General features: G+C 57.4%; 53 protein-coding genes and 1 pseudogene (2 of these 54 cut by a window edge). 35 read left to right on the top strand and 19 right to left on the bottom strand.

Going from position 1 to position 57,671, the window contains the following annotated elements; genetic code table 11:
* The 7 genes from THISIDRAFT_RS01810 to hpnE form a co-directional block, all read left to right on the top strand.
* A protein-coding gene (locus tag THISIDRAFT_RS01810; protein WP_006786268.1) for a V-type ATP synthase subunit A crosses the window boundary here: on the top strand, window positions 1–484 show its final stretch. The gene continues 1,307 nt to the left of window position 1, outside the view; only the last 484 of its 1,791 coding nucleotides appear in the window; its start codon lies beyond the left edge, outside the window; it ends in the stop codon at window positions 482–484.
* A gap of 11 nt (window positions 485–495) precedes the next feature.
* Complete coding sequence (locus tag THISIDRAFT_RS01815) at window positions 496–1,914, top strand: V-type ATP synthase subunit B (protein WP_006786269.1); 1,419 nt, start codon at window positions 496–498, stop codon at window positions 1,912–1,914.
* Window positions 1,911–2,546 carry a V-type ATP synthase subunit D gene (locus THISIDRAFT_RS01820; protein ID WP_006786270.1) on the top strand — a complete coding sequence of 212 codons (636 nt, stop codon included), beginning with the start codon at window positions 1,911–1,913 and terminating at the stop codon, window positions 2,544–2,546. Before THISIDRAFT_RS01815 ends, THISIDRAFT_RS01820 begins: the two co-directional genes overlap by 4 nt.
* A gap of 104 nt (window positions 2,547–2,650) precedes the next feature.
* The gene (locus tag THISIDRAFT_RS01825) at window positions 2,651–2,869 is read left to right on the top strand and encodes a hypothetical protein (protein ID WP_139063941.1); all 219 of its coding nucleotides are present in this window, start codon (window positions 2,651–2,653) and stop codon (window positions 2,867–2,869) included.
* Window positions 2,870–2,960: 91 nt separating this feature from the next.
* Window positions 2,961–4,331: a chromosomal replication initiator protein DnaA gene (gene dnaA / locus THISIDRAFT_RS01830; protein WP_006786271.1), complete on the top strand. Its 1,371-nt coding sequence runs from the start codon at window positions 2,961–2,963 to the stop codon at window positions 4,329–4,331.
* 260 nt (window positions 4,332–4,591) lie between these two features.
* Complete coding sequence (gene hpnD, locus THISIDRAFT_RS01835) at window positions 4,592–5,467, top strand: presqualene diphosphate synthase HpnD (protein WP_040851422.1); 876 nt, start codon at window positions 4,592–4,594, stop codon at window positions 5,465–5,467.
* A complete protein-coding gene (gene hpnE, locus THISIDRAFT_RS01840; RefSeq protein ID WP_006786273.1) occupies window positions 5,464–6,792 on the top strand; it encodes a hydroxysqualene dehydroxylase HpnE in 1,329 nt (442 codons plus the stop codon). The genes hpnD and hpnE overlap by 4 nt, the downstream gene beginning before the upstream one ends.
* A 42-nt stretch (window positions 6,793–6,834) precedes the next feature.
* Here the strand turns inward: hpnE and THISIDRAFT_RS01845 are convergent, their stop codons facing one another.
* Together THISIDRAFT_RS01845 and THISIDRAFT_RS01850 are read right to left on the bottom strand one after the other, a co-directional pair.
* Window positions 6,835–7,431 carry an N-acetyltransferase gene (locus THISIDRAFT_RS01845; RefSeq protein ID WP_006786274.1) on the bottom strand — a complete coding sequence of 199 codons (597 nt, stop codon included), beginning with the start codon at window positions 7,429–7,431 and terminating at the stop codon, window positions 6,835–6,837.
* Window positions 7,432–7,462: 31 nt separating this feature from the next.
* Complete coding sequence (locus THISIDRAFT_RS01850; protein WP_006786275.1) at window positions 7,463–8,383, bottom strand: AEC family transporter; 921 nt, start codon at window positions 8,381–8,383, stop codon at window positions 7,463–7,465.
* Window positions 8,384–8,789: 406 nt separating this feature from the next.
* On the opposite strand from THISIDRAFT_RS01850, the gene ubiA reads away from it, so the two are divergent.
* The 6 genes from ubiA to THISIDRAFT_RS01880 are packed head-to-tail and all read left to right on the top strand — an operon-like array spanning window position 8,790 to window position 13,082.
* Window positions 8,790–9,650 (top strand): 4-hydroxybenzoate octaprenyltransferase, encoded by an 861-nt coding sequence (gene ubiA / locus THISIDRAFT_RS01855; protein ID WP_006786276.1) that lies wholly within the window; start codon window positions 8,790–8,792, stop codon window positions 9,648–9,650.
* 36 nt (window positions 9,651–9,686) lie between these two features.
* A complete protein-coding gene (locus THISIDRAFT_RS01860) occupies window positions 9,687–10,058 on the top strand; it encodes a response regulator (RefSeq protein ID WP_006786277.1) in 372 nt (123 codons plus the stop codon).
* A gap of 18 nt (window positions 10,059–10,076) precedes the next feature.
* Window positions 10,077–11,357, top strand: coding sequence for a methyl-accepting chemotaxis protein (locus THISIDRAFT_RS01865; RefSeq protein ID WP_006786278.1), 1,281 nt, complete (start codon window positions 10,077–10,079; stop codon window positions 11,355–11,357).
* 21 nt (window positions 11,358–11,378) lie between these two features.
* Complete coding sequence (locus tag THISIDRAFT_RS01870) at window positions 11,379–12,266, top strand: STAS domain-containing protein (protein ID WP_083824552.1); 888 nt, start codon at window positions 11,379–11,381, stop codon at window positions 12,264–12,266.
* Entirely contained in the window at window positions 12,266–12,682 is a 417-nt protein-coding gene (locus THISIDRAFT_RS01875; RefSeq protein ID WP_006786280.1) for an STAS domain-containing protein, read from the top strand. The genes THISIDRAFT_RS01870 and THISIDRAFT_RS01875 overlap by 1 nt, the downstream gene beginning before the upstream one ends.
* Window positions 12,660–13,082, top strand: a complete 423-nt coding sequence (locus THISIDRAFT_RS01880) for an ATP-binding protein (RefSeq protein WP_246585305.1) — start codon at window positions 12,660–12,662, stop codon at window positions 13,080–13,082. The genes THISIDRAFT_RS01875 and THISIDRAFT_RS01880 overlap by 23 nt, the downstream gene beginning before the upstream one ends.
* Before the next feature lie 17 nt (window positions 13,083–13,099).
* On the opposite strand, the gene THISIDRAFT_RS01885 is transcribed toward THISIDRAFT_RS01880, so the two are convergent.
* Window positions 13,100–13,966, bottom strand: coding sequence for an HDOD domain-containing protein (locus THISIDRAFT_RS01885; RefSeq protein WP_006786282.1), 867 nt, complete (start codon window positions 13,964–13,966; stop codon window positions 13,100–13,102).
* A gap of 44 nt (window positions 13,967–14,010) precedes the next feature.
* Here THISIDRAFT_RS01885 and tadA point away from each other — a divergent pair, with 44 nt between their 5' ends.
* The 3 genes from tadA to polA all read left to right on the top strand — a co-directional run bounded on the left by tadA (window position 14,011) and on the right by polA (window position 17,823).
* Window positions 14,011–14,487 (top strand): tRNA adenosine(34) deaminase TadA, encoded by a 477-nt coding sequence (gene tadA / locus THISIDRAFT_RS01890; RefSeq protein ID WP_040851426.1) that lies wholly within the window; start codon window positions 14,011–14,013, stop codon window positions 14,485–14,487.
* Window positions 14,488–14,552: 65 nt separating this feature from the next.
* Window positions 14,553–15,050, top strand: coding sequence for a signal peptidase II (gene lspA, locus THISIDRAFT_RS01895; RefSeq protein ID WP_006786284.1), 498 nt, complete (start codon window positions 14,553–14,555; stop codon window positions 15,048–15,050).
* The gene (gene polA / locus THISIDRAFT_RS01900; RefSeq protein WP_006786285.1) at window positions 15,037–17,823 is read left to right on the top strand and encodes a DNA polymerase I; all 2,787 of its coding nucleotides are present in this window, start codon (window positions 15,037–15,039) and stop codon (window positions 17,821–17,823) included. Before lspA ends, polA begins: the two co-directional genes overlap by 14 nt.
* 198 nt (window positions 17,824–18,021) lie before the next feature.
* Here polA and THISIDRAFT_RS01905 read toward each other — a convergent pair whose 3' ends face one another.
* The 6 genes from THISIDRAFT_RS01905 to THISIDRAFT_RS01930 all read right to left on the bottom strand — a co-directional run bounded on the left by THISIDRAFT_RS01905 (window position 18,022) and on the right by THISIDRAFT_RS01930 (window position 23,817).
* Window positions 18,022–18,789, bottom strand: coding sequence for a GGDEF domain-containing protein (locus THISIDRAFT_RS01905; protein ID WP_006786286.1), 768 nt, complete (start codon window positions 18,787–18,789; stop codon window positions 18,022–18,024).
* A gap of 118 nt (window positions 18,790–18,907) precedes the next feature.
* Complete coding sequence (locus tag THISIDRAFT_RS01910) at window positions 18,908–20,038, bottom strand: 5-(carboxyamino)imidazole ribonucleotide synthase (RefSeq protein WP_006786287.1); 1,131 nt, start codon at window positions 20,036–20,038, stop codon at window positions 18,908–18,910.
* A gap of 8 nt (window positions 20,039–20,046) precedes the next feature.
* Entirely contained in the window at window positions 20,047–20,562 is a 516-nt protein-coding gene (gene purE, locus THISIDRAFT_RS01915) for a 5-(carboxyamino)imidazole ribonucleotide mutase (protein WP_006786288.1), read from the bottom strand.
* A gap of 24 nt (window positions 20,563–20,586) precedes the next feature.
* Window positions 20,587–21,984, bottom strand: coding sequence for a phosphohexomutase domain-containing protein (locus tag THISIDRAFT_RS01920; RefSeq protein ID WP_006786289.1), 1,398 nt, complete (start codon window positions 21,982–21,984; stop codon window positions 20,587–20,589).
* Window positions 21,985–22,331: 347 nt separating this feature from the next.
* Window positions 22,332–23,339, bottom strand: a complete 1,008-nt coding sequence (locus THISIDRAFT_RS01925) for an NAD-dependent epimerase (protein ID WP_006786290.1) — start codon at window positions 23,337–23,339, stop codon at window positions 22,332–22,334.
* Window positions 23,340–23,370: 31 nt separating this feature from the next.
* Window positions 23,371–23,817, bottom strand: a complete 447-nt coding sequence (locus THISIDRAFT_RS01930; RefSeq protein WP_006786291.1) for a phosphate-starvation-inducible protein PsiE — start codon at window positions 23,815–23,817, stop codon at window positions 23,371–23,373.
* 389 nt (window positions 23,818–24,206) lie between these two features.
* Between THISIDRAFT_RS01930 and THISIDRAFT_RS01935 the strand changes: the two genes are divergently transcribed.
* The 5 genes from THISIDRAFT_RS01935 to THISIDRAFT_RS01955 all read left to right on the top strand — a co-directional run bounded on the left by THISIDRAFT_RS01935 (window position 24,207) and on the right by THISIDRAFT_RS01955 (window position 27,919).
* Entirely contained in the window at window positions 24,207–24,635 is a 429-nt protein-coding gene (locus THISIDRAFT_RS01935) for a guanyl-specific ribonuclease (protein WP_006786292.1), read from the top strand.
* Between the two features lie 2 nt (window positions 24,636–24,637).
* Window positions 24,638–25,042: a barstar family protein gene (locus THISIDRAFT_RS01940; RefSeq protein ID WP_006786293.1), complete on the top strand. Its 405-nt coding sequence runs from the start codon at window positions 24,638–24,640 to the stop codon at window positions 25,040–25,042.
* Between the two features lie 60 nt (window positions 25,043–25,102).
* Complete coding sequence (locus THISIDRAFT_RS01945) at window positions 25,103–25,738, top strand: DUF502 domain-containing protein (RefSeq protein ID WP_006786294.1); 636 nt, start codon at window positions 25,103–25,105, stop codon at window positions 25,736–25,738.
* A gap of 100 nt (window positions 25,739–25,838) precedes the next feature.
* The gene (locus THISIDRAFT_RS01950; protein WP_246585307.1) at window positions 25,839–27,251 is read left to right on the top strand and encodes a M48 family metalloprotease; all 1,413 of its coding nucleotides are present in this window, start codon (window positions 25,839–25,841) and stop codon (window positions 27,249–27,251) included.
* Between the two features lie 335 nt (window positions 27,252–27,586).
* Complete coding sequence (locus THISIDRAFT_RS01955; RefSeq protein WP_006786296.1) at window positions 27,587–27,919, top strand: high-potential iron-sulfur protein; 333 nt, start codon at window positions 27,587–27,589, stop codon at window positions 27,917–27,919.
* A 114-nt stretch (window positions 27,920–28,033) separates the two neighbouring features.
* Here THISIDRAFT_RS01955 and rimI read toward each other — a convergent pair whose 3' ends face one another.
* Window positions 28,034–28,504 carry a ribosomal protein S18-alanine N-acetyltransferase gene (gene rimI, locus THISIDRAFT_RS01960; RefSeq protein WP_006786297.1) on the bottom strand — a complete coding sequence of 157 codons (471 nt, stop codon included), beginning with the start codon at window positions 28,502–28,504 and terminating at the stop codon, window positions 28,034–28,036.
* A gap of 340 nt (window positions 28,505–28,844) precedes the next feature.
* Between rimI and THISIDRAFT_RS01965 the strand changes: the two are divergent.
* Window positions 28,845–29,622, top strand: a pseudogene (locus THISIDRAFT_RS01965) (IS5 family transposase).
* 96 nt (window positions 29,623–29,718) lie between these two features.
* On the opposite strand, the gene THISIDRAFT_RS01970 reads toward THISIDRAFT_RS01965, so the two are convergent.
* From THISIDRAFT_RS01970 to THISIDRAFT_RS02010, 9 genes are all read right to left on the bottom strand, one after another.
* Entirely contained in the window at window positions 29,719–33,801 is a 4,083-nt protein-coding gene (locus THISIDRAFT_RS01970; protein ID WP_006786300.1) for a response regulator, read from the bottom strand.
* A 16-nt stretch (window positions 33,802–33,817) separates the two neighbouring features.
* On the bottom strand, window positions 33,818–34,729 hold the full coding sequence (locus THISIDRAFT_RS01975; protein ID WP_006786301.1) for a glycosyltransferase family 2 protein: 912 nt from the start codon (window positions 34,727–34,729) through the stop codon (window positions 33,818–33,820).
* An 11-nt stretch (window positions 34,730–34,740) separates the two neighbouring features.
* Entirely contained in the window at window positions 34,741–35,670 is a 930-nt protein-coding gene (gspC, locus tag THISIDRAFT_RS01980) for a type II secretion system protein GspC (protein WP_040851408.1), read from the bottom strand.
* A 212-nt stretch (window positions 35,671–35,882) separates the two neighbouring features.
* A complete protein-coding gene (locus THISIDRAFT_RS01985; RefSeq protein WP_006786303.1) occupies window positions 35,883–36,080 on the bottom strand; it encodes a Trm112 family protein in 198 nt (65 codons plus the stop codon).
* A 10-nt stretch (window positions 36,081–36,090) separates the two neighbouring features.
* Window positions 36,091–37,089: a tetraacyldisaccharide 4'-kinase gene (gene lpxK / locus THISIDRAFT_RS01990; protein ID WP_006786304.1), complete on the bottom strand. Its 999-nt coding sequence runs from the start codon at window positions 37,087–37,089 to the stop codon at window positions 36,091–36,093.
* A gap of 12 nt (window positions 37,090–37,101) precedes the next feature.
* Window positions 37,102–38,829 (bottom strand): lipid A export permease/ATP-binding protein MsbA, encoded by a 1,728-nt coding sequence (gene msbA, locus THISIDRAFT_RS01995; RefSeq protein ID WP_006786305.1) that lies wholly within the window; start codon window positions 38,827–38,829, stop codon window positions 37,102–37,104.
* A gap of 93 nt (window positions 38,830–38,922) precedes the next feature.
* Window positions 38,923–39,477, bottom strand: a complete 555-nt coding sequence (locus THISIDRAFT_RS02000) for a YggT family protein (protein WP_006786306.1) — start codon at window positions 39,475–39,477, stop codon at window positions 38,923–38,925.
* 68 nt (window positions 39,478–39,545) lie between these two features.
* Window positions 39,546–40,394 carry a pyrroline-5-carboxylate reductase gene (gene proC, locus THISIDRAFT_RS02005; RefSeq protein ID WP_006786307.1) on the bottom strand — a complete coding sequence of 283 codons (849 nt, stop codon included), beginning with the start codon at window positions 40,392–40,394 and terminating at the stop codon, window positions 39,546–39,548.
* A gap of 103 nt (window positions 40,395–40,497) precedes the next feature.
* Window positions 40,498–41,811, bottom strand: coding sequence for a response regulator (locus tag THISIDRAFT_RS02010; protein ID WP_006786308.1), 1,314 nt, complete (start codon window positions 41,809–41,811; stop codon window positions 40,498–40,500).
* A 598-nt stretch (window positions 41,812–42,409) separates the two neighbouring features.
* On the opposite strand from THISIDRAFT_RS02010, the gene THISIDRAFT_RS02015 reads away from it, so the two are divergent.
* The 13 genes from THISIDRAFT_RS02015 to THISIDRAFT_RS02075 form a co-directional block, all read left to right on the top strand.
* Window positions 42,410–43,342: an alpha/beta fold hydrolase gene (locus THISIDRAFT_RS02015; protein ID WP_006786309.1), complete on the top strand. Its 933-nt coding sequence runs from the start codon at window positions 42,410–42,412 to the stop codon at window positions 43,340–43,342.
* Between the two features lie 128 nt (window positions 43,343–43,470).
* On the top strand, window positions 43,471–44,646 hold the full coding sequence (gene metK / locus THISIDRAFT_RS02020; RefSeq protein WP_006786310.1) for a methionine adenosyltransferase: 1,176 nt from the start codon (window positions 43,471–43,473) through the stop codon (window positions 44,644–44,646).
* Between the two features lie 247 nt (window positions 44,647–44,893).
* On the top strand, window positions 44,894–46,525 hold the full coding sequence (locus THISIDRAFT_RS02025) for a thiamine pyrophosphate-dependent enzyme (protein WP_006786311.1): 1,632 nt from the start codon (window positions 44,894–44,896) through the stop codon (window positions 46,523–46,525).
* Between the two features lie 127 nt (window positions 46,526–46,652).
* Entirely contained in the window at window positions 46,653–47,147 is a 495-nt protein-coding gene (locus tag THISIDRAFT_RS02030) for a 2-oxoacid:acceptor oxidoreductase family protein (protein ID WP_006786312.1), read from the top strand.
* A gap of 402 nt (window positions 47,148–47,549) precedes the next feature.
* On the top strand, window positions 47,550–48,884 hold the full coding sequence (locus THISIDRAFT_RS02035; RefSeq protein ID WP_006786313.1) for a phenylacetate--CoA ligase family protein: 1,335 nt from the start codon (window positions 47,550–47,552) through the stop codon (window positions 48,882–48,884).
* Between the two features lie 21 nt (window positions 48,885–48,905).
* Window positions 48,906–49,346 carry a hypothetical protein gene (locus tag THISIDRAFT_RS02040; protein WP_006786314.1) on the top strand — a complete coding sequence of 147 codons (441 nt, stop codon included), beginning with the start codon at window positions 48,906–48,908 and terminating at the stop codon, window positions 49,344–49,346.
* A gap of 107 nt (window positions 49,347–49,453) precedes the next feature.
* Window positions 49,454–50,302, top strand: coding sequence for a CheR family methyltransferase (locus THISIDRAFT_RS02045; protein ID WP_050984827.1), 849 nt, complete (start codon window positions 49,454–49,456; stop codon window positions 50,300–50,302).
* A complete protein-coding gene (gene cheD, locus THISIDRAFT_RS02050) occupies window positions 50,302–50,967 on the top strand; it encodes a chemoreceptor glutamine deamidase CheD (RefSeq protein ID WP_006786316.1) in 666 nt (221 codons plus the stop codon). The genes THISIDRAFT_RS02045 and cheD overlap by 1 nt, the downstream gene beginning before the upstream one ends.
* Window positions 50,968–50,982: 15 nt before the next feature.
* Window positions 50,983–52,050 carry a protein-glutamate methylesterase/protein-glutamine glutaminase gene (locus THISIDRAFT_RS02055; RefSeq protein WP_139063947.1) on the top strand — a complete coding sequence of 356 codons (1,068 nt, stop codon included), beginning with the start codon at window positions 50,983–50,985 and terminating at the stop codon, window positions 52,048–52,050.
* A gap of 110 nt (window positions 52,051–52,160) precedes the next feature.
* Window positions 52,161–53,327, top strand: coding sequence for a methyl-accepting chemotaxis protein (locus THISIDRAFT_RS02060; protein ID WP_006786318.1), 1,167 nt, complete (start codon window positions 52,161–52,163; stop codon window positions 53,325–53,327).
* Window positions 53,328–53,376: 49 nt separating this feature from the next.
* Window positions 53,377–53,682 carry an STAS domain-containing protein gene (locus THISIDRAFT_RS02065; RefSeq protein WP_006786319.1) on the top strand — a complete coding sequence of 102 codons (306 nt, stop codon included), beginning with the start codon at window positions 53,377–53,379 and terminating at the stop codon, window positions 53,680–53,682.
* A 41-nt stretch (window positions 53,683–53,723) separates the two neighbouring features.
* A complete protein-coding gene (locus THISIDRAFT_RS02070; RefSeq protein WP_139063943.1) occupies window positions 53,724–55,436 on the top strand; it encodes an ATP-binding SpoIIE family protein phosphatase in 1,713 nt (570 codons plus the stop codon).
* Window positions 55,437–55,515: 79 nt separating this feature from the next.
* Window positions 55,516–57,671 carry the 5' portion of a PAS domain S-box protein gene (locus THISIDRAFT_RS02075; protein WP_006786321.1) on the top strand. The gene runs 973 nt beyond the window's last position, so only the first 2,156 of its 3,129 coding nucleotides appear in the window; its start codon is at window positions 55,516–55,518; its stop codon lies beyond the right edge, outside the window.

A 57,671-nucleotide genomic window follows, 5' to 3' on the forward strand; every position in this document is an offset into this window, starting at 1 on the left:
TATTCAGGATGCCGCCGCGTGGTGGTCGGAATCCGTGGATACTCGCTGGGAACGCCTGCGCGCCGAAGCCTTGGGGATTTTGTCGCGGGCTGATGAACTGGCGCGCATTGTCAATCTGGTTGGCCCCGAGGCGCTGTCTTCACAGCAACGCTGGGAACTGGCCGGGGCGCAGGTGATTCGCGAGGGCTTTTTGCAGCAAAGCGCCCTGGATGAGATCGACAGCTACTGCTCGCCGCAAAAGCAATTTCGCCTGCTGGAGCTATTGCTCAATCTTTATCAGCGCGGCCAGCGTCTGTTGGCCCAAGGGGCTTCCGTGCAGCGCCTGCTGGAATTGCCCCTGCTGGCCACGGCCAAGCGCCTCAAGAGTCAATACAGCAGCGAGCAGCTTGATGAGATGAATGCCTTTGCGCAAGAGATTGACGACATCTTCAGCGCACTGGATCAGGAATATCTCGCTGTCCCGGTGAAACAGCCCGCCGCATAGAGGTTTTTTTCATGAGAGAAAAAGAATACCGTTACGCCAGCGCCGCCCGTGGTGGCCTGCTGTTTATGAAAGGCTTGAGCGGGGTGCGCAATGGGGATCGCGTGCAGGTGCGCGATCATCAGGGACAGGTGCGCAATGGGCAGGTGATCCGCACCACCACCGAGATGGTGCTGATCCAGGTCTTTGAGGGTACTGACGGACTGGACTTGGAGCGCACTTGGGTGCGTTTTCTCGAAGAACCCTTCGAGGTCACGCTCTCACCGGCCATTCTTGGGCGCATCTTTAATGGCGTGGGCAAGCCGCGTGATGGCCGCCCGGCCTTGATCAGCCAGACCAAACGCAATGTCAACGGCTCGGCGGTCAATCCGGCGGCGCGGGCCTATCCCAAGGAATTCATCCAGACCGGACTTTCCGGCATTGACGGCCTCAATTCCCTGGTACGCGGGCAAAAGCTGCCGGTGTTTTCCGGCTCAGGTCTGCCGCATAACCGCCTGGTCGCGCAACTGGTGCGCCAGGCCAAGCTCCCCGGCGAGGAAAGCAATTTTGCCGTGGTTTTCGCTGCGATGGGCATCTCCCATGCCGATGAGCGCTTTTTCCGCCAAAGCTTTGAATCCAGCGGCGTCTTGCGCAACGTGGTGATGTTCACCAATCTGGCCGATGATCCGCCGATTGAACGCCTGATCCTGCCGCGCACCGCGCTGACCGTGGCTGAATATCTGGCCTTTGATCTGGATTTGCATGTGCTGGTGGTGATCACCGACATGACCCATTATGCCGAGGCGCTGCGCGAAGTCGCTACCGCCAAGGGCGATGTCCCCTCACGCAAAGGCTATCCGGGGTATCTGTATTCCGATCTGGCCGAAATCTACGAACGCGCCGGACGGATTCGCGACCGCCACGGCTCCATCACCATGGTGCCGGTGTTATCCATGCCCTCAGACGACATCACCCATCCCATCCCCGATTTGACCGGCTACATCACCGAGGGGCAAATCGTGCTCTCGCGTGAATTACACGGCCAGGGCATCTACCCACCGATCCATGTGCCGCCCTCTTTATCGCGCCTGATGAAAGACGGCATCGGCGCACAATACACCCGCGACGACCACGCCCGCGTCGCCAGCCAGCTCTACGCCTCCTACGCCCGGGCGCTGGAAGTGCGCAATCTGGCCTCCATTGTCGGCGCCGAAGAACTGTCCCAGCGCGACCGCCAATACATGGACTTCGCCAAACTGTTTGAACGCCGCTTCATCGGCCAGGGCGAAGAGCAAGACCGCTCCATCATCGAAACCCTGGAAATTGCCTGGGAGGTCTTATCCTTGTTGCCCCCCAGCGAACTCACCCGCGTCAGCGAGGCCGATCTGGCCCGTTCGCATAACTGGAGCGAAGACCGCAGCCCGGCAAGCGATAGCGAGGCCCTGGTCGCATGAGCCGCCGCCTGAAAATCTCCCCGACCAAAAGCGCCCTGCTGCAAACCAAACGCCAACTGGTATTTTTACAGCAGGGACATGATCTGCTGGAACGCAAGCGTGAACTGCTCACCCGCCTGGTCTATGAACATCTGGCCGAATACCGCCGCCTGCGCAACGAAACCCGCGAAAAGCTGGCCGAAGCCTATCACTGGCTGGCCATCTGTCAAATGCGCATGGGCGGTCGTCGCCTGCGCCAGGCTGCCACGGGCTTGCAACCCGCCTTAAAGGTACGCATCCTGCCGCGCAGCAATCTGGGCGTGGAATACCCCTCGGTGCAGGTCGAAACCTGCCCACTCAAACCCGTGGGCCTCATGTGGACCGACTCAAGCTTTGACGAAACCCGCCTCAAACTGCAAGAAGCCGCCGTCATGCTCGCCCGCCTGGCCGAGTCGGAAACCTCACTGTGGCGCCTGTTAAAAGAACAGCGCAAAACTCAAAAGCGGGTCAACGCCCTCAAATACAACATCATCCCGCGCTATCAGGCCACCGTGCGCTTCATTCAGGGCAGCCTGGAAGAAGATGAACGCAACACCCTGTTTCAGATCAAACAACTCCACGCCCAACGCGAAGACGCCAACCACACCGTTTGAGCCGATAAAAATCCCGGCCGCCGCGCCAGCCTATGGGAGTGCGGAGCAGCCTTTCGAGCAAGGCCATAAAAACGCCACACAGCAGCTGCTGTGAGCGGTCAGGAATGGATGCCGATCTGTCAGGCCGGGCGCGATGTGCTAGAATTATCCCCTGCAATATACCTGCAGAACCTGTAAGTTTTTTGCTTCCCAAAGGCTTTGGGATTGCTCATAAATATCAAGATCTTTGCCGTCACCCGCTTTCTTTTAGTCTGCAAATGCATGTTTTTAAAGTAAAAATTGAAATATCTCAGGCTGTAGATAAGTACACGCCTAAGTATTAGACTTCCTACCTTCCCAAAACCGCCCAAACTGTTTGGCTTGTCTGACCCTCGCGTTGACAGGTCCTGGGATATTATTCTCCGGAGTCGCACCGTGCCTGGTAATTCGCTGTGGCAGCAATGCATTGCTCGGTTGGAGCGTGAACTGTCCGACCAGCAATTGAATACCTGGATTCGTCCGCTGCATGCGATTGACGAGGAGGATACTGTGCGCTTGCTGGCGCCCAATCGCTTTGTGCTGGACTGGGTGCGCAAACATTTTTTTGCCCGCATTGAGACCTTGATCAACGAGTGTGCAGATGGCCGGACGCTGCGGGTACAGCTGGAAGTCGGCAGCCAGCGGGCGGGGGCTGGCAAAAATGGCGCTGAGCGCACCACGCCGCTCAAAAAAGCCAACGGCAAGCGCCATAGCATCACCCAGCTCAGCACGCCAGCCAGCCAATTTACCAATAATCTCAACCCGAACTATACCTTTGATAATTTTGTGGAAGGGAAGTCCAACCAGCTGGCGCGGGCGGCGAGTCAGCAAGTCGCTGATGCGCATGGCAAGGCCTATAACCCGATGTTTATTTACGGGGGCGTGGGTCTGGGCAAAACCCACCTGATGCACGCGATTGGCAATGATATTTTGCAGCGCAATACCACGGCCCGCGTGGTCTATCTGCATTCGGAACGCTTTGTCGCGGATATGATCAAGGCCCTGCAACATAATCTGATGAACGATTTTAAGCGCTATTATCGTTCGGCGGATGCCTTATTGATTGATGATATTCAGTTTTTTGCCGGCAAGGAGCGTTCGCAGGAAGAGTTTTTTCATACCTTCAATGCGCTGATGGAAGGCCATCATCAGGTGATTATTGCCTGTGATCGTTTCCCCAATGAGGTCAACGGCCTGGAGGAACGACTCAAGTCGCGCTTTGGCTGGGGGTTGACGGTGGCGATTACTCCGCCGGAACTTGACACCCGTATCGCCATTTTGCAAAACAAGGCCCAGCAGGCCGGGCTCAAATTGCCCAACGAGGTCGCTTATTTCATGGCCAAGCGCATTCGTGCCAATATTCGTGAGCTGGAAGGGGCATTACGGCGTATTCTGGCCAGTGCGCAGTTTAGCGGAAAACCCGTCGATCTGGCCTTTGCCAAGGAAGCCCTGCGCGACATGCTCAGCGCCCAGGAACATCTGGTTTCGATTGAAAACATTCAAAAAATCGTATCGGATTATTACAAGGTATCCATCGCTGACATGGTTTCCAGCAAGCGCACACGGGCCATCAGCCGCCCCCGGCAGATGTGCATGGCTCTGGCCAAGGAGCTGACCACCAACAGCCTGCCGCAGATTGGCCGCTCCTTTGGCGGACGCGATCACACCACGGTGTTATATGCCTGTCGCAAGGTTAATGAGCTGCGCAAGGCTGATCAGGAAGTCGATGAGGCATTCAATACCCTGTTGCAGAGACTGTCGGGCTAGCGGGCGCGGATGGAATCAGATAGGCAGGGCTTCTGATAGCGCTACGCGTGATGCTGGATGTCCGATCATGCCCATGCCTGCTAAAATGCCCTGCAAACCATTTAGAACGCATATAGTGAGGATATTTGTGCGTCAAGCACTGGCCCGGTTTATCTCCAGGCCTATGCAGGACGTATCACCCGCCCCCATGCCGATCCGCCCGGAATGTTTTCCAGCGGACGGTTTCTTGTTGATCAACGTGTGGAATGCGCGAGATGCCGATGACCCCAGAGCGCTATTGTCAGGAAAAAGCAGCACGCAGCGGTTCCAGTTTTTATTACAGCTTTTTGTTTTTGCCAGAGCCGCAGCGTTTGGCAATTACGGCCCTGTATGCCTTCTGCCGTGAAGTCGATGATGTGGTGGATGAAGCCAGCGAGGCCGAGGTGGCCAAATTAAAACTGGCCTGGTGGCGCCATGAAATTGCCAGGGCCTTTTCCGGGGAGCCGTCGCATCCGGTGACGCGGGCCTTGCAGACGCCGATCCAGCGCTACCATTTGCCGCTGGAATATTTTCAGGAGATCATCGACGGGATGCAGATGGATCTGGATTATCAGGTCTATCCGAGTTTCAAGGAGTTATCTTTATATTGTTACCGGGTGGCCAGTGTGGTCGGCTTGTTGTCGGCAGAAATTTTTGGCTATCAGGACCGCAACACTCAAGCCTATGCCCGCGATCTGGGCATGGCGATGCAGTTGACCAATATCTTGCGGGATGTGCGCGAGGATGCCCATCGTGGCCGTATCTATATTCCCCTGGATGAGTTGCAGCGCTATCAACTGAGTATCAGCGACCTGCATCAGGGCAAAACCACCGATAATCTCAGGGCCTTGTTTACCGCACAGGCGGAGCGGGCGCGAGCGTATTATGCGCAAGCTATGGCGCACCTGCCACGCCAGGACCGCTATGCCCAGCGGAGCGGCTTGATCATGGCCTCGGTGTATCAAAGCCTGCTGGCCGAGATTGAAGCGGATGGCTATCGGGTTTTGGAGCAGCGCATCAAACTCACACCCTTGCGCAAATTGTGGATTGCCTGGCGGACCGCCCGTCAGGAATCGCGTCTCCATCGGCAATTACTCAAAACAGGTCAGCATACATGACACCATGCCACGACAGCCCCTCCTCGGTGCTGATTATCGGTGCTGGCTGGGCTGGCTTAAGTGCTGCGGTTACACTGGCCCAGCAAAAGATTCCGGTCACCGTGCTGGAGGCGGCGTTACACCCGGGCGGGCGGGCGCGCGGGCTGGAGATGAACGGTGTGCGGGTGGATAACGGCCAGCATCTGCTGATCGGGGCTTATGAGGCCACCCTGGCGATGCTGCACACCCTGGGCATGGATGAGCGTAAAGCGCTCTTGCGCATGCCGCTGGATCTGACCATGCGCTCCCCGCGCCAGGAAGGGATCAATCTGGCCAGCCTGTACCTGCCAGCACCGCTCAATCTTGCCTTTGGTTTACTGCGCACCTCGGGCATCCCGTGGCCGGAGCGTTTTGCCGCCTTGGTTGGCCTGGCGCGCCTGATGCGTTGGCACAGCCCCCAGGATTTACCGGTCACGACCTTATTGCGGCATCACAAAATCCCCACGCGACTGATTGAGGGCATTTTCAATCCCTTATGTCTGGCCGCGCTGAACACCCACCCCGATATGGCCTCCGGGCAATTATTTGCAACCGTTCTGCAGGCCAGTTTCAGCCAGCGGCGGCGCCATTCCGATCTGCTGATTCCACGGCTTGATTTAAGCGCGATGTTTGTAGATCCGGCACGGCGCTTTATTGAGCAGCAGGGCGGCCGCTTGCTGACCCGCGCCCGCGTGCGCGCTCTGGATTATCAGGCGGAGCGCGGCTATAGAGTAGTGCTTGATGACGGCGAATTTAGCGCCCCACAGGTGATTTTGGCAACGCCTGCGCATATTACCCAGAGCCTGTGTGCGGGCCTGCCTGCCCTGCAAACCTGGGCCACCAAATTAAAACATTTAGACGATGAGCCGATTTGTACGGTGTATCTGCGCTATCCGGAAAAAACCCGCATGACACCGACGTTTATCGGCATGCTGGAAACCACCGGACAATGGCTGTTTGATCGGCGCCTGACCGGCACCCCTGGCGTGATGGCTGTCGTCATTTCAGCCTCTGGGGCGCACCTGCACCTGGACAATAGCGCCCTGATCAAGCAGATCAAGGCCGAGTTAAGCCTGTTTTATCCGGATTGGCCTGAGCCGCTGGATGCCTTTGTGATCCGCGAAAAGCGGGCCACCTTTCGCGCCAGCGTCGGCTGTGAACGCTTTCGCCCCAGCCACCAAATGCCCCTGCCCGGTCTGTGGCTGGCGGGTGATTACATCCAGACCGGTCTGCCGGGCACCCTGGAAGGCGCTGTTTTGAGTGGATTGCAATGCGCCAAGAGCATCGTTAACTCGAAAAATTCATAATAAAATCATGACATTGGTAGACGTGCTGCAATAGGCATTATCCTACAAGGCTTTAAGCCAGAAAAACATCTGTTTTGAAGATTCGCTGGGCTCATCCAGATCGCGCCAGCTGAAACGGGCAGACAGCTCAGCATGGCGCCGATAACCGCGTTTCTCCCAGAACTGATGCAACGGGACATAATCCTTGGGGCGGCGTGGATGATCGGCGGGGCGTTCAACCGCACAAAACGCGCTCCAGCTGAAACGCTGCAAAGCCCTGGCATGTGCTTCGCGTTCAGCGAAAAAACGCACTCCGATACCGCGCCCACGATAGGCATTCAGCAACACGGATTCGCCCAGATAAAAAATCGCGCCGGGATCATAGCCGTGTTCGATAAAAGGGGCGATGACATTTGCCGTTTCATGTGCCAGCGGCAGGGCGGTAGACGCCCCCACAATCCGCTCACCATCACGGACAATCACCACAACACTATCCGGTGATTGTATGTAGGTCTGCAGATAACGCGCCTCATACTCCGTATCGCCATCATACAGATAGGGAAACTCGCGAAATACCTCAATGCGTAACGCGGCCAACTCAGAAATATAGGCCCTGATGCCGTCGTTGGTATAGCGTTGAATCGTCAGTGCAGTAGACATTCTATATCTGCCTATGGATCAGCGCCCGGCCTTAAAACAGACTGGCCAGACGGTAGGTCAGTGGGAGGGTGACAAAGGCCAGCAGCGTAGTCAGGGTGACGGCGGCGGCGTACAGCGCACTGTCCAGGCGATAACGATCACATAACACCAGTCCAAGCACCATCGCAGGCATGGCCGCTTCAAGCACCACCGCAATTAATACCTCGCCCTCCAGTCCTAAAAAATGCGCCGCAAACCAGGCAAACAGCGGCTGAATTGCCAGCTGAATCAACACCACCGGCAACAAAAACCGCAGATATTCCATCCGCCATGTGCGCCATACCAGCGCCAGGCCCAGAGAAAACAGCATCAAGGGAATGACGCCATTGCCCAGCATGGTCAGCCAGGACTCAAACCACGGCAACAGCGGCACGCCGCTGAGATTGAGCGTCACGCCCAAGGCCGCCGCCCACAAAGACGGCACGCGCAGCAGGGTGGTCAGCGGATTGACCTGCGCCGCACCGTCGCCCATGCGGCTGGCCACCAAAATGCCCACCGTCAACAGAATCGGAGTACAGGCAAACAGATCATATTGAATGGCGACAAAACGCCCCAGATCGCCAAACAGGCTTTCCAGCAAGGGCAAACCGAGATACGTGGCATTGGGAAAAGCCGCCGCCAGAATCACCGTCCCGGTAACCCGACGCTGCGCCTTGCAAAATCGACAACTCCCCCACGCCAATAGCATCGCCAGCACCACCGACAAGCCCGCCACCACGGCAATGCGCCAGGATTGCCCATCGAGCGGCGCCTGCCACAACACCACCAACACCAAGGCCGGCAGCAGCAGAAAATACACCAGCGTGGTTAATACCTGACGGGTGGTGTCAGCATCCAGACCACCGGGTTTGAGAGTACGCCAGATCCATCCGCACAGGATCAGCGCACCCATTTGACTGATAATGGAAAGCATCGTATCGGAAGGGAAAGGGAAACGGGCTGCGAGTATAACAGCCCGTCAACAGGCTGACATCCTGGGAACGCCGAGGTATCACTCGGCAGCTTGGCTTGGAGCACCGCTCACCAGAGCGGCATTAAAGATGTGGCGGCATTTTCCAGATGCCGCTTCAAAAAAAGCGACGGCTAGAAGCCGCCGCCAATTCGTGCGTAGCTGGTGTGTGGCGCTCCATAATCATGCGGAGCGGATGCTCCGCGCTCCCAGGGGTGAATTTTTGCCGCTTTTATCAATAGAATGCTGTAGGTCTGCTACACTTTAGCCACGATTTGATCTTAAACGTAGCGAGCAGGGTTGGTGTATTGCGGTGACTGGTAAGCCATCATCTTCTAGTGTCGCACCCCGCCGAGGGCTGTGGTGGCGGTTGCGTCAATATGCCGTGTTGGTGCGTTTGCACCGACCGATCGGCATTTTTTTATTGCTCTGGCCGACCTTGTGGGCCTTGTGGATTGCCGCCGAAGGGGTCCCTGATCTGCTGGTGCTGGGGGTCTTTGTGGCCGGGGTGGCGCTGATGCGCTCGGCGGGCTGTGCGATTAATGATTATGCCGACCGTGATATTGATCGGCATATCCGGCGCACCCAGCAGCGCCCGCTGGCCCAAGGTGAGCTGGCGCCCTGGGAGGCGGTGGCAGTGTTTGTGGGGTTGAGCCTGATCGCCTTTGGGCTGGTGTTGCTGATGAATCCGCTGACCATTGCCTTGTCGGTGGTCGCTGTTTTATTGGCGCTCAGTTATCCTTTCATGAAGCGTTACCATCATTTGCCGCAGGTGCATCTGGGGGCCGCCTTTGGCTGGGCGGTGCCGATGGCCTTCAGCGCCCAGACCGGGGAGTTTCCGCCGCCGGTGGCATGGCTTTTGTTTGTGGCTACGCTGTTATGGGCGACGATTTATGACACTATGTATGCGATGGCGGATCGCGATGATGATCTCAAGATCGGCGTGAAATCCACGGCGGTGCTGTTTGGCGAGGCGGATCGGGCTATTCTGGCGGTGTTGCAGGGATTGTTGCTGATGGCGCTGGTGTCGGTGGGTCAACAGGCGGGTCTGGGATGGCCTTATTATCTGGCGGTCAGTGTTGCCGGTATTTTGGCGCTATATCAGCAATATCTGATTTATGATCGTCAGCCACAGCTTTGCCTGCGGGCGTTTTTAAATAACAATTGGTTGGGTGCGGTTGTTTTTGCCGGGCTGGTGTTTGATTATGCCTTGCCGCGCAGTGCTATCTGATTTCTTAAACCTCTTTGCAACTCAAGGAGATTGGGCTTGAAAACCATTTTGTTGGTGGATGACTCCACAACTATCATTCTCAGTGTGAGTGAAATCATTACCAAGGCAGGCTATAAGGTTGCCAAGGCCTGTCATGGCGTTGATGCCCTGGGGCAGATCAAAAGCGGCGTCAAACCCGATTTGATTATCACTGACCTGAATATGCCGCAGATGAATGGCATTGAATTTATCCGTGAGGTGCGCAAACTTCCGGGCTTTCGTTTCACGCCGATTTTGATGTTGACCACTGAATCACAGCAGGCCAAGCGCATGGAGGGCAAGGAGGCAGGAGCAACCGGCTGGCTGGTCAAGCCAATTTCCGGGCCGGATTTGCTCAAAACCATCAAGCAGGTTTTGCCGGGTGCTTAGGGCGTGTCTCCTCACTCAATGGACACAACGACAGCACGCACGTCGCCACCCGGCGATGAGTTTATTCATTCGGGCTATCGCCAGCTGTCCCTGGCGCGGCGTCATCTGATTTTGAGCACAGTGCTGGCGGCCTCGGTGATCTGGTTTTTGCAGTATTTTACCGCCGATTTTCTGGCCTGGCTGGCGCAGTATTTGGGGATCAGTGCGCGATTTGTCAGCGCCACGGTGATCTCCGCAAGCTTTGTGGTGGTGGCCTTTGCGATCAGTTATCTGTTTATGCGCTCAAGCCTGGGCGCTTTGGGGGAACTGGCCAGAAGTACCACCAGCACCTTGCATTATGTCGGCCAGCTGGAGGAAAAATGCAGCGTCGTCAGTGAATGCCTGGAAGACAGCGCCCAGCTTGATGAGGTGTTCAGCCGTAATTTGCAGCGGGTGATTGAGGAAACCGAACAGGCCTCGGTGGATATCGTCAAACGGGTGCAACAGCTGGATAGAATTGCCTCGGAACTGGTCGGTTATCTGAATCGCGCTGATCTGGACACCACCGATATGCAAGATGAGATCCAAAAAAGCACCGACATCATCGAGCGCATTGGCCAGTTTATGCAGCGTTTGCCGGAAAAAATCGAGGAAGACCGGCAGAGTATGCGCGCCATTGTCGATGAAATCAGTCAGATGGATGGCATGGCCGAGGTGATCAAATCCATCAGCGAGCAGACCAATTTACTGGCGCTCAACGCGGCGATTGAGGCCGCCCGCGCGGGTGAACATGGGCGCGGTTTTGCGGTGGTAGCGGATGAGGTGCGTACCTTGGCGGTGCGTGCGACCCAGGCGGCAGAAACCATTCAGCATACGATCAAAAGCGCGCAGCAAACGGTGTATGTCAACTTTGAAAAAGGCACTGACCGCCATGCGCAGGAGGAATTGCGCGAGGCCTCCTCGGTGCTGGAGTCGATTCACCGCCTGCAGGAAAGCTATGAAGACATGAAGCAGTTTTATAAAACGCTGCTTACCGTCACACGCCAGCATAACAGTGATCTGGCAGAACAGATTGTCAATGCACTCGGGTCTTTGCAGTTTCAGGATATCGTGCGCCAACGCCTGGAGCGCATGCAATATGCACTGACGCAGCGCGATATCGCCTTGCGTCGTTTAGCCACTGAAGTCACCGAGCCGGGCTTATTAAACATGGATAATTTTGCCATTCTGGCACAACTGAATCAGGAATACGAAAGGGCGGAAAAAAGTCATGGCATGGACGATGCGCAAGACGACGGCCCACCAATCCAGCTTTTTTGATCCTTAAAGTGATTTGAATCAATGACTATGAAACCTGATGCCTTTCAACGTGTATTGGTGGAAATCTTGCACAGTCAGCATGATCAGCTTGTGAATCGCTGGCTGTCTGAGGTGCATGCCGATGAGTCGCCGCCGGGCAATCTAAGCGGCAATGCCTATCGCGATCTCTTGCGCCAGCATGCTACCCGTATCCTGCAAGAATTAGCCCAAACCTTAAGCGACAATGCCCACGACTGGCGCCTGGAGTACTATCCGCATTTTTGCCAGGTACTGCGTGAAATCAGCGCCCAGCAGGCCAAGCAGGGCTTTTCCCCCACCAAGAGCACCCATTGGATCCTGGGGCTGAAAAAAGCCCTGCAGGTGGCGTTAAACGAACAGCTCGTCGGACAGGGCGAGGCGCTGATGCTGGCCATTAAGAGCCTGGATCAGATTGTTGACAGCATGTTGGTGTTTGTCATCAATTCCTTTGTTGAAGCCCGCGAGAAGGTCATCTTGCAGCAAAGCATCGCCTTGATGGAGCAGTCCATCCCGGTGGTGCGGGTGTGGAACCGCATCTTGATGATGACCCTGATCGGGGTGATCGACACCCAGCGGGCGCGCCAATTAACCGAACGCCTGCTGGAAAATGTCTCCAAAACGGAGGCTTTGGTGACGATCATTGATGTGACCGGGGTGCCGGTGCTGGATACCAGTGTGGCCGGGCACTTATTGAAAACCATTGCCGCTGCAAATATGCTGGGCACCCAGGTGATCATGACCGGTATCAATCCCGAAGGCGCCCAAACCCTGGTTAAACTGGGTATCAACTTTCCCGACATCACCACCCGCGCCACCTTGCGTTCCGGGCTGGCGGAGGCGCTGCGCATGATCGGTTATCAGGTGATTCCCCTGCAGCAAGGCACGCATTGATGAGAATTCCCATCCTGAGACTGGGTAATATCCTGCTCACCTCCATTCAGGTCGATCTGACCGATGAGGATGTGATGCTGTTTCAAAATGATGTGGTCAACGAGGTCTCGCGCACCGAGGCGATGGGCCTGGCCATTGATATCACCGCCCTGGAAATTGTCGATTCCTTTATGGCGCGGGTGATCAATGATACGGCGAATATGGCGCGATTGCTGGGCGCTGAGGTAGTGGTGTGCGGGATTCAACCCACTGTGGCGATGACCTTGGTGGAAATGGGGCGGGGGCTTTTGGGGGCACAAAGCACCTTCAATCTGGAGCAGGGCCTAATTGTGCTGCGTCAGCGGATTGTACAACGCGCGGATTTATGGGCCTTCGACGACGATGAGCGAAGCCGTGACCGGCCATTCAATTTTTAGTATTGAGATCACTGATCCCAGTGATGTCGTCAGTGCGCGCAGCAAAGCGCGTGAAATCGCTGCCGGGCTTGGCCTGGGTAGCGCAGATCAAACGCGGCTGGCCACCGCCATCTCCGAGATCACCCGTAACGTCATTCAATATGCCGGACCAGGCGGCGGCGTGTGCCGTTTATTTGATGAATCGGATAATGAATGGATTCGTATTCGCATTGAGGTCGAGGACTGGGGCATTGGCATCACCGATGTCGTTGCTGCCCTGCGCGATGGCTATTCCACCGGCGGCGGTCTGGGGGCGGGGTTGCCCGGTGCCCGGCGCTTGATGGATCAGTTTGATATCCAGTCACATCCGGGCTGCACCAAGGTGGAGATGAGCATGATCCGCCGCCGACATCACGGCTAAGGCGCAGATGGCCACGCTTAGGTAAACAACTGGCTGACCTGTTGCAATAAGGCCGCGTCTTCATCCCAGTGCAATTCCGGGTCGGCGGCGGTGCAGCCCAGGCGGCGCAGGGCGGGGATCTCGGCGCGGTTAAGCCGGGCCAGTGGGTGGTTTGCATGGGCGCGGTAGCTTTCGATGTTGGCGGCCTGCACAATATCCACATAATCAATCGGCGCATCAGGCCCCGGATCGCGTTGCAGGCGGTCATGTTCAGCCGCGACACTCACCAGTACCGGGGCAAAACGCCAGGCATTCAAAATGGCCTTGCCCAGCGGCGCATGCACCGCGCCGATGATCGCCGCAAGACTGGCCTCATGCTGTAAAATCGCCTCGTGATCTTTGGCCCGGTCGAGAATGGGGATAATCCCGACATCATGCACCAGGCCCCCCAGTAGGGCTGTTTCCGGGTCAAGATGCGGATAGCGCAAGGCCAGCAACATGCTCAGCATCGCCACCTCCACGCTATGACTCCACAAGGTTTCCATGCGACGGAGAATCCCCTCATGACCGGTGTCAAAAACCTCTTTCATGGCCAGCGCCAGTAAAAGGTGCTTGGTTTTTCCCAGCCCTAAGCGGGTGATGGCCGATTTGATCGTGCTACAGGGGCTCACCCCGCGAAACACCGGGCTGTTGGCATAGCGCACCACCCGCGCCGCCATTGAGGCATCACGCATCACCAACGCAGCCACATCGTCGATGGTGGTATCGTCACAATTGACGGTAAACAGGGCCTGCACCGAAATATCGGGTAAGGTCGGCAGGCGCAGGCGCTGGCTGCGCATATCCTCCCGCAAACTGGCCACAAACAGGTCTACCGTATGTTTCAGCGATTGCTCAGTATTCATTTTTCAAGCGTAGCCTTAGCCGCCGTATGAAGCAAGTAGCCATTATGCACTCAGATCATGATTGGATGACGCGGGCCTTGCGCCTGGCGCACACCGCCGCCGCCCACGGCGAGGTGCCCATTGGTGCGCTGCTGCTGGATTCCCAGGGGCAGCTGCTCGCCGAGGGTTTTAATCAGTCCATTGCCCGGCATGATCCCAGTGCCCATGCTGAAATCGTGGTGTTGCGGGCCGCCGGTGAGCAGCTGCAAAACTACCGGCTGCCGGGCTGCACCCTGTATGTCACGCTGGAGCCGTGCCTGATGTGTGTGGGGGCGATGATTCATGCCCGCATTGCGCGTCTGGTCTATGCGGCTTATGATCCACGCACCGGTGCCGCCGGTACGGCCTTTGATGCACTGCGCTTACCCATCCATAACCACCGTCTGGAGGTATGCAGCGGTGTGATGGCGGCCCAAAGTCAGGCGCTGTTACAGGATTTTTTTCGCGCCCGGCGCCAGCGCAGCGCTCGCCCAAGCGCCTGAACACGCGGCACCCTGCGTATAGATGCATTCCTCTGTTCACCGCTTTTCCAAGGTATCCATTTTTCATGCATAAATGGCTTTCGCTATCTGCCCTGATCATCATCCTGGATCAACTCACCAAATGGTTCGCCGAGCGCACCTTGCCCCTGTTTGAGCCGGTTGCCATCCTGCCGTTTTTGAATTTCACGCTGGTGTACAACACCGGCGCGGCCTTCAGTCTGCTCAGTCAGGCCGGTGGCTGGCAGCGCTGGTTTTTTGTGAGCCTGGCGCTGGTGGTCAGCGTGTTCATCATCGTCTGGCTCAAGCAGCTCAAACCCGAGGAACGCCTGACCGCCACCGGGCTGGCGCTGTTATTGGGCGGGGCCATCGGCAATCTGATTGATCGGCTCTGGCATGGCAAAGTCATTGATTTTATTGATATGCATGTGGCGGGTTATCACTGGCCTGCCTTTAATATCGCCGATGCTGCCATCAGCATGGGGGCGGTGTTGCTGATTATCTGCAGCCTGATCGGCATTCATCGCGAACGCCAGCAAGGAGATGATACCGATGCACCACGCTGATACCGCCCGCCGCCTGATCCTGGTCGATGGCTCCTCGTATCTGTACCGCGCCTTTCATGCCCTGCCGCCCTTGCGCACCCGTCAAGGCCAGCCCACCGGCGCCATCAAAGGGGTGATTGCGATGCTGCGCAGCCTGCGCGCCAGTGATCCTGCGGCCTTGATGGCGGTTATTTTTGACGCCAAGGGCAAAAATTTCCGCCACAGCCTGTATCCCGATTACAAGGCACAACGTCCGCCGATGCCCGATGAGCTGGTGGCACAGATTGCCCCCTTGCAGGAGGTCATTGATGCGATGGGGCTGTTGCGTCTGGCGGTGCCCGAGGTTGAGGCCGATGATGTGATTGCTACGCTCACCACGCAGGCTCTCCAGCGCGGACTGGAGGTACTCATCTCCACCGGCGACAAGGATCTGGCCCAGCTGGTCGGCCCCAGGATCAGTCTGCTCAATACCATGAGCGATGAACGTCTGGATGAGGCCGGGGTGTGGCAAAAATTCGGGGTCAGTCCGGCGCAAATCGTTGATTATCTCAGCCTGATTGGCGATAAAGCCGACAATATCCCTGGTGTGCCTAAGGTCGGCCCGAAAATGGCCAGCAAATGGCTGGCCGAGTATGGGAGCCTTGAGGGCATCATTGAGCACGCCGCCGACATCAGCGGCAAGGTGGGGGAGAATCTGCGCGCCACCCTGCCGCAATTGCCGCTGTACCAATCGCTGATCCGGGTCAAGACCGATCTGCCGCTCGACATTGACTGGACACGCCTGGAGCCCGGCGCAGCCGATCAACCCCGCCTGCGGGAATTATTTACCGCGCTGGAATTCAAAGGCTGGCTGCAGGCCCTGCAGCAGGAAGATCATGCGGCGGATACCGCGCATAACGCCGCGCAGCCGGGACCGCGTAGTACCCGCGATGCACCGTCTGCAACAGCCGTACAAGACCTTTTCGGCGCGGAGCCTGGCGCTCCCCATGCGCACTATGTCACCATTACCGACGCAGCCACTTTACAATCATGGCTGGACAAACTCGTCCAGGCCCCGCTGTGGGCACTGGATGTCGAAACCAGTGACCTTGACCCCATGCGCGCCGAGCTTGTCGGCCTGTCCTTTGCTGTCACCGCAGGCGAGGCCGCCTATCTGCCGCTGGCGCATCGCAGCCTGGAGGGCGTTACCCAGCTCCCCCGCGAGGCCACCCTGGAACGCCTGCGCCCCCTGCTGGAAGACCCCCAATACGCTAAATTGGGCCATCATCTGAAATACGACGCGCAGGTTTTGGCCAATCATGGCATCACCCTGGCCGGGATCACCCATGACAGCCTGCTGCAGTCGTACCTGCTCGACAGTCAGGCCCATCGTCACAGCCTGGATGTCCTCAGCGAGCAGCATCTCCAGTACCGCACCCTGCATTATGAGGAAGTCACCGGCAAAGGGGCCCGCCAGATCCCCTTTGCCGAGGTACCGCTGGAACAGGCCACCCGCTATGCGGCTGAAGATGCTGATATCTGCCTGCGCCTGCATCAGCACCTGTGGCCGCAGCTGTGTACACAAGCCGGTCCACGGCGGGTCTACGAACAGCTGGAAATCCCCCTGATTCCGGTACTGGCGCGCATGGAGCGCCACGGCGTGTATGTGGACAAGGCCCACCTGCAAACCCAGAGCCGCGCCCTGGCCAAACAACTCACCGCCCTGGAACAAGAGGCTTTTGCCCTGGCGGGTGAACCCTTTAACCTGGCCTCGCCCAAACAGATCCAGCAGATTCTGTTTGACAAGCACGGCCTGCCCGCAAAACACAAAACCCCCAAAGGCCAGCCATCCACCGCCGAGGAAGCCCTGGAAGCCCTGGCAGAAGACTACCCGCTGCCCGCAGTGCTGCTGGCGCATCGCCGCCTGGCCAAACTCAAATCCACCTACACCGACAAACTCCCCGGCTTTATCCACCCGCGCACCGGACGTATTCACGCCAGCTATCAACAGGCCGTGACCTCCACCGGACGCTTATCCTGCAGCGATCCCAACCTGCAAAACATCCCGATACGCACCCCACCGGGACGGCTGATCCGCCAGGCCTTTACCGCACCACCGGGACGCCTGCTGCTGGCAGCGGATTATTCGCAGATCGAGCTGCGCATCATGGCCCATTTATCGCAGGATTCCGGCCTGCTGGCCGCCTTTGCCGCTGGCGAAGACATCCACCGCGCCACCGCCGCCGAAATCTTTAACCGCCCCTTGGAACAGGTCAGCGCCGAGGAACGCCGCGCCGCCAAAGCCATCAACTTCGGCCTGATCTATGGTATGTCGGCCTTTGGGCTGGCCCGCGAGCTAAAACTAGAACAAAGCGCCGCGAAAGACTACATGGCGCGCTATTTTGCCCGTTATCCGGGGGTGCAGGCGTATATGCAGGCCAGTCGCGAACAGGCGCTCAGCCAAGGCTATGTAGAAACCCTCTTAGGGCGGCGGCTGTATCTGCCCGACATCCGCTCCCGCAACGCCCAGCGCCGCGCCCAGGCCGAACGCCTGGCGATTAACGCCCCCATGCAAGGCAGCGCCGCAGACATCATCAAAGCGGCCATGCTGAAGGTAGATACCTGGCTGCAACACAGCGGCTTTCCGGCAATGATGATCATGCAGGTCCACGACGAACTGGTTTTTGAAGTCCAGGCCGAACAGGCCCAGGCCCTGGGAACCGCCGTCAGCCGCCTGATGAGCGAGGCGCTGACATTACACGTCCCGTTGCTGGTTGATATCGGCATTGGGGAAAACTGGGACGCCGCCCATTAACGCCACGGCATCGAGCGCGGGAGCGCGGAGCACCCGCTCCGCAGCAGTTAAAGAACTTCCCCCTGTTAAGGGGGAGTCCCGCGCAAGCGGGGAGGGGGTCAGGTGTAAAGATAACCACCCCGCCGCTTCGCGGCTCCCCTCCTTGAAAAGGAGGGGAGTTTTTTATGCCGGGCGGATGCCCGGCACTCCCACCTTGTGTTATCGGCCCAGCGCCTCGTCTTTGGGGTTGTAGCAGCGGATGGCGTTGCGGCCTTCGCTTTTGGCGCGGTACATGGCCATATCGGCGCTTTTGAGCAAGGTGGTAGGCGTGTCGCCGTCATGAGGATAGAAAGATACGCCCAGGGAGCCGCCGATTTTGACTTCTGCGGCGGCCAGGGCAAAAGGCGTGGCCAGTTCTTGCAATACGCGCTGGCTGATCCGCAAGGCCTCGGCTTTATCCGGTAGCGTACCGAGAATCAGGGCAAATTCATCGCCGCCCAGACGGGCTGCCAGGTCGTTGCTGCGAATCGCGCCCTGCAGGCGCAAGGCGACCATTTGCAGGAGTTCATCGCCAGCATCGTGGCCGAGGGTGTCGTTGATGGGTTTGAATTTGTCCAGATCGACAAACACCACGGCGAGGGTTTGTTGTTGGGCCTTGGCCTGCTGGCAGGCGGTTTCCAGGGATTGGTGAAAAATCGCCCGATTGGGCAAGCCGGTCAAGGCATCGTGCATGGCCTCTTCCAGTGCGGCCTGTTTTTCCAGCAGGTCTTCTAAAACCAGCTCCAGGCGATATTCGCGTGTTTCGATGCTGACGCTCAGATGGCCAAAGCAGTCTGCCAGTTCTCTGACCGCTTCTGGCAGATCGGGTTGGGCCATCATATCCATCAAACGGTCTACCGCGTCTTTGTCGCCTTTGACGATGTGTCGTGTTTCGGTCAGCAGCCGCGCTAAAGCGGCCTCCAGGGTGTTTTCAGTGGCATGGTTCACAGCACAAACTCCCAGCGAATGCGCGTTAAGTGGGTATAACCGGATGCGAAGGCACACGGGCGGTAGCGGCACCTTCTCGGTGTCGCGGTGTGTTTGGTGCGGTACCTGGAAGGTGCCGCTACGAAGGGGCCAGTCTGGCGAAAATCTGCTCGGCACTGTGCAAGGCCTGTTCCAGGCAGGGGTCGAGGACACAAAAATGCCCCATTTTGCGGCCTGGGCGCGGTTGTTCTTTGCCATACAGATGCAGTTTGGCGCGGGGTTCTGCCAGCAGTGCGGCCCAGTTGGGGCTGTGCTGCTGCCATACATCGCCGAGGATGTTGACCATCACCACCGGCGAAAGTAACTGCGTATCCCCAAAGGGCAGGCCACACACGGCGCGCACCTGCTGCTCAAATTGCGAGGTGATACAGGCATCCAAGGTGTAATGGCCGCTGTTATGCGGACGCGGCGCAATCTCGTTGACCAGAAATTCGCCGCTGGCGGTGAGGAAAAATTCTACCGCCATCACCCCGCAATAATCCAGCGCATGGGCCAGCGTTTGCGCCATTTCCCGCGCCTGTTGCGCCAGGGTTTCAGGGATGCGCGCCGGGGCCAGACTCAGATGCAGGATGCCGTGATGGTGGATATTTTCCACCACCGGATAACAGGCACATTCTCCGTCGGCACTGCGCGCCACAATCACCGAAACCTCACGCTCCAGCACCAGCTTTTGTTCCAGCACACAGGCCACCTCGCCCAGATCGGCAAAGGCCTGAGCCAGTTCGCCGGGCTGGCGGATGCTGATCTGGCCTTTGCCATCGTAGCCCAGCGCGGCACGCTTGAGAATGGCCGGGGTGCCCACCTGCGCTAAGGCGGGGGCAAAATCGTCGGGGTGCTGGATCGGATAAAACGGCGCGGTCGCCAGGCCGGTGGCGTGAATAAACTGTTTTTCCCGAATCCGGTCCTGGGTATGGCGCAGCGCCTGGGCACTGGGTCGCACCGGCAGATGCTGCGCCAGCGTTTCCAGGGTCTGGGCGGGAATGTTTTCAAATTCGGTGGTGACCGCCGCACAGCGCTGGGCAATTTCTTGCAAGGCCCATTGATCGCCATAGGCAGCATGTAGATGTTGGTCGGCAATGCGCCCGGCAGGGCTGCCCGGATCGGGGTCCAGAACCAACACCCGATAACCGAGGGTGCGCGCTGCGACGGTGAACATGCGCCCCAGCTGTCCGCCGCCGAGCATTCCCAAGGTTGCCCCTGGAAGGATCATCGCCGCACTCACGAGGCAGGCTCCAGCGGTAATTCCATGGCCAGCACCTGGGCGCATTGTTGGGCGCGGAAATCATGCAAAGCCTGCTGCAAACGCGCATCCCCCTGACTGGCCAGCATGGCGACGGCAAACAATCCGGCATTGGCGGCCCCGGCCTCGCCGATGGCAAAGGTCGCCACGGGGATGCCTTTGGGCATCTGCACAATGGAGAGCAGCGAGTCCTGCCCCTGTAAATAACGCGAGGGCACCGGGACACCCAGCACCGGGAGTACGGTTTTGGCCGCCAGCATCCCCGGCAGATGCGCCGCGCCACCCGCCCCGGCAATAATGCAGCGCAAGCCACGTTGCTCGGCGCTGCTGGCATAGTCAAATAAAAGATCGGGGGTGCGGTGGGCGGAGACGACACGCGCCTCAAAGGGCACGGCGAATTGCTGTAATTGCGTGACTGCGTGCTGCATGACGGGCCAGTCGCTTTGACTGCCCATCACCACGCCGATCAGCGGGGCTTGTGTTGTTAAATTCATGATATTTAATGGTTAAAAGCTCTTTTAGTCGCTCTGATGAGCGTCGTTGCGTATCAGGGCGCGCAATTCATCGGTTTTTTGTTGTAATAGCGCCGGGTCTTGGCGCGTTTCCACGTTGAGTCGCAATACCGGCTCGGTGTTGGAGCCGCGCAGATTAAAGCGCCACTGCGCAAATTCCAGGCTCAGGCCGTCGAGTTGTTCGCGGCGCGGCTGTTGCGGGGCGTAATGCGCCTCGATGCGCGCCAAGGTGGCGGCGATATCGCTGACCTGAAAGTTGATTTCGCCGCTGCATGGGTAGGTCTGCTGGGCCTGCGCCACCATGGAGGCCAAGGTGCGGCCATGTTCGCTCATGGCCTGTATCAGCAGCAGCCAGGGAATCATCCCACTGTCACAATAGGCAAAATCCCGAAAATAATGATGTGCCGACATTTCGCCGCCATATACCGCATCTTCGGCGCGCATTCGCTCCTTGATGAAGGCATGGCCGGTTTTGCTCATGACGCACACCCCACCCGCCTGGCAGACCTTGTGCTGTGTGTTCCAGTACAGCCGGGGATCATGGACAATCTTTGCCCCCGGCGCCTTGGCCAGGAGCTGCTCGGCCAGCAGGCCGACCAGATAATAGCCCTCAATGAACTGTCCGTGCGCATCGAAAAAAAAGCAGCGGTCAAAATCACCGTCCCAGGCAATACCCAGATCAGCACCGTGGGCCTGCACCGCCTGCGCGGTCAAGGCGCGATTTTCCGGCAACAGCGGATTGGGAATGCCTAAGGGAAACTGGCCGTTGGGTTCATGGGCAAGGCGCGTGACCGTGATCGGCAGATGGGCGGCAATGGCGTCAAAGGCCGGACCCGCCGCGCCATGACCGGCATTCACCACCAGATGCAGCGGTTTAAGCCGACTCGGCGCAATAAAGCTGAGCATCTTTTGCACATACGCAGGCATTACATCCAGGGCCTCAGTCACCGCTGTGGACGTGGCGTCGGCAAAGGCTGCGCTGCGACACAGCGCCTCGATGGCCTGCAAACCGCTGTCACCGCTGATCGGCACCGCCCCGGCCGCCACCAGTTTCATACCGTTATAATCCGCCGGGTTATGGCTGGCGGTTACCATAATACCGCCGCCCATCCCGGCCTGGGCGGCAGCGTGATATACCATCTCGGTTCCGCACAGCCCTAGGCGCTTGACCGGCACACCTTCCAGGTTTAAGCCTCGGGCAACCGCCGCCGCCAGCGCCGGGCTGTGTACGCGCACATCTTCGCCCACCGCGACCGGCCCGGTTGGTGCGATCACCCGGGCATAGGCCCGGGCAATCCGCTCGGCCAGTTCGGGATTGAGCTCATCAGGAATGCGCCCGCGAATATCATAAGCCTTAAAACAGGCCAGCCGGTTTTGCATCATGGGTTTGTAACTGGTGGCCATAATATGCGTTTTTCTATGAAAACCTCTTATTTTCCTGCAGAACTGGAATATGGGTCCACGAAAAACACGAAAAGCACGAACGAAAACAACAAAGAAAATTTCGTGGATTTCGTGCCTTTCGTGGACAAAAAATCTTTTGACCTTAACTACTCGATAACTTGACAACCTGCCGAGCGGTTATATAGAGTTTATCCAGCACGATAACCAAGTGCTGATCATGGTCGCGACGCGCTCAGGCGAGACCTTAAATGCACGCAAGCGTCAGGTAAGACGGGTTCGCCCGCACTGGTGTTGACGGCGTGAACATGCAAAAGATCATCATAGATCATCGTGATTTTCCTAAGCATTTATGAGCGGTAAAAGGCCTTATACCAGTTGACGAAATGGCGCACCCCTTCTTCTACGCTCACCTGCGGGCGATAGCCCAGATCTTCTGCCAAGGCGCTGACATCGGCGAAGGTCTCCGCCACATCCCCGGCCTGCAAGGGTAAGAACTGCTTGCGGGCGGTGCGCCCCAGACACTGCTCCAGCACCTCAATATAGCGTAATAAATCGACCGGCTGACTGTTGCCGATATTATACAGCCGATATGGCGCAGCACTGCTGGCCGGGTCAGGCTGCGCCCCGCTCCAGTGGGGATTTGGCCGGGCTGGCTGATCCAGGGTACGCACCACCCCTTCGATAATATCGTCAATATAGGTGAAATCACGCTTATGCCGACCGTGGTTAAATACCTCAATCGGCTCACCGGCAAGGATTTTACGGGTAAACAGAAACAGCGCCATATCAGGCCGTCCCCACGGGCCATATACGGTAAAAAAGCGCAGCCCGGTGGTTGGTAGGCCATACAGCGCGCTATACGAATGCGCCATTAACTCATTGGATTTTTTAGTCGCGGCATACAGGCTGAGCGGATGATCCACATTATCCTGCACCGCAAAGGGCATACGCGTGTTAGCGCCATAGACAGAGCTGCTGGAGGCATATACCAGATGTTCTACCGCATGATGACGGCAGGCTTCCAGAATATTGATAAAACCCAACAGATTGCTGTGAACATAGGCATGTGGATTTTGCAGGGAATAGCGCACTCCGGCCTGGGCCGCGAGATTAACCACTCGCTGTGGGCGATGGCGCACAAACACCGCCGTTAGTGCCGCCTGATCAGCAATATCGGCGCGAATATCCACAAAACCGCGCTGCGCCAACAGCCGCGCCAAACGTGCTCGCTTCAGGCGCAGATCATAATAGGGATTGAGATTATCCACCCCAATCACCTCATCACCCCGCGCCAACAAACGCTCCGCCAAGGCCGCGCCGATAAAACCGGCACTGCCGGTGACCAGCACCTTCACCGCGCACTCCCCCAGCCGCTACCACCCACCACTAGGACTTCTTCTCGCCGGGCTTAGCTTCGGCAGGCTTGTCCGTCAGGCGCAGCCGATATTCCTCATAGGGAAAGCGCACATGTCCGAAGCGGATCACCAGCACAGAGACGGCCAGCAGCAAAACGCCCAAGGTGACGCCCATAATCTGCCAAAAATCCATCGACTTCATATCCAAAATGAGATAACGCGCCAGCGCAACAATGGCAATATACAGCGGCAGCCGTACCGGCAACTGACCGGATTTCAGATAAATCGCCACCATGTGCAACACTTCCAGATAGATAAACAGCAACAGCAGGTCCCCCAGACCCACTGTGCGGTTTTCCACCATAAACATCACTTCCTGAAAAATCGCGATGCTGGTTGCCAGCGTGATAATCATCAGCACAATCGCCTCAAGAAACTTCAGCGAGTGCAAACCCGTATCATGAGCAGAAAAACGCATGGAATTAAAAATCCTAGTAAAGATAATGTTTGGGGTACATGAAACACCGCTCACCCGAGCGGCATAAAAAAGAGACGCCGAGACCGCGCAACATCTCCAGAAACTCCGTTGCGTGGCCGACTCACCGCGTAAATCCTAGCCCATCGCGACAAGCATACTGAATTTAATGGGCTACTATATTCTGCATCCTGCATACACACAAGACTCTCCGCTGGGGCCTCACCCGCGATCCCTTCTCAACATTCAGCACCTCTGCTTCACGCATCGACACACGCGCATTATCTCAAGTTTGCCGGATGGGCGTGACTGGCATGATCCAATGGGATTAGGGCCTGGGGGCAAATGCCGCTAGAATAGACCGTACCTATGTTCACAGCGAGAAGATATTGATGAAAAGATGGATTGCCATTGCACTGGCCTTATGCCTTGCGTTATTTGCCGGAATTGCGGGTTATTTTTATAGTCAAAGCGCGGATATGGCGCCCGACGGGCCGTGGATCAGCCAGGCAAACCCTTTATTGGTTCAGGACGTGCGGGTGTATGACCTGGATGGGCGGCTGGCCTATCGCGGGACGGTGGATCTGGCCCCGGAGCTTGCGCGCATTGAGCGCGGGGAGCGCGATCCGCACCGCAATGATGGCAGTGTTTTTCAGAATCGTGAAGGTCGCCTGCCAACCAGGGAGCGCGGCTATTATCGTGAGTATGTGGTGCGCACGCCGACGATTCGGCACGCCGGGCCGCAGCGTTTGGTGATCGGACAAGGCGGCGAGGTGTATTATACCGCTGACCATTATCAAAGCTTTTTGCGGGTCCAATAGCCATGTCCATTGCGCCTATTCTAAGCGCCCTGAAAGACCCTGCGCAGGGGCCGATATTGCAGGTCGATTTTGCCGGCGATGTTAAAGACCTGTACGCGGCGCTTGTGGCGGAGGGCTTTGCCGTCGCCATCGTTGATCAGGCGCCGGTGGTGGATAAAGACACCCTGCTGCATGCGCTCTATCAGGCCTGCCGTTTGCCCGCATATTTTGGCTTTAACTGGGACGCCCTGCAGGATGTCTTAAGTGATCGGGAAGACCCGGACAGCCCGGCGCTGGTATTGCTGTTTGCGCATTTTTCGGTATTCGCGCAGCGCAGCCCAGAGGCGGCCCAGATCTTTCTGGAGATTGTCGAAGAAACCAGCCACAGCCCATGCGCCCGCATTCATGCGCTCATCGTATTGCGCTGATCACACCACACTTGGTTTTACGCCAAACGCATTCAGACCACACAGGATAGTCTTTGCCTTATGTCACATGATTTTAAAAGCCACCCCTTTGGTGGGCTGGTTCGCGCCTTTATCACCGGGCTTGCGGCGATCCTGCCGATTGCCATTACCCTCTCCCTGTTCGTATGGCTGGGAAGCCTGGCCGATAGTGTGCTGGGAACCCTGTTACAGCAGGTGTTGCCGGATATGTTGTATTTTCCCGGTCTGGGGCTATTGACCGGCATCGTCCTGATTATCCTCCTGGGCTTCTTGCTGCGAGCCTATGTCGTGCAGGGTCTGTTTGCCTGGATGGAAGGGCTGGTGCAGCGCATTCCGGTGGTCAAGACCATCCACGGTACGGTACGCGATGTGATGGACCTGCTCTCCGGTGGCGATATGCGCAACGGCTTTGGCCAGGCCGTATTGGTCACGCTGCCCGGCACCGATTTTCGTCTGGTGGGCTTTATCACCCGCGAGGATTTTCGCGGTCTTCCGGAAAATCTGGGCAATCAAGATACCATCGCCGTGTATCTGCCGATGAGCTATCAGATCGGCGGCTACACCCTGATGCTGCCCAAGGATCGGGTGGAACCGTTAAACCTGTCTTTGGAAGATGCCATGCGCTACACCCTGACGGCCGGTGTCTCTGCCCACAAAAGCGACAAGAGCTCTCATTAAGCTATCGCCTTATCTTCGCTTTGATAAGCACGGTTCTCAGCGCCCACGCATTTGGTGATAAGATTAAACAACGCGTAGCCGTGGCTGCGCCATTCGGGGGGTGCTTGTGTTTGCTGCGCTGATGTTGTGTATCACCTTATGGGTGTCCCCGGTGCAGGCTGAATTCAGTTTGCCGGAGATGGGGGACCCGTCCGCCAGTCTGCTGTCTGTCACGCAGGAGCAACAACTGGGCCAGCAGTTGCTGCGTGAGGTGCGTGGGCGTTTGCCGCTGCATAAAGACCCCTTGCTGAATAACTACCTGCAATCGCTGGGCTATCGGCTGGTATCCAGCACCCCCGACGCGCACCCGCATTTCAGCTTTGTGCTGGTCGATGATGCGCGCATCAATGCCTTTGCGATGCCTGGCGGTATTATTGGGGTGAATACCGGCTTGCTGCTGGCTACCCGCAATGAAAGCGAACTGGCGGCGGTCATTGCGCATGAAATTGCCCATGTGACCCAGCGCCATATTGCACGCATGTATGCCGGCAGTGCCCGCATAGACTTTATCACCGGACTGGCGATTCTGGGGGCGATTCTCGCCAGTGCCTATGATGCCCAGCTCGGTCAGGCGGCGATGGTCGGCGGCATGGCGGCCGGTGCCCAGGCCAAGCTCAACCATTCACGCGCCAGTGAACAGGAGGCGGATCGCTTGGGCATCAGCATCCTGGTTGCCGCCGGTTATAACCCGCAGGCGATGGCAGATTTTTTTGAACGGATGCAGCAACTGGCCGGGCCGGGGAGTGAGCAGGTGCCGGAATTTTTGCGCACCCACCCGGTTAGCGCCTCACGCATCAGCGATGCCCGTCAGCGGGCCGCGCAATATGCGGGCGATTATCGCAACGACAGCGCCGAATTTCAGCGCGCGCTGGCACGTCTGCAGGCGCTGGCTGAACCACTGCGCACCCTCCAGCATTTTGAACGCGAACACCGTCTTGCCCAAGCCGACGAAACCACCCGCTATGGTTATGCCATTGCCCTGATCCAGCGCGGTCGAACGGATGAGGCGCTGCGCGTTTTGCAAACGCTGGAGGCCGCCTCCTCGTGGTATCTCTATCAAAGTCTGGGCAAGGCTGAGGCCTGGCTGGCGGCCGGTGCAAACCGCGAGGCCCTCGCGCAGCTGACGCTGTTACACGATCTGTATCCCGGTTTTCAACCGGTGGCACAGCTTTATGCCAGCGCCTTGTTAAATACTGGCGAGGCAAGCCGGGCGCTGAAAATCCTTGAGCCGCTGGTCGAGCAAGAACACCCCGACCCGGCGCTGTTGCGGATGCATGCCGACGCCCAGGCAAGGCTGGGACAGATGGCGCTGAGTCATGAAAGCATGGCGGAATATCATTTTTATCAGGGGCAATACCGTCAGGCCATGCAGCAGATCGAACAGGCTTTAAAAATTCCGGGATTAGGGCCACACCTTGAGGAGCGCATCCGCAGCAAGCAAAGCATCGTGGCGCGCTTTATCCGGGCATCCTGAACGCTCAGAGGAGCCGGGTTTTATCGCACAAAATAAGTCGGTTATTCAGGCCACATTCAGGCAATTGCGCATAGAGTTGATGCGTATCCGCTTTTGTCCATGTTTGCCTTGCGACAAAGACGCCCCCGGCGCTACACTTTGACACGGGATTATTTTCCCTGGTTTCATTGTTTATGAGCACAAGCTGGCGGTGCCCAAAAATGGGGTAGGCATTCGCTGGATAAAACGTGGGAACAACCCAAAACAGCGCCTGCTGGCGCCGTACACCTTGGGGATGCGTGCAACAAACCCAGGGCTGTCCCGCACAATCTGTTAAAAAATGAGGAGAAAAGCGCATGACTGATAGCAAAAAGAGTGTAACTCGGCGTCATTTCCTGAAGCTGGGCGTTGCCGGTTTAGTGGCTGTTCCAGTGGCCTCGCTGGTGATGCGGCCCGTTGCGGCAGCACAAAAACTGACGGAAAACGATCCCGTAGCCCAAGCCATGGCCTATAAACATGCTGCTGCCGATGCAGCGGGTCATCCCAAGTTCCAGGAAGGCAGAACCTGCGAAAATTGCCTGTTGTACAAGCCTGATGCTGGAACCGCTGGCTGGGGAAGCTGCTCGGTCTTCCCCGGCAAGCTGGTCGCCGCAGAAGGCTGGTGCAGCGCTTGGGTACCACAGCGCTAAGTTAATTGCGTCCTGTCCCCACAGGCCGTAATAAAGCTTAGTCGTCTGGGCGGTTTGCCTTGCCTGATTGATACAACGGGCAAGGTGACCGCCTTTTTTGTGCATGAGACACCGCTAAGAGACCAAGGTTTTTTTCAGGATCAAGGCATCCTCGCGTCCCTGGGTGGCCGGATAATAGCGCTTGCGCACCGCGATTTCATGAAAGCCTTCTGACAGATACAATCTAAGTGCGGCGGTATTGGATGGCCGCACCTCCAGAAAGGCGGTTTTCGCCATCAGGCTTTTGCCAAGATCCAGTATGACGCGAAGCAGCTGACGTCCATAGCCTTGCCCTTGATGCGATGGTGCAATGCATAAATTCAGCAGATGACACTCCTCCACTGCCACCGAGATCACGCTGTAGCCCAGCAGGCTCGGCCCTTGCCATAACACCCAGCAGGGATAACCCGCCCGCAGACAATCTCTGAAAATCCCCTCCGTCCAGGGATATGGATAGGCCTGCTCCTCAATGCACATCATCACGGGGACATCCTCGCGCTGCATCGGTCGCAGCGTCAGGCCATTGGCCAAGATCAATTTTTTCATCAGTTTGCGCGGGAAACCCCGGCCTTCAGGCCGGGGAGGGATAGCGCAGCACGCAAAGCGTGCTCCTGTTCCCGACGCCTCCTCTTTGGTAGCTTGCTCTCTTTATACATGGATGCTATCTTTATTTTAACCGCCGGGCTGGCGGGGTTAGTCTGTGGAGAAACTGTAAGTCCGGTGTCTCTTTGAGGCATTTGGCAGGTCTCGGCGAAGCGGAAAGCTCTCAGCAGCAATGCTGGGAATCCCCGTCCTTTAGAGGCTGTTTGGAAATTAATCGCGTAATGGCTTAACCTACGATTTTTTCTAGGAAGTGGCCCACATGCCCTAGAAATGCAGCAAGAAGATTCGCAAAAAAACGCTACCCGAGTCACCTCAGCGACGGCGCCTGGAAGGCGATCAAGCCGCTGTTGCCGAGCGCCCCGGTCGGGCGCCCTCGTAAGCTCAGCATGCGCCAAGTCATCAATGCGATCTTCTATGTCCTGCAGACGGGCTGCCAGTGGCGTCAGCTGCCGCGCGACTTTCCTGCCTGGTCGGCAGTGTACTATGACTTCAATCGCTGGCGGCGCGATGGAACCTGGCAGCGTCTTCATGACAGGCTACGCGCTCGGCTACGGCAACGCCACGGGCGTCACAAGCATCCAAGCGCCGGGTGTCTGGACAGCTAAAGCGTCAAGCCCACGGCGATCCCTGGTGAGCGCGGCTATGACGCCGGCAAGAAGATCAAGGGCCGCAAACGCCATCTTCTGGTCGATACCCTGGGGCTGGTGCTGGCCGTCGTTGTCACCGCCGCCAGCGTGCAAGACCGTGATGGGGCGCGCCAACTCCTGCGCCATCTCCCCGGTCATTGCAAAAAGCTGCGCAAGATCTGGGTTGACGGCGGCTACAGTGGACGCCTGGTTGACTGGGTTGCCCAGCGCTTTCGTTTCGTCTTGACGGGGGTCTTGCGTCCCAAGGAGCGCCGAGGGTTTGTTTTGTTGCCGCGACGCTGGGTTGTTGAGCGGACCTTTGGCTGGCTGAACCACTCACGCCGTCTGAGCAAGGACTACGAGCGCTTGATGTCGAGCAGCGAAGCCTGGATTTATCTCGCAATGAGTCGACTGATGGCTAACCGCTTGGTTTGAGGCGGTAGTTTCCAAACAGCTTCTGAGCGCATGGCTGACGCCACAGATTTCCCTTTGAGCGCTGCAAAGACGCCGATGGGTAGGCGCAAACGCGGTTTAGGCGGATGGTGCAGCAGGCGGTGTCTCGGTTTTGCTATGAAGATGATGTTGCGTAAGCAGTTCCAGGGCACGCTCGTACTGGATGGTTTCGATCAGTTCCTGTAAACGCGCCAGGGTGTTTTCATCAACTTTGCTTTGCCAGATATCCAGGGCGGCATCCAGCACCGGATCATCAATGAATTCATGGTGTTCCAGCGCTTTATACAGCTCATCCAGGAGATGCAGCCGTACATGTGGGTTGAGCGTGCGATCCGTGCGATGCGAGGGTTTGAGTACACGCAGCGCCTGGGTAGTCTGCTGCACGGCGGCAATGAGCTGTTGTTGCATGGCCTCGGGTACGGCCTGCGCATCGCGTAAACGCTGTTCAATATCAGCACACAGGTGTTGCAGCGTGGTTGCTCCCAAGGTACCTGCCGCCCCTTTGAGTTTATGCGCGACGATCATGGCTTCGGCAGTATTGCCTTGCGCCAGCAGGCTTGGCAGACTGCTGTATTCCTCATGGAGCCGCGCCTTAAAAGCCAGCAGCATCTTGTGATACAGCCCCTGATCCTGATCCATAAATTGCAGACCCCTGACAAGATCAAAGCCGTCTAACTGCCGGGGCAGCTTACCCGGCGCTACGGCTAAGGCGCTTGCTGCACCGCCCGCTGTTGATGCCTGGCGATGCTCAGGACGTTGTTGCAGGTAGTGTGCAAGGGTTTGATACAGGCGTTCTGGTTCAATGGGTTTACCCAGATGCGCATCCATGCCCGCCGCTTTGACTTCCTGACGATCCTGATCAAGCACTGCCGCAGATAAGGCAATGATCGGGAGTCGTGGATGCAGGGCTTTAATCTGACGGGCGGCGGTAAAGCCATCCATCACCGGCATTTGCAGATCCATCAGAATCAGATCAAGGAGCTGGGTATGGGCAATATTCACCGCCTCCAGGCCCTGATTGGCCACCAATACCTGGGCCCCGGTCTTTTTCAGCATGCTGACAGCCACCTGCTGATTGATCAGATTATCTTCCACCAGCAGCAGGGTGTATGCAGAAAAATCCGGGGCTGCTTTTGCAGGCGGCGGCGATGGTGTGGCAGGCTGGCTTTGCTTGCTTTGAATCATGGCCTTCCATAGCATGGGCAGGGTGACCGGCTTGTTGAGGAACACCTGATAGTCACGCTTGCCCGGCGTCATCGGGGCGGCCAGGGCGCTGATCATGATCACGCTGGTTTGTGGGATGCCGGTAGCCTGTGGCGCTTGTTGTCTGGAAATTTCGCGGGCCACCCCCATGCCATCGCGCTGCCCCGGCATATCCCAATCCAGCAGTACAAAATCAAAGGGCTGGTCATTTTCTCGGGCGCGGTGTATCGCTTTCAGGGTCGCATCGCTGTTTGTGGCCTCATGAACCTCAAACTGACAGTGTTCGAGCATTTCACGCAAAATGCACCGCGCCAGCGGATGATCATCGGCAACCAAGACACGGCGCATTCCCTGCAAAGCTTCCGGGCACTGCATATCCGGCGTGTTGGGCTCGGCAATGGGGAGGGTCAGCGAAAAACCAAAGCAGCTGCCCTTACCAGGTTCAGACTGCACCGTAAAGCGCCCGCCCATCTTATCGACCAACTGGCGACTGATGGCCAGCCCTAAACCACTGCCGCCGTATTCCCGGGTGGTTGAGCTGTCAGCCTGGCTGAATTCCTGAAAAAGTTTGGCCACCTGCGCGGCACTCATGCCGATGCCGCTATCCTCCACCGCAATATCCAGATGCACCTGATGCGGCGGCAAGGGCGTGGGGCTAATACGCAAAGATACCGTGCCCTGATGGGTAAATTTAATGGCATTGCCCAAGAGATTGGTGAGAATCTGTCCCAGGCGCAGGCGATCACCGATCAGGCGATCCGGCACATCGGGATGAATCTGAAACAATAACTCCAGATTTTTCTGGCTGGCGGCGGCGGCAAACAGGGTCCCCATCTGCTGGATCAGCTCATGCAGGCTAAACGGCTGTATCTCAAGCTCAAGCTTACCGGCCTCAATCTTGGCATAATCCAGAATGTCGTTGATGATGGCCAGCAGAATGCGCGCAGAATCGTGAATCTTGTGCAGATAATCGAGCTGGCCTTCATTGAGCGGCGTTTGCAACAGCAGATGACTTAGGCCAATCACCGCGTTGAGCGGGGTGCGGATCTCATGGCTCATATTGGCAAGAAACTGGCCTTTGAGCTGATTGGCGCGCTCGGCCTCTTCTTTGGCCTGCTGCAAGGCGTGTTCGCTCTGCTTGATCTGGGTTAAATCGCTGTAAACGGCGACGATTTCGCCGGAATTGAGCTTAAAGACCTTGTTTTCCCGCCAGGCGAGGATGCGTTCATCGCGATACAGCGCTGCCGGATACAGCTCGCTGCGCCCGGTGTGATAGACGCGCTGAAACACCGCCAGCAAGCCAAACTCAATGATGCCGGGGAACACCGCCGTGACCCGCCGCCCTAAAATGGCCTCACGCGCCAGCCCTTCCATTTTTTCCACAGCAGGATTGATGTCTACAAAGACAAAATCCTGCCCATTATCCACCGCCTGATACACCGCCACGCCGCTGTGGGTATGCTCAAAAATTCCGCGAAAGCGGTCTCGCTGGGTGAATAATTCCTGACGTAGTTGCTCCTGGGTGCTGACATCGCTGAAGGTCGTCACGGCGCCGCGCAAGCGTCCTTTGATCAGCAACGGACGACTGAAGATCTGCACCCGCAGCAATTGCCCGCTTTTGGCGCGAAACAGGTCGATGCTATCAAAGCTTTGCTTGTCGGCGGTGCTCAGAAATAAAGGGCATTGCTGTAGCGGCAAAAAGCCGTTGGCGGTGTGGCGATGAAACAGGTCGTGGGCGATATAGCCGATTAACTCGTCTTCGGCATAGCCGAGCAGCGCGCAGGCGGTGGCATTGACATCAAGAATCACGCCCGCATCATCGGTGACATACAGCCCTTCGCCCATCGTGTCATAGACGGTTTGCAGATACTGTTTTTCCCGTCGCTGGCGCTGGTGACTTTGTAACAACAGCCACAGGACAAACAACATCGCCCCCACAGCCACCGCCCCCGCCAGCCAGAGTACATACCATTGATCACTGAGCGTACTGAGCTGCGGGGCGCTGCGATAGGCAATCAGAAAACCGCCCACCTCGCCGCCCACATCCAGGGTTGGCACCAAGGTCACCACATAGGGCTGAGCGTATTTTTTGAGCAGCACGCTGCCCGCCTGGCCCGTCTCCAGCAGCGCTTGTGCCCGCGCATGACGCGCCAGCAAGGTCGCCAGTTCCAGGCTTTGCTCAGACAACTCCGGGCCAGCATTGGGCAGGGTGCGCTGCGGGTCTTCTCGCCAAAAGTGCTGTGAACCTTCCCAGGGTGCATACAGCGCAAATTGCGCGGTGAACAGGCGCGCTTGCAGCTGGCCGGCATTGATCACAAACTCAAAATCGCCACTGCCATGCAGCGCCAGCAAATTATGCCGAATACGCTCAAAGGGAACGCTCAACTCCACACTGCCCAGATGTTGGCCATCCGGTGCGCTGATCGGAAACACATTACGAAAACCGGAGGCCACGCGACCGGCCTCAAAACCGCTGATGATGCGCTTTTCGGTATTCGCAATATAGACGCTGTGGCGAGCAGCAAAGAGGTTATCGCCATACTGCAGCGGGGCATGAAAGCGCAGCAGGCTATCGCCATTGGGCAAATGGAAATGCAACTGGCGCACACCGTGCAAAAGCATCTGTCGATAGGCGGTATCCAGATGCGTCTTCAGTGCGGCCCTGGCGGCGTCCCGGGTGTCGGTGTCCTGCGCTAAAACGAGGATGTCCAGCGTCTGCGGGTCCAGCACATATAAGCGAAAATACGCCTCCATGCTTTCGTAATGGTGCTGCAATACCGCCCGCCAGGCCAATTCCTGCATCTGGGTTTGCTCGCGCAGATGGGCCTCAATGCCCTGCTGGGTGCGTTCGTGCAGATACCACCCCAGACTCGCCACGCAAGCCATCCAGACAAACAGCAAGACCACAATCAAGGCTTTGGGGTTTTGTGGTAAGGCCAATTCAAGATAAGAGCGCATGACCGATATTTTCTCCCTAAACATCAAAGCGGCAGCTGTGTCGTCGTTGCAACGAGTCGAGTAACGGTAACATCAGACACAACAGCGCCAAGCGGAGCCACACCGCACACCATACCAGCCCATATAGCGCCACAGGATAACGATGTCGATAAAATTTGTGATAATAGCGCAACATCCCCCGGTGTTTATGCCATTCCACCCGCACCCGGCGGCGACTGCTCACGCCCTTGACATGCAACACCCGCAGCGAGGGCACAAACAGGACGGTATAGCCGTGCTGGCGAAAACGATGACACCAGTCCAGATCTTCGCAGTGCAAAAAATAACCCTCATCCATCAGGCCGACGCGCTCCATCGCCGCACGTCGCAGCAGCATGAAAGCCCCGGAAATGGCATCTACCGCAATCGGTGTATTTGGCAGGGCCTCGGTGTGACGGTTAAGGTCTTGGACATGCATGAAGGGAAGCCAGCGCGGCAGATGCAGAATCCTCGCAAGACTGCGCATGGGGGTAGGTTCATGGCGGCGACATCCCGCCTGTTCGCGCCCGTCGGGATTGAGCAGCACACAGCCCAGCATTCCGGCCTGGGGATATTGTGTGGCAATGCGCAACAGCTGAGACAGCGTGTCGGCTTCCAGCAAGCAATCCGGGTTCAGGGATAAAATCCAGGGGCTTTGGGTTGCCGCCAGTCCACGATTGAGCGCCGTGGCAAAGCCCAGATTGCGGGCATTGCGCAGATAGCGCAGACGCGCATCCTGCCGCGCCAACGCCTGTAAGGCGGCGGGGGTATCATCCTTAGAGGCATTATCCACCACCACCACCTCGGCCACCTGTGCTGCGCGCAGGGCGCGTTCAACACATTCCACCGCCAGTGGCCCGCTGTTAAAGGTGACGATGACCACCGCCACACGCTCTGCACACGGGGACATAAGGGCAATGCTCAAGGATTCAGCGCAATAATGACGCTGTGCGGCTGACCATTGCGCTCGATGTCAAGGGTCAGCTGGCTTAGTTGGGCGAGTTGGTTTTGCAGTTGTGCCGGATTGGTGATACTGGCCACCGGCTGACCGTTGACCGCAATGACCACATCCCCAGGCCGCAGGCCGAGTTCACGAAACAGGCGCGCATCCCGGCGCGGCGATATGGCAAAGCCGCGTAACTGGCCCTGATCCATCATCGGCTGGATGCGCACCGCATCAAAGAAAGTGCCTGGATCATTGAGCCATTCATCACGGCGTGCAGCCAGGGTATGACCCGCCTGCGCATCCGGCGGCATTGCATCGGGCAAGGCTGGGATCGGCGGTGGCGGTGTGGGTGCAACAGCGCCGCTGCCGGAAGTGCGCACCGGGGACGGATTGACATCGGGTAATTCACGCAGCAGCGGCAATTTCTCTTCCTTGCCCTGATTAAAGAGGATGACGTGATCAGGATAGACCTGCTCAAGCCGCGCCCCGCCGGGTAACGACGCACCGATGGCATAATGCTGCTCATCCCCGCCATTGCCGGCAATGATGGCCGTTCCTGCACGCGGATCAGCCAAGGCCATCACCCCTTTAAGCTCCAGTCGCAGCCGCGTTTGTGGAATCTCTATCGGCGGCGGTGCGATGACCACCGCTGCCTCTGGCTGATGGCGACCAAACAGATGCCGCTCGGCGACCTGTTCCAGATAACGCGGGTGCTGCTCGCTTTGGCCGATACGCTCAACCGCACTGCCCAGTGGCACAACATCATGCGCGCCTGGCGCGAGCACAGTCCAGGTCAACTGCGCCAATGACCCGCTAAACAGCACAATCAGCGCCGCCGTGACCAGCGGGGCCAGGTTGGCCAGGCGCTCAGGCTGCTTGAGCTGGGAAAGGTATTGGATGGGCATTTTAAGATTTGCAGAGAGCAACGCGTGGATTTCCAATAGATGCGTGGCGAATAAAACAACGCAGGACCAAGCCCTGAGATGACCTTTGCATAAGGTGTGCATCATACCAGCACCGCGCAGGCATCTCATTACGAATCATGCGTGGCTATGATGTGGCGGCATCTTCCAGATGCCGCTTTTTTTGCCCAGGGTGCTGTGCGCTCCCGGTGGGATTATTTCTGTTTACGCCAGTGCTCCAGTTCTGTATCCGACAACGGGCGGGCCTCTTCTTCGAGCATGACCGGGATGTCGTCGCGGATCGGATAGGCGAGCGCAGCAGCGCAGGAAATCAGCTCGTTGTTTTGCGCATCAAAAAGCAGTGGCCCTTTGGTGACGGGGCAGGCAAGGATATCAAGTAAGCGTTTGTCCATTGCGGGCGCCTTAGTTAAAACGGTTTAGATGGATGACGGCCTGTAATCGTTGCGCAAAGGCGCTGACAAAACGGGCCTCGGGGTGGGCCTTGACCGGCACAAAATAATGCCGGTCGTCGGCGAAGGTTTTGCATTTTACGCTATCTTTTTCGGTCATGAGTACCGGGTAGTCGTCGTTAAAGCGAATATCGGCGGCACGAAAGCGGTGATGATCGGGGTAGGCGTGGGGGATGATTCGCAGACCTTTTTTGCGCAGTGAGGTAAAAAAGCGTTCAGGGTTGCCGATGCCCGCAACGGCATGGACCGGTTGTTGATTGAAACTGGCCAGTTTGCACAAGGGCGACTGCCCATCCAGGGGGATGGCTAAATTACCCACCAGGTGCATGATGTGGCTTTGTGCATAGCGCAGCTCGGTGCTGACAACAAAATCAACGCGGTTTAGACGGCTGACCGATTCGCGCAACGGCCCGGCGGGCAGGCACAGGCCATTACCAAAGCGGCGCTCGCCATCGACCATCACGATCTCTATATCTCGCGGCAGGGCATGATGTTGCAGGCCATCATCGCTGATGAGGATGTCGCAGTCATGCAAGGCCCGCAGAGTATGCGCTGCCCGCAGGCGATCGACATCGACCACCACCGGGCAATGGGTGTGTCGGGCCAGCATCACCGGCTCATCGCCAACCTCGGCAGGGTCGCTGTGGGCAGTGACCTCGCGTGAAAATTTGACCACCTTCCCGCCATAGCCGCGACTGACGACGCCCGGTCGCAGATTCTGACGACGCAGAAAATCACACAGCCAGATCACCATCGGCGTTTTGCCGGTTCCGCCGACGGTCAGATTACCCACCACAATAATGGCCTTGAAGGCGGGCCGCTGGCGCTGATACGGGTCTTGCTGGGCATACCACAGAGCGCGCCCTTTGGTGATGGCGCAATACACCAGCGATAACGGAAACAGACCAAAGCCTAACAGGGTTTTGTCTTGCCACAGGTCTTCAATGCGCATGACCGGTCTCGCTTATAGGCCAAGGCCGCTGGCAGGGGCCTCGGTGTTGAATTGCAGTCGATACAGGCGGGCATAGATGCCCTCTTGGTCCAGCAATTGCTGATGCGTACCCAGCTCGACAATGCGGCCTTGTTGCATGACGGCAATGCGATCGGCGCTTTCAATGGTGGAGAGACGGTGCGCAATCACCAGGGTGGTACGGTTGCGCCTTAGATTCTCCATGGCCGCCTGAATGTAGCGCTCCGATTCGGTATCCAGGGCTGAAGTTGCCTCATCCAGGATCAGGATCGGGGCATCTTTGCAAAAGGCGCGTGCCAAGGCGATGCGCTGACGCTGCCCGCCGGAGAGCAGGATGCCATTTTCGCCCACACGCGTCTGCAGCCCGTGGGGCAGGGCATTGATAAATTCCATCGCATAGGCCGCCTCAGCCGCCGCCTGGATGCGCGCCTCCCGCTCAGGACCGCGTTGCCCATAGGCGATATTATGCGCCAGGGTGTCGTCAAACAAGGTGACATGTTGGCCCACATAGGCGATCTGGGCGCGCAGATCATAGAGCCGATACTGTTCAATGGGGATACCGTCTAAGGTAATGCTGCCGTGCTGTGGACGGTAAAAGCGCGGCAACAGGCTGGCCAGGGTGGTTTTGCCGCTACCGGAGCGCCCGACCAGGGCCACGGTTTCGCCCGGTTGGAGGGTGAGGGTGATGTCGTGTAACACCGCGCCCTGTGCTGGCGTGTACGCAAACTCCACCTGGCGAAATTCAATGTGGCCCCGCGCCCGTTTCACGGACTGTTTACCGAGGTCGGTCTCGGTGGGCGAGGCCAGCAGGGCAAAGATGTTTTGCCCGGCGGCAATGCCTTTTTGCAGCAAGACATTGACATTGGTGAGGCGTCGCACCGGGGTCAGCAGTAGCAGCATGGCGGTAATAAACGACACAAAGGTGCCCACGCTAAGGCTTTCCAGCGTAGGTTGCAAGGTTGCCAGCCAGACAATCAGCGCCAGGGCGAGCGCGACAATGAATTGCACCAGCGGCATGTGTCCGGACTGGGCGGCGACCAGCTTCATGTGCAGGCGGCGGTTGCGTTCATTGATCTGATCAAAGCGCGCCTGTTCGTAGGCTTGCCCGTTGAAAATCTTGACCTCCCGCTGCCCGTCAATGACCTCGTTGGCCACCTGGGTGACATCCCCCATGGACGACTGAATACGCCGACTGAGACGGCGAAAGCGGCGGGTGACACGAGACACCACAATGGCCACCAACGGCGCAATAATCAGCACCGCCAGGGTCAGCCGCCAGTTCAGATACAGCATCCAGCCCAGCAGGCCCAGCACGGTGAGCGTATCGCGCACTAAAATCGTGAGGCTATCCGTGGCCGCCCCGGCCACTTGTTCGACATGGTAAGTCAGGCGCGCCACCAGCAGGCCCGAGGGGGTGTTATCGTAAGCCCCCACCGGCATGTGCAACAGGTGCCAAAACAGCCGTTCACGCAAGGTTTTTACCACCTGCCGCCCGACATATTTCATGGTGTAATTGGAGACAAACTCCGCCACACCACGCACGATAAACAAGCCCAGAATGGCCAGCGGAATCCAGCGGATCAGATCCGGATCACGGGCCACAAAGCTGCCATCCATCAGCGGACGCATCAAGGCGGCAAAGCCGGTTTCCGTAGCCGCCGTTAGCACCATGGTCAGCAGCGATAGTGACAGAATCGGCCAATAGGCCAGGGAGTAGCCCAACAGGTGTTGATAGACCTGCCAGCCAGACAGCTGGGCGCTATCTGGCGGTGCGAGGGAATCAGGTAATGAAGAAGAAATAGCCTGCCCCTGCCGTTAAAAGGAGCTGATCAGAATCAGCAAGACATTCAGGCCAATGATGGCAACCAGGGGGGAGAGATCAATCATCCCGGTCTGTGGCAGGATGCGCCGCAAGGGGGTAAGCAGGGGGCGGTTAAGGCTATGCAGCAAAGAGGCCAGCGGATTATGACGCATCCCGCCCCCAGCCATAAACCAGCTCATGACCGCCTCAATGATCAGGCTAACCATGTAGATATAAATCACCAGACGCGCTAGCTGCACCAGACTCAAGACCATCAGCGCCAACAGCCCCACGCCAATCCCGCTTAACAGCGCAATCAGCCAAAGCTCCATCAGCTTTAAGGTAAAAATCAGAAAAAACGCGGCACTGTCGATGGGGCCAACCGAGGGCAACAGGCGGCGCAAGGGACGCAGCACCGGCTGCGTGGCACTGATTAAAAACTGCGAAATCGGGTTATAAACATCGGCCCGCGATACGGCGAGCAAAGTGCGCAGCATCAATATCAAAATATACAGGCTAAACAGCGTCGAGACCAAAAACACCGCGACGTTTTGCAAAGGAGTCGGCATGGTTTACATGTCCTTGAAAATTAAATGACGCACACAGCGTCAATGGGTCGAAAAAACCTAAGACGTATTTAGCGTAATGACGCAGTGGCACCATCCTGCCCCAACTGCTGCGCCAATTCCCGCGAGCGGTGGTGCGCCGCCTCCAGGGCCTGCTGGAATACATCACGCAGACGGCCTTGCTCTAACACCGCCAGCGCCTGTTCTGTAGTCCCCCCCCTGGAAGTCACCCGGGCGCGCAATGTGGCGGCATCCTCATCAGATTCCAGCGCCAGCTTGGCCGCACCAAAGGCGGTTTGCAGGGCCAGCAGACGGGCGGTATCCCGCTCCAGACCCAGCGAGACCCCGGCATCTTCCAGGGCCTCCATGATCAGGAAAAAATACGCCGGGCCACTGCCCGACAACGCCGTCACTGCATCCAGCTGACCTTCCTCTTCCAGCCAGACGGTCAGACCGACCGCGCGCAAAATGGACTCCGCCAGGGCGCGCTGTTCAGGGCTAACACGGGCATTGGCAAACAAGGCGGTTGCACCACAGCCGATCAGCGCCGGAGTATTGGGCATACAGCGCACCAACGCGGCCTCGCCACCCAGCCAGTGTTCCAGATCCCCCAAGGTCACGCCCGCTGCAATCGAGATCAGCAGCGGCTTGCGCTGTGCCACCTGCGGAGCAATGGCGCGGGCCAGTTCCGCCAAAGACTGCGGCTTGACCGCTAGCACCACCACCTCCGCATGGGCCAAGGCCAAGGCATTGTCATCGGTGGTATGTATGTGGGTAAAGCCCTCATTTAAGGCGTGCAGAGTCTGTGGGTTAATATCCGTGGCCCACAAGGCACTGGGGTTCCATCCATTCTGAATCAGTCCACTGATCAGGCTGCGCGCCATATTCCCGGCGCCCAGAAAGGCTAGGGTTTCATTCATAAAATTTGCATTCCACGTGGCGACACCTTCCAGGTGTCGCTTCAAAAAAGCGAACGCAAGATGCGTCCGCCACCGCTCATAGGGCTTGGTTTAGCGCCCCCGTTTAGATACACACCACCTGATTACGCCCAAGCTCCTTGGCCCGATACACCGCCTTGTCGGCCCGCTGCAACATGGTATCCAAATCCTCTTCCAGCGACAGAGTCACGCCGATGCTGGCAGTGATCTGTACCGGACTGTGATGGAGATTAAGCGCAATATCGGCAATCGCGGCGCGGATTTTTTCAAACACTGCCGCCGCTTGTTGCGGTTCCTGCAATACCGCCAGACAGACAAATTCCTCGCCGCCATAGCGGGCGATGATGTCCGCCTTGCGGGTATTGGCGTGTAGCGTCTGCACTATCCGCTTGAGCGCCGTATCCCCGGCCTGATGGCCGTATTGATCGTTAATCCGCTTGAAATGGTCAGCATCAATAATTGCCGCAGCCAGGTGGATATGCCCCCGGCGGGCATTGGCATACAAGGTTTCGCCAAGCTCAAACAGATGCCGCCGGTTATAGGCCCCGGTTAAAAAATCGCGGATGGCGGCCTCACGAATCTGGCGCACATAGCCGATCATATTGGTATTTTGGGTGACGCGGCAGTAAAACTCTTCGACCTCAAAGGGCTTATTGAGAAAATCATTGGCCCCGGATTTTAACAGCATTGCCGACAGGCCGGTATGCGTGGCATCGGACAGACCAATGATGGCCAGCTCCTCGCGCCGATAGTGTTTGCGCAACCGTTGGATCAACTCCTGCCCATTCATGCCCGGCATATAATAATCAGTAATGACCAAGGCAATATCCGGGTGTTGCTGCAAGATCTCCAAAGCCGCTTCGCCATCGGCAGCACTCAGCGTGTAATAGCGATAATGTTTGAGCAACTGCTCAAGATACCCGCGAACACTGTTGGCATCATCCACGACCAAGATCTTAACCGCCTGATTTTCATACAGCCGCCCGACCACATAGGCAACATGCTCAATCTCGTTGGGATTGCCTTTGATGACATAATCAATCACCTGCTTTTGCAGCATGGCCTCGCGCACCACGGGATTGACACTGCCGGTGAGCACAATGATGGGAATGCCATATTGCCTGACATAATCAACCACCTCACCATCCGGGGCATCCGGCAGATTCAGATCCAGCACCGCACACATAAACTCCGCCCCATGACGCTCCAGCTGTTCGGTGACTTCGCGCAAATTACCAGCCTTAATCGGCTCAATGCCATGAATATCTGCCAGACAGGCACATAACAGATCACAAATGGATTTGCTGTCATCGGCAACCAGAACCTTTGTAGACGGCACCTCTGGCCCCAAGCGAGGGTCTTTTAACCGGCTAAGCTGCATCGTTTGGTAGGATTGCATATCGGGTATCGCCTAAAGGGAGCATAAAGCTGTTGAAATCGCCACTGCGTCCAAGCATCCGGGCCTGCGGCCGAAATGATATACCGCACACCCGCCCACGGCTAGTATATAGCCAGGCGCTTTTCTCCCTGTATCCACCACGCCCCACATGCGAATTCACACAAGGCTTTCCACCTGGCAGGCCGTTGAAAAGATCATTAAGCGGTTTCTGGGAGATGTGGCTACGTCTCTGGAATCCAACATCGGAGACCAAAGGCCGGGTCAGATTTGGAATTGCTGCGCGCTATCGGTCTGATTCGTTATACTGTGTGTTTTGCGTAAGCGGTTTGATTCCTGCGCAGGATGTGCGGGTCTTAGCGTTGCGGTACAGCCGCAACCGGCGGACAGACAGGCCGTCGCTGTCAGTGCCTGGCGTTTTTTGCGTGGGCGCTTTAGCGTGTAAGGGGCGGGTGTTTGAATCCGTCTGATCGTGCAGGGATTTCGGCGCCGCTGGGCGTCAAGGGGCTTGAGTTGGGCGACGGTGTCGCATCAACCAGGTGCGGATAAATCTAGCCTGATCAACGTTGGTTAGGTTTTTTGGAAGGGCAGTAACGACAATATGGCAAAAAAAGACAAAAGTGAAACCTCCTATCCACCGCTGAGTCAGGCGGTATCGGGACAGCGCTGTGAAATTAGCCCAGAAACCACCGGGCGGCTGAGCTATTACAAAAATGCCCCGGAGAATGACACCCAGTCGCGTCCTTTGCTGTTGATTCATACCATCAATGCAGCGGGCTCGGCCTATGAGGTACGGCCTTTATATGAGCATTATGCCAAGCAGCGCCCGGTGTATGCCCCGGATCTGCCCGGCTTTGGGTTTTCAGATCGCAGTGCGCGGGAATACACCATCCGTCTGATGACCGATGCGATTCACGAGATGGTCAAGGAGATCCAGAAAATCCACGGCGAGCAGCCCATTGATGCCATTGCGGTTTCGCTGGGCAGTGAGTTTCTCGCCCGCGCCGCCCAGGAAAAGCCGGAGTCTTTCCGCTCCATCGGCCTGATCAGTCCGACCGGCTTTAACCGCTCTACCCCCAAAACTGGCGCGCCGGAATCGCATCGCGGCAAGCATCTGCTCTACCATACCTTCAATTTTCCGCTATGGGCCAAGGGCTTTTTCAACACCCTGACCTCGCGCTCCGGCATTCGCTTTTTCCTCAATAAGACCTGGGGCAGCAAGGACATTGATGAGGGTATGTTGAATTATGACTGCCTGACCACACGCCAACCGGGTGCGCATCATGCGCCGTTTTATTTTGTCTCGGGCTTTTTGTTCAGCCGCGACATTCGCGAGATTTATCAAAACCTGCAGCATCCGGTGTGGTTTATCCACGGTGTGCGCGGTGATTTCATTGATTTTGTACATAAAAATAGCGTAGAGGGCAAGCCCAACTGGAGCCATGAGGTGTTCTCTACCGGCGCTTTACCCCATTTTGAGATGCCAACAGAGGTCGCTGCCAGTTATGATGCCTTTTTGACCAAACTGGCTTAGCATAAGGCCCGCGGCATGTCGCAAAAAGGCCCGTAAGTGGGCCTTTTTATCGCCACCCTGCAAAGCCTATGTGCGGTTTTGCAAAGAAAATGCACCCTTAAGGTGATTGTGAGGAGTTTTATTTTTCGATGAACAAAAATTACCTGTTTACCTCCGAGTCCGTCTCTGAGGGGCATCCGGATAAGATGGCGGATCAGATTTCGGATGCCATTGTCGATGCCATTCTTGCTCAGGACCCGCACGCCCGCGTGGCCTGTGAGACCCTGGTAAAAACCGGCATGGTGATTCTGGCCGGCGAGATCACCACCTCGGCCCAGATTGATTATGAACATCTGGTGCGTCAGGCGGTGGTGGATATCGGCTATGCCAGCTCCGAGGTCGGTTTTGATGGGCACACCTGCGCGGTGATCAATGCATTGGGTAAACAGTCGCCCGATATTGCGCAAGGGGTGGATCGTGATGTCAGTCATCGGGAGAATCAGGGCGCGGGTGATCAGGGGTTGATGTTTGGCTATGCCAGCAATGAAACCGATGCGCTGATGCCCGCACCGATTCACTATGCACATCAACTGGTGCGCCGTCAGGCGCAAGTGCGCAAAAGCGGCGAGCTGGCATGGCTGCGCCCGGATGCCAAAAGCCAGATTACGTTTCGCTATGAAGACGGTGCCCCGGTGGGCATTGAGGCGGTGGTGTTGTCCACCCAGCATGACCCGGAGATCAGTCAGGCCGATCTGCGCGAGGCGGTGATTGAGAGCATCCTCAAGCCGGTATTGCCCAGCGCCTGGTTTGCCGGGTGCGCCAATGAACATATCCATATCAATCCGACCGGCAAGTTTGTCATCGGTGGGCCGGTGGGTGACTGTGGTCTGACCGGCCGCAAGATCATTGTAGACACCTACGGCGGCATGGCGCGCCATGGCGGCGGGGCATTTTCCGGCAAGGATCCTTCCAAGGTGGACCGTTCGGCAGCCTATGCCGGACGCTATGTGGCGAAAAACATTGTTGCCGCCGGGCTTGCGGATCGCTGCGAGATTCAGGTGTCGTATGCCATCGGGGTGGCGCGTCCGACCTCGATCAGCATTGAAACCTTCGGCACCGGCAAAATCCCGGATGCGCGCATTGTCGAGCTGGTGGGCGCACATTTTGATCTGCGCCCGTGGGGGATTATCCAGATGCTGGATTTATTGCGCCCCTTGTATCAGCCCACCGCCAGCTATGGGCATTTCGGCCGCAACGATCTGGATTTACCCTGGGAGCGCACCGACAAGGCCGCACACTTGGCCCAGGCAGCAGGCATTAAATAAGTCTTGGCTATCCTTCCCCGCCCTGAACGGCGGGGCTTGTCGCGCAACTGGTCAGCGGCTTAAAACCCGGTGGTCCCTGGTTGCCGATAACGCCAGGGGTTGCCGGGACAGCAGGCTTTGGCAAACCGCACAAGCACCAACACCGAGCGCTTTGTTTTAACTCTTCAACACCTGTGGCGAACGCCCCTTGCGTTCGCTGATTTTACAGCGACACCGAGAAGGTGTCGCGACGTGGAGCAGATGATTCATGGCAACAACGCAGCAACGTCTTTTGCTAAGTGGTAACGAGGCGGTCGCCTTGGCCGCCTTACATGCGGGGGTGCATCTGGGGACAGGCTATCCGGGTACGCCTTCTACCGAAATTTTGGAATACCTGGATCATATCGGCGGCAAGGCGCAATGGTCGCCCAATGAAAAAGTGGCCCTGGAGGTCGGCATCGGTGTGTCCTTTGCCGGTGGCCGCACCCTGATCACCATGAAGCATGTGGGGGTCAATGTTGCCGCTGACCCCTTGTTTACGGCGGCCTATACCGACTTGATTGGCGGCTTGGTGCTGATTTCTGCAGATGATCCCGGCATGGCCTCAAGCCAGAACGAGCAGGATAATCGCCATTATTCCCGTGCCGCGATTGTGCCGATGCTGGAGCCATGTGACTCCCAGCAGGCTTATGACTTCACCCTCAAGGCCTTTGAACTGTCTGAGCGCCACAAGATTCCGGTGATTTTGCGCATGACCACGCGCATTTGCCATGCCAAAACGCCGGTGGTGCCGAACCAGGATGTCACTCCGGCGCCCACGCCTGAGTTTGTGCGCGATATTCCCGGCCGGGTGATGATTCCGGCCTACGCCAAACCGGCACATCACCGCATTCGTGCCAAGATGGCAGAACTGACCCGCTTTAACGAACACAGCGATTTTAACCGCATCTATCCGGGCAGTAGCGAGCTTGGCATCATCGCCTCGGGGATCTCGGTTATGCACGCCCGCGAGGCGGCGCCCCAAGCCAGTTTGCTGGCTTTGGGCATGACCTGGCCGCTGCCGATGGCGCTGATTGCGGATTTTGTACGCAGCGTCAAGCGCTGCATCGTCATCGAAGAAGGGGACCATCTGCTCTATGAGGCGCTGCGTGCTGAGGGCCTGATGGTGGAGGCCAAGCCGGAGATGTATCGCTTCAGTGAACTGACCGTTCCCCGCGTGCGCCGGATTCTGGCCGGTGATCTTAGTCCTGAGCCGCAACCGCCCAAGGGTAAGCCGCCGGAGCTGTGTCAGGGCTGCTCACATCGGCCGGTGTTTGAGATTCTGGGGCATATGGACTGCATCGTCGCCGGGGATATTGGCTGCTATAGTCTGGGCGTTTTGCCGCCGTTTAACGCCATGGATACCTGTGTGTGCATGGGCGCGGCGATTGGCGTGGGGCTGGGGATGCGTCATGTGCTGCCAGAGGCGCAGGCCCGCCGGGTGGTCAGTGTGATTGGGGATTCCACCTTTGTGCATTCGGGGCTTACCGGTCTGGCCGAGATGGTCTATAACCCGCCGCCCACCGGGCATGTGGTGTTGATTCTGGATAACAGCACCACCGCCATGACCGGACGGCAGGAACATCCGGGCACGGGACGCTCCCTGGGGCATGAACCCACCAACAAAATGGACTTTGCTGCCGTGGGCCGGGGCATGGGCATCAAGAACGTACACGTCACCGACCCGATGGAAGACCCGCAGGGCTTTGCAAGCCTGTTGCAGGAACTGCTGGCCAAAGACGAGCTGTCTTTGGTGATTGCTGAGCGCCCCTGTGTGCTGGCAGCGCCGATGATCCGTGTCTATGAACAGGCGGCGGAGGAGAAATTGCAGACCAGCTGTGCCGGGGCGGTGGGTCACTAGGTTGCGAACGCCTCTTGCGTGCGCTGATTTTATAGCGACACCTGGAAGGTGTCGCCACCACCAGATCATTTGATGTCACTGAGAAAATGCGGCACCGGGAAGGTGTCGCCAAGATAAAGGGCCAATCATGTCAAATACCGTAACCAATGTTGTTTTTGCCGGACTGGGAGGACAGGGCATTATCAAGTCCTCGGATATCCTTGCTGCAGCCGCCTTTGCGGCAGGTCTGGATGTGAAGAAAAGTGAGCTGCACGGCATGAGCCAGCGCGGTGGCTCGGTCACCAGCGATGTGCGTTTTGGCAGCGAGGTGTTAAGTCCGATGGTGCCCGCCCAGGAGGCTGATTTTTTGCTGGTGCTAGAGCCCACCCAGGTGGAGATCAATCGCGGCCTGTTGCGTCCAGGGGGCGTGTTGCTAAGCCCCGATCTTATTCCTGACGGGGCTTTGCGTAACAAAAAAAGCCTCAATGTCGCCATGCTGGGTGTGTTATCTGTGCTATTGGCGCTGCAGCCCGAACATTGGGAGCAGGGTCTGAAGGAATGCCTGGCGGTACGTCTGCACAAGGTCAACGAACAGGCTTTTGCGCTGGGACGGCGGCAAGGCGAGGCCCGCTTTAAATCCTGAGTGGGTGACGGCATTGTGCGCGATGGCAATGCCGTCCCTGGATCACTGAAAAACCGATAAGATGGAACAGACCATCACGCATTCACCGCGCATAAAAACCTATCCACAATTGCACTAATCAGAATAAGTCTGTTCACGCCGTCAACGCCAGTGCGGGCGAACCCGTCTTATCTAACGCTTGCGTGCGTTTAAGGTCTCGCCTGAGCGCGTCGCGACCGCTGGCGCCGGGTTATCGCGTCGAAGCAAATGGTGCGATAAGCGGGCGGAACCGTCAAGGCGATAGGCACTCGCGGCGAATGGTCAATCTGCGAAAAATGTGAAAATATAAAAACATTTGAAAATTTTTTAGCGAACCGTTAAAGCCCCGCAAGGGGTTTGCCAGAAGGGGGGAGAAACACCAAGATGCTAGTTGAACGCTGGAACGATGCCGCCGGGGGCTTTCACCCGGCCAGTGCGGCCGATTATCTGCCCAAGGGCAAACTGCAGGAGGTGCAGTTACGCCGTCTGCGCGCCGTGGTTGAGCGGGCCTATGCCAATGTCGCCCTGGTGCGCGAGCGGATGCAGGCCGATGGGGTCCGACCAGATGACATCACGCAGCTCAGTGACATCGGGCGCCTGCCCTTTACCGTAAAAACCGATCTGCGCGATACCTACCCCTTCGGCCTGTTTGCCAGCCCGATGAGCGAGATTGTGCGCCTGCATGCCTCCTCAGGCACCACCGGCAAGCCCATTGTCGTGGCCTATACCCGTGAGGATCTGGGCGTGTGGGCGGAGGTCATGACCCGCACCTTTGCCTGCTGTGGCCTGCATCGCGGCGATATCTTACAAAATGCCTTTGGCTATGGTTTATTTACCGGCGGTCTGGGCGCACATTATGGCGCCGAGGCCCTGGGCGCGACAGTGATTCCGGTGTCGGGCGGCAACACCGAGCGACAACTGATGGTGATGCAGGATTTCAACGTCACCGCAGTGTGTGCCACACCCAGCTATTTCATTCATGTGATCGAACGCGCCACCGAAATGGGCATTGATCTGCGCACCTTGCCCTTGCACACCGGGATCTTCGGCGCCGAGCCCTGGAGTGATGTGATGCGCCAGCGCATCGAAGAAGGCGCCGGGATCAAGGCTTATGACATCTACGGCTTATCCGAGATCATCGGCCCCGGCGTGGCCAGTGAATGCGAGGCGCAGCACGGCCTGCATGTGTTTGAGGATCATTTTTATCCGGAAATCATCGACCCGGAAAGCGGCGAACCGCTGCCCGATGGCGCCGAAGGTGAGCTGGTTCTGACCACCTTAAGCAAGCAGGCGATGCCGGTGATCCGCTACCGTACCCGCGATATTACCCGCATCATTGCAGAACCCTGTCGCTGCGGGCGCAGCATTCGGCGGATTCAGCGCATTGGGCGACGTTCGGATGATATGTTCATCATTCGCGGCGTCAATGTCTTTCCTTCACAGGTCGAAGCGGCGCTGCTGGCGGTGGAAGGCACCCTTCCGCATTATCAGATCATCCTCACCCGGCAGGGCGGTCTGGATCAGATGACTGTCGAGGTCGAAGTGACCCCGGAGGTCTTCAGTGATAAAGTACGTGCCCTGGAAGATGTACGCACCAAGATTGCCAAGGCGATTGAGCATATTCTGGGCATCCGTGTCACCTTGCGTCTGGTTGAACCGCGCACCATTGCCCGCAGCGAAGGCAAAGCCCGCCGGGTCATTGATCAGCGTGAGATTTAAGAGAGTCACAGGAGAGCGTGCATGAAGCTTCAACAACTGTCGGTATTTTTGGAAAATCGTCCGGGACATCTGGCCGCGCCCTTGACCTTGCTGGCCCAGGAAGGCATCAATATCCTCAGCCTGTCGCTGGCGGATACCGCCCAATTTGGCATCCTGCGCATGATTGTGCGTGACTGGGAACGTGCCCATGCCATCCTGAAAAACGCCGAGTGGGTGGTCAATCTCACCGAGGTCGTGGCGGTGGATGTACAAGACCGCCCCGGCGGGCTGGCTGAGGTGTTGCAAAGTGCCGGTGATGTCGGGCTGAAAATCGAATATATGTATGCCTTTTCCATGCGGCGTGATCAGCGCGCTGCGCTCATTTTCCGCTTTGAAGACCCGGATCGTGCCATTGCTCACCTCAAAGCGCAGGGGCATCATGTGATTGAGGCCGAGGAGCTGTTTGCGGCGGTGGAAGGATAGGCCCTCAGCCTACGCTGCGTCGCGACACCGTTGCGGTGTCGCGGTGCGTTGAGCAGGCAACTATTTCATTAAGGCACAAACGGATGGCAGCAACCGCCCCTAACCCGATGTCTGAGCAAACCCCCTATGCCAGCACAAAAAATGAATTTGAGCTGACGGATAAAGACTTTGACTTTGTGGTGCGCTTTATTGCCGAACATGCGGGTATCTCGCTGACCCAGGCCAAGCGCCAGATGGTCTATGGGCGCTTGGTGCGCCGTCTGCGGGCCCTGGGGCTGCAACAGTTTTCCGATTATTGTGCCTTGCTGGAAGACCCCGACAGCGGTGAGGTGGAAAATTTCGTCAATGCCCTGACCACGAACCTGACGGCGTTTTTCCGTGAACCGCATCATTTTGAGTTTCTCGCCCAGGAACTCTTGCCCCGGCTGGTCAATGAGCGCCCCCAGCGGCGCATCCGGGTGTGGTCGGCAGGCTGTTCAACCGGCGAGGAGCCGTATTCACTGGCGATGGTACTGGCAGAGAACCTGCCCGCCAGTTGGGATATCCGCATTCTGGCCACCGATCTGGACTCCAATGTAATCAGTACAGCCTCTGCCGGGGTTTATCCGCTGGAACGCCTGGGCAAGCTGGAAGCCGTGCGCATGAAGCGCTGGTTTTTGCAGGGCAAGGGGCGCAATACCGGCATGGTGAAGGTGCGCCCGGCGCTGCGCAAGCTGATCACCTTTCGGCAGCTCAACCTTTTAGGGAGCTGGCCGATGCAGCAAGCCTTTGATGTGATTTTTTGCCGCAACGTGGTGATTTATTTTACCAAGGATACCCAGCGTGGCCTGTTCAACCGGTTTGCCGATCAGCTGCACCCGGAAGGACATCTGTTTGTCGGGCATTCCGAATCGCTGTTTAAGGTGTGTGAGCGTTTCCGTCCGCTGGGCGGTACCATCTATCAAAGAATTCTCTGATGAACCATCCGCCCAGCTTTGGCAGCCGCGTCAATCCCAATGAGCCGCTGCCGCCGGCACTCCCCGGTTATGAAAAAATCAACCGTTACTGGGATCGGCTGCATGAACATTATGCCGCAAAGATCCTTCCCGGCGAGTATTATGTCACCAAAAACGCCGAGCTGATCACCACCGTCTTAGGCTCGTGTGTCTCGGCCTGTATTCGTGACCGTAAACTGGGGATTGGCGGCATGAATCATTTCATGTTGCCTCACAGTGAACGGGTGAATATCCATGACTGGGGCAGTTGTACCTGGTCGTCGGCTACCCGCTATGGCAGCTTTGCGATGGAGCGGCTGATCAACGATATTCTCAAGCATGGCGGGCGGCGTGAAAACCTGGAGGTCAAGCTGTTTGGCGGTGGCCGTATTCTGGCGCAGATGACCGATATCGGTCGTCAGAATATCAGTTTTGTGCGCGAATATGTGCGCGTTGAAGGCTTGAGCGTACTGGGTGAGGATCTGGGTGGCTTTCATCCGCGCAAGGTCGTGTTTTTCCCGCAAACCGGGCGGGTGCGCGTCAAACGCCTGCGTACCCTGCATAACGACACGATTATCCTGCGTGAAGTCGATTATATGGAAAAACTTGATGAAAAGCCGATTCAAGGCGAAGTTGAATTATTCTAAGAGGGCTATGTGGTTGTGAGGACCCCGATCCGTGTACTGATTGTTGATGATTCTGCCCTGATTCGTCGCCTGCTCACCGAGATTTTGAGCAAGGCGGCAGATATTGAGGTCGTGGGCACCGCCACCGATCCCTATGTGGCCAGGGATCGCATCAAGCAGCTCAATCCTGATGTGTTGACCCTGGATGTGGAAATGCCGCGCATGGACGGCCTGACTTTTTTGCGCAATCTGATGCGGCTGCGGCCCATGCCGGTGGTGATGGTGTCTTCGCTGACGGAACAAGGCGCTGAAGTCACCATGCAGGCGCTGGAATTGGGGGCCATTGATTTTGTCACCAAGCCCAAGGTCGATGTGGCCCATTCCATCAATGATTATGCCGATGAACTGATCGAAAAAATCCGCACCGCCGCACGCGCCTCGGTACGCGCCCTGACCGCCCCGCACAGCCCCGCACCGCGCTATAGCGCCGATGCGGTCTTGCCCAAAGCCACCGCCAGCAAGCATTGGCGTACCACCGATCGCATTTTTGCCATCGGCGCTTCCACCGGCGGCACGGAGGCGATTAAAGAGGTATTATTAGGCCTGCCGCCGGATGCCCCCGGCACCGTGATTGCACAGCATATCCCCGCTGGATTTAGCGCCGCCTTTGCCGATCGCATGAACCGCCAGACCAATCTTACGGTCAAGGAGGCCGAAGATGGCGATGTGGTGCGTCCGGGTCATGTTTTCATCGCCCCCGGTGGGCGTCATCTGCTGCTGGCGCGTGATGGTGCCCGCTATATCTGCCGCCTCAATGATGGCGAACCGGTGAACCGCCACCGTCCCAGTGTCGATGTCTTGTTTCGCTCCGTGGCACAGGCGGCCGGGATCAATGCCTGTGCGGCAATTCTGACCGGCATGGGCAATGACGGCGCGCAGGGCCTGAAAGAGTTGCATGACCTCGGCGTTTACACCGTGGCCCAGGATGAGGCTTCCAGCGTGGTCTGGGGCATGCCGGGCGAGGCAGTAAAACTCGGTGCCGTCAATGAGGTATTGCCGCTGCAGCGCGTGGCCACCGCCCTGCTCAAGGCGGTCAAGGCTTAACCGCGTCGCACCCACGGTATGCCCCCGCGCAATGACGGGTGACACCTTTCCGGTATCGCGTTTATTCGGTAGCATGGCGAAACAGCCCAAAACAAAGGTCTTAGGTCTACATGGATAAAAGCAATACACAGTGCCTGTTATGGAGCTGGATCGCCTTGGTATTAGCGGCAAGTATCGGCGTAATGGCCCTATTGGCATTTAATTGGTTGCAAGTTGGTATTAGTCTATTACTTTTGGCGGCCTTAACCCTGGCCTTGCGCCGTCAGGCGGACCCCGAATGTCACCATCAGAGCGCCCAGCAGGTGCACGAGGAACAGCAGGAACGCCGTTTGTGTATGGCCACACTCAACAGCCTTGATGCCGCGCTGGGGGAAGAAGTCAAGGAAATCGAGGCCGATATTGCCTCGGTACGCGGGATGCTCATCGATGCAGTGCGTGAATTATCCACCAGTTTTAATCGTCTGCACGAGCTGAGCAGTCGCCAGGCCAGCATTGTGATGGACGGCTTGCAGGCCGAAAACCACGAAGGCCACACGCATTCTAACTTCATGAGCGCCTTTGCCCAGGAATCCGCCGATGTCTTGCAGGATTTTGTCGATATGCTGGTACAGGTCAGTAAACTCAGCGTGCAAACTGCCCACCAGATGGATGATATGCTGACGCACATTAACGGCATCTTTCATTTGCTGGAGCAATCCCGCAACCTGGCCGAACAAACCAATCTGCTGGCGCTCAATGCCAGCATTGAGGCGGCGCGCGCTGGCGAGGCCGGGCGCGGTTTTGCCGTGGTTGCCGATGAGGTGCGCAAACTGTCTGCGCATTCCAATGCTTTTAATGAGAAAATCAAGGTGAGCGTGGATGAGGCGCGCCGCTCCGTGGCGGAAATGCAAAAATCGGTTCATGCCATTGCCTCGCAGGATATGAATTCTGTTTTGCGCGAAAAAGAACGCATCCAGAAAAGCTTTGATCTGGCCGAACAGATGACCCAACGGGTGGACAACAGCCTTAACGAGATTCAGGAAGTCGGCCATGAGCTCGACCAAGCTGTAGCCGATGCGGTGCGCGCCTTGCAGTTTGAAGATATGTCCACCCAATCGCTGGCCTGCGCCGCCCGCAGCATTGAGCGCATAAAATTACTGCGTACCGCCCTGGCCAATAGCGCCGATGATCACAGCCTGTCACAGCAGATCGAGGATTACCGTACACTGTGGAAAAATGAGCGCCACAAACCGGTGTCACAAAAAAACATGGATCAAGGTTCGGTAGAATTATTTTAGGTAGCGTAGCATCCGCTTTTTTCAACACAGAACAGACGAGTATGAATAGATGAGCATTGAACGTAGAGTGGAAGACAACGGCAAGCGTCTTGTCATCGTGATTCAGGGGCGTTTTGATTTTTCCCAGCACAAGGCTTTTCGCGATGCCTACAAAGAACAAACGGGCAAAGTCCACGAGTATCTGATTGACCTAAGCGGTGCCAGCTATCTGGACAGCTCCGCCCTGGGAATGCTTTTGCTGCTGCGTGAGCGCGCCGGCGATGAAAATGCCAAGGTGTCCATCAAAGGGGCGACCTCCGAGGTGCGCCGGGTCCTGGATATCGCCAACTTTGGCCGTCTGTTTACGATTCTTTGAGCAAGCCTGTGCAGCCATCAACCACGCATCCCACTCCTGAAATGTCCGCAAAAGCGCCACGCGGCACGGCGATGATCGTTGACGATGAGGCTACCAATCGTCGTTTATTGGGCGCTGTGCTGGTGCGCGAGGGATTTCATTGTCTGCATGCAGCCGATGGGGAAGAGGCCCTGGCAATTTTCACCCAGCAAACCCCAGACATTATCTTCATGGATGTGATGATGCCTGGCATCGACGGCTATGAAACCACGCGGCGCATTCGTGAGGTGCTGTGCGGGCGGTTTATTCCGATCATCTTTCTCACCGCCTTAAGTGATGAGCAATCGCTGGTGCGCTGTATTGAGGCCGGCGGGGATGACTTTATCTCCAAACCCTTTAATCTGGCGATTCTCAAGGCGCGCATCGCTTCCATGGAGCGAGTGCGCGACCTCTACCGCCATCTGGAATCGCAGCATGTTGAACTCAGTCAGCGCTATTCGCGTGAACAGCAGGAACAGGCCCTGGCGGAGCGGATTTTCAGCCATGTAGTGGGTACCCGTAATGTCGCCGTTGAATCACTGGGTTTTTTGCAGCGGGCGGCAGACACCTTTTGCGGGGACTTGATTTTAACCGCGCACTTGCCCGATGGCGGCTTGCGCATTCTGGTGGCCGATTTTACCGGGCACGGACTGGCGGCGGCGATTGGCGCCATGCCGGTGGCCGAGATCTTTCATGCGATGAGCGCCAAGGGGGTTGATGATCTGCTGCTGTTGGCCGAGCTTAATCGCAAACTCCACACCCTGCTCCCCGCAGACCGCTTTATGGCGGCTTGTCTGGTCTCCATCCCTGCTGATTTGCATGAATTACGCCTGTGGAATGGCGGTATGCCCCCTGCCCTGCTGGTCACTGCCCAGGGTTTGCAGGAATTTCACGCCAAGGCACTGCCGCTGGGCATTCTTGCGGAGCCCCCGGAAAAAGACAGCCTGATGCAGATTCCACTCAAAGGCGGAGAACGCCTGCTGCTGATGAGTGATGGCGTGCTGGAAGCGGTCGATGCGCAGGAACGGCTCTTTGTCGATACCACCTTCGATGGTCTTAAACAAGCGCTGGCCTCCAAGGAGGCGATGCTGCCTGCCTTGATTCATGCGCTGGATCAGCATTGCGGCCATACCGTGCAAAGCGACGACATCACCGCCCTGGAAATCCCGATTGGCACCGACCTGATCAATCTCCCCGAAAAACACGAAAGGCATCACGCCCCCCCCCCCGGACAGGGAAGTTGGCATTGGTCTTTGGAGCTGTGTGACAGTTATCTGGGCGCGATGTCCTCGTTACAGGGCGCATTGGGTTCGCTCAAACTGCTCGACGGGCTGGAACCACATATCGGCGCGTTGGAAATCATCATCTCAGAGCTGTATACCAATGCGCTGGAACATGGCGTCCTGGGACTGGATTCGGCGATGAAATCCACCTCCAACGGCTTTGAACTGTACTATACCGAGCGCGCCAAACGCCTGCAGCAAGGCGTCAAGGGCTGTGTATTCATCGAACTGATTTATGAGCCGGTTGCTGCAGGGGGCTGCGTGAAGATTCGTCTGCGCGACTCAGGGCCTGGTTTTGCCGTCACGCAAGGGGGTTTCCCGGCACAAAACCTCAACCAGACCCCGGATGCCAAGCGCCCGTGGGGGCGGGGTATCACCCTGGTGCGCAGTCTTTGTGAATCCATTCATTACAACCAGCAAGGCAACGAAGTGGAAGCGGTGTATCGCTGGTAAGTGCCGCTTATAGGCCCGCGCCCATAACGGCCATGAGGTAGTAAATTCCATCATTTTTAAGACTTAAATTGAGACCCCTTTGACGACGCAGCATCTTGAGGCTTTAGGGCTTGTTTCCCTGTTGGCAACCCCCGAGGAACTGGAAAAAATCCTCGGGGCGCATGTGCTGGTGAGTATCACCGATGCTGCAGGGACGATAACCTATGTCAATCAGCGCTTTTGCGAGACTAGCGGCTATGCGGCTGCCGAGATACTGGGTCAGAATCATCGCTGCCTGCAATCCGGCCAACATGCCAAGGAATTTTACGCGCAGTTGTGGGCTGACATCAGCAGCGGCGTCATCTGGCAGGGCGAGCTGTGTAACCGGCACCGCGATGGTGCGCTGTTATGGCTACAGACCACCATCGTACCGCGCCGGAATGCGCAGCAAAATATCACGCATTATATCGCCCTGAGCACCGATGTCTCACACATTCGCCGAAGCGAGGCCACCTTAAGCTGTCAACGCCGCGCCCTGAATGCCATCCCCGATAGCATTGCCATTGCCGATGCCAGCGACCCGGAGATGCCGCTGGTCTATATCAACCAAGCCTTTGAGCAACTCACCGGCTATCGTCGTGAAGAGATTCTGGGGAAAAACTGTCGTTTCCTGCAGGCCGACGATACCGAACAAACCGCCTTAGACGTCTTGCGCCAGGCGCTGCATGAAGGCAAACCCAGCAAAACGCTGCTGCGTAATTACCGCAAGGATGGCACGCCTTTCTGGAATCAGCTCAGCATCACCCCGGTGCGTAATGAAACCGGCACCATCACCCACTTTGTCGGCATCCAAAACGATGTCACCGAGCACTTAGAAACCCAGCAGGCCCTGGACGCCGAACGCCATTTTATTGAAGCCGCCATCAATGCCATTCCCGCCCTGTTTTTTGTCATTGACCGTGCCGGAAACCTGCTCAAAAGCAATGAACAGTTAAGTCGTGTCACCGGCTACAGTGCGGCTGAGCTGAGCCGTATGACACTACAGACCCTGTTTGCGCCCGCTGATGTCGCGTGTATTGAAAAATGCATTCAGCAAGGCTTTGAGAAAGGCTATGCCTCCACCGAGGCCGATTTACTCACCCGGGAAGGCGAGGCCATCTCCTTTTATTTTCAGGGTGTGGTCTTTGAATCCAATGGCGAGCAATGCCTGATCAGCACCGGCACTGATCTGACGCCCTATCAACGCACCCTGCAGCGCCTGGAAGAAAGTGAAGAGCGCCTGCGCCGCAGTCAACGCTATGCCCATATCGCCACCTGGGAATGGGATATTCTCCACGGCTCTTTTTACTGGTCGGAATTGATGCCGGCCTTGCTGGGCTTGCCGCTGGAAAGCCACAAGTCGTCCTTTGAGCGCTTTATCAGCGCCGTCCATGCCGAGGATCGTCCCCGCGTACTGGCGGCCATTGATGCTGCGGTTGAGCAAAAAGCCAAATACGATATTGAATACCGCTGCGTCTGGCCCGATGGCAGTATTCATTGGCTGTCATTGCGCGGTGCCGTGGAGCTGGATACGCAGGGCCGGGCGATTAAAATGGCGGGGATTGCGCAGGATTTCACCGCATTGCGCCAGGCACAAACCTCAGAAAAACAGGCCAACAAACTGGCGCAGTCCACCATAGATGCCTTGCGGGCGCATATCTGCGTCCTTGATGAGCGGGGGCGCATTATCACCGTCAACCGTTCCTGGCGCGAACACGCGATGATGACCGGCTTTAATGCCGGTCTGTGCTGGGACGGGGTGGATTATCTGGCCATTTGTGAGGCCACCGAAGGCCCGCACCGCGACGATGCACTGCGCATTGCCCGAGGCATTCGGGCGGTGTTGAGCGGTGCCCTCAATAGCTATGAAACCGAATACATCCTGCCCGATCCGCTGCAGGGCTATTATTTTCTGGTGCGCATCACCCCCCTGGATGACCAGCATTCCGGGCGCCGCTATGCGGTGCTGTCACATCAAGACATCACCCAGCGCAAGCTCAGCGAAGTGGCAATGCAGGAGGCAAAAGAAGAGGCCGAGCGCGCCAATCAGGCTAAATCGGAATTTTTATCGCGCATGAGCCATGAGCTGCGTACCCCGATGAATGCCATTTTAGGTTTTGCCCAGCTGCTGGAATATGACAACACCCTGGGCGAGGAACAGCAGGATAATCTGCAGGAAATCCTCAAGGCCGGACGGCATCTGCTGGAACTGATCAA

It is taken from the genome of Thiorhodospira sibirica ATCC 700588 (genome assembly GCF_000227725.2).
Lineage (GTDB): Bacteria > Pseudomonadota > Gammaproteobacteria > Ectothiorhodospirales > Ectothiorhodospiraceae > Thiorhodospira > Thiorhodospira sibirica.

Bases quoted from the DNA above. Each gene is read 5' to 3' on its own strand.
- THISIDRAFT_RS01975 (WP_006786301.1), bottom strand. From the start codon at position 34,729: ATGTCCCCGTGTGCAGAGCGTGTGGCGGTGGTCATCGTCACCTTTAAC.
- THISIDRAFT_RS02060 (WP_006786318.1), top strand. From the start codon at position 52,161: ATGGATAAAAGCAATACACAGTGCCTGTTATGGAGCTGGATCGCCTTG.
- THISIDRAFT_RS01815 (WP_006786269.1), top strand. From the start codon at position 496: ATGAGAGAAAAAGAATACCGTTACGCCAGCGCCGCCCGTGGTGGCCTG.
- THISIDRAFT_RS01930 (WP_006786291.1), bottom strand. From the start codon at position 23,817: ATGCGTTTTTCTGCTCATGATACGGGTTTGCACTCGCTGAAGTTTCTT.
- THISIDRAFT_RS01845 (WP_006786274.1), bottom strand. From the start codon at position 7,431: ATGTCTACTGCACTGACGATTCAACGCTATACCAACGACGGCATCAGG.
- THISIDRAFT_RS02025 (WP_006786311.1), top strand. From the start codon at position 44,894: ATGGCAACAACGCAGCAACGTCTTTTGCTAAGTGGTAACGAGGCGGTC.
- purE (WP_006786288.1), bottom strand. From the start codon at position 20,562: ATGAATTTAACAACACAAGCCCCGCTGATCGGCGTGGTGATGGGCAGT.
- THISIDRAFT_RS01865 (WP_006786278.1), top strand. From the start codon at position 10,077: ATGGACACAACGACAGCACGCACGTCGCCACCCGGCGATGAGTTTATT.
- THISIDRAFT_RS02045 (WP_050984827.1), top strand. From the start codon at position 49,454: ATGTCTGAGCAAACCCCCTATGCCAGCACAAAAAATGAATTTGAGCTG.
- lpxK (WP_006786304.1), bottom strand. From the start codon at position 37,089: ATGCGCATTGAAGACCTGTGGCAAGACAAAACCCTGTTAGGCTTTGGT.
- gspC (WP_040851408.1), bottom strand. From the start codon at position 35,670: ATGCCCATCCAATACCTTTCCCAGCTCAAGCAGCCTGAGCGCCTGGCC.
- THISIDRAFT_RS01955 (WP_006786296.1), top strand. From the start codon at position 27,587: ATGACTGATAGCAAAAAGAGTGTAACTCGGCGTCATTTCCTGAAGCTG.
- THISIDRAFT_RS01875 (WP_006786280.1), top strand. From the start codon at position 12,266: ATGAGAATTCCCATCCTGAGACTGGGTAATATCCTGCTCACCTCCATT.
- cheD (WP_006786316.1), top strand. From the start codon at position 50,302: ATGAACCATCCGCCCAGCTTTGGCAGCCGCGTCAATCCCAATGAGCCG.
- THISIDRAFT_RS02010 (WP_006786308.1), bottom strand. From the start codon at position 41,811: ATGCAATCCTACCAAACGATGCAGCTTAGCCGGTTAAAAGACCCTCGC.
- THISIDRAFT_RS02040 (WP_006786314.1), top strand. From the start codon at position 48,906: ATGAAGCTTCAACAACTGTCGGTATTTTTGGAAAATCGTCCGGGACAT.
- hpnE (WP_006786273.1), top strand. From the start codon at position 5,464: ATGACACCATGCCACGACAGCCCCTCCTCGGTGCTGATTATCGGTGCT.
- THISIDRAFT_RS01910 (WP_006786287.1), bottom strand. From the start codon at position 20,038: ATGATCCTTCCAGGGGCAACCTTGGGAATGCTCGGCGGCGGACAGCTG.
- THISIDRAFT_RS01870 (WP_083824552.1), top strand. From the start codon at position 11,379: ATGACTATGAAACCTGATGCCTTTCAACGTGTATTGGTGGAAATCTTG.
- proC (WP_006786307.1), bottom strand. From the start codon at position 40,394: ATGAATGAAACCCTAGCCTTTCTGGGCGCCGGGAATATGGCGCGCAGC.
- THISIDRAFT_RS02015 (WP_006786309.1), top strand. From the start codon at position 42,410: ATGGCAAAAAAAGACAAAAGTGAAACCTCCTATCCACCGCTGAGTCAG.
- tadA (WP_040851426.1), top strand. From the start codon at position 14,011: ATGCACTCAGATCATGATTGGATGACGCGGGCCTTGCGCCTGGCGCAC.
- THISIDRAFT_RS01940 (WP_006786293.1), top strand. From the start codon at position 24,638: ATGTCCATTGCGCCTATTCTAAGCGCCCTGAAAGACCCTGCGCAGGGG.
- THISIDRAFT_RS01825 (WP_139063941.1), top strand. From the start codon at position 2,651: ATGGATGCCGATCTGTCAGGCCGGGCGCGATGTGCTAGAATTATCCCC.
- THISIDRAFT_RS01970 (WP_006786300.1), bottom strand. From the start codon at position 33,801: ATGCGCTCTTATCTTGAATTGGCCTTACCACAAAACCCCAAAGCCTTG.
- THISIDRAFT_RS01850 (WP_006786275.1), bottom strand. From the start codon at position 8,383: ATGCTTTCCATTATCAGTCAAATGGGTGCGCTGATCCTGTGCGGATGG.
- THISIDRAFT_RS01920 (WP_006786289.1), bottom strand. From the start codon at position 21,984: ATGGCCACCAGTTACAAACCCATGATGCAAAACCGGCTGGCCTGTTTT.
- lspA (WP_006786284.1), top strand. From the start codon at position 14,553: ATGCATAAATGGCTTTCGCTATCTGCCCTGATCATCATCCTGGATCAA.
- metK (WP_006786310.1), top strand. From the start codon at position 43,471: ATGAACAAAAATTACCTGTTTACCTCCGAGTCCGTCTCTGAGGGGCAT.
- THISIDRAFT_RS02035 (WP_006786313.1), top strand. From the start codon at position 47,550: ATGCTAGTTGAACGCTGGAACGATGCCGCCGGGGGCTTTCACCCGGCC.
- THISIDRAFT_RS01945 (WP_006786294.1), top strand. From the start codon at position 25,103: ATGTCACATGATTTTAAAAGCCACCCCTTTGGTGGGCTGGTTCGCGCC.
- THISIDRAFT_RS01820 (WP_006786270.1), top strand. From the start codon at position 1,911: ATGAGCCGCCGCCTGAAAATCTCCCCGACCAAAAGCGCCCTGCTGCAA.
- THISIDRAFT_RS01885 (WP_006786282.1), bottom strand. From the start codon at position 13,966: ATGAATACTGAGCAATCGCTGAAACATACGGTAGACCTGTTTGTGGCC.
- hpnD (WP_040851422.1), top strand. From the start codon at position 4,592: ATGACCCCAGAGCGCTATTGTCAGGAAAAAGCAGCACGCAGCGGTTCC.
- THISIDRAFT_RS02065 (WP_006786319.1), top strand. From the start codon at position 53,377: ATGAGCATTGAACGTAGAGTGGAAGACAACGGCAAGCGTCTTGTCATC.
- rimI (WP_006786297.1), bottom strand. From the start codon at position 28,504: ATGAAAAAATTGATCTTGGCCAATGGCCTGACGCTGCGACCGATGCAG.
- THISIDRAFT_RS02070 (WP_139063943.1), top strand. From the start codon at position 53,724: ATGTCCGCAAAAGCGCCACGCGGCACGGCGATGATCGTTGACGATGAG.
- THISIDRAFT_RS02030 (WP_006786312.1), top strand. From the start codon at position 46,653: ATGTCAAATACCGTAACCAATGTTGTTTTTGCCGGACTGGGAGGACAG.
- THISIDRAFT_RS01985 (WP_006786303.1), bottom strand. From the start codon at position 36,080: ATGGACAAACGCTTACTTGATATCCTTGCCTGCCCCGTCACCAAAGGG.
- THISIDRAFT_RS02000 (WP_006786306.1), bottom strand. From the start codon at position 39,477: ATGCCGACTCCTTTGCAAAACGTCGCGGTGTTTTTGGTCTCGACGCTG.
- THISIDRAFT_RS01935 (WP_006786292.1), top strand. From the start codon at position 24,207: ATGAAAAGATGGATTGCCATTGCACTGGCCTTATGCCTTGCGTTATTT.
- polA (WP_006786285.1), top strand. From the start codon at position 15,037: ATGCACCACGCTGATACCGCCCGCCGCCTGATCCTGGTCGATGGCTCC.